The organism is Peteryoungia ipomoeae (assembly GCF_004912165.1).
GTDB lineage: Bacteria > Pseudomonadota > Alphaproteobacteria > Rhizobiales > Rhizobiaceae > Allorhizobium > Allorhizobium ipomoeae.
Genome location: NZ_STGV01000008.1, coordinates 57,062 through 114,732, shown reverse-complemented (window position 1 = coordinate 114,732; position 57,671 = coordinate 57,062). Strand labels below are relative to the sequence as shown.

General features: G+C 60.0%; 49 protein-coding genes (2 of these 49 running past the window's edge). 29 read left to right on the top strand and 20 right to left on the bottom strand.

The window, feature by feature from the left end:
- Together FAA97_RS19680 and FAA97_RS19675 are read right to left on the bottom strand one after the other, a co-directional pair.
- Positions 1-690, bottom strand: the 5' portion of a protein-coding gene (locus tag FAA97_RS19680) for a diguanylate cyclase (RefSeq protein ID WP_136600276.1). The gene continues 312 nt to the left of window position 1, outside the view; the window shows 690 of its 1,002 coding nt (coding positions 1-690); it begins with the start codon at positions 688-690; its stop codon lies beyond the left edge, outside the window.
- 179 nt (positions 691-869) lie between these two features.
- A complete protein-coding gene (locus tag FAA97_RS19675) occupies positions 870-2,057 on the bottom strand; it encodes an acyl-CoA dehydrogenase (RefSeq protein WP_136600275.1) in 1,188 nt (395 codons plus the stop codon).
- A gap of 96 nt (positions 2,058-2,153) precedes the next feature.
- Here FAA97_RS19675 and FAA97_RS19670 point away from each other — a divergent pair, with 96 nt between their 5' ends.
- The 6 genes from FAA97_RS19670 to FAA97_RS19645 all read left to right on the top strand — a co-directional run bounded on the left by FAA97_RS19670 (position 2,154) and on the right by FAA97_RS19645 (position 13,046).
- Positions 2,154-3,074: a LysR family transcriptional regulator gene (locus FAA97_RS19670; RefSeq protein ID WP_136600274.1), complete on the top strand. Its 921-nt coding sequence runs from the start codon at positions 2,154-2,156 to the stop codon at positions 3,072-3,074.
- 100 nt (positions 3,075-3,174) lie between these two features.
- Complete coding sequence (locus FAA97_RS19665) at positions 3,175-8,619, top strand: alpha-2-macroglobulin family protein (RefSeq protein ID WP_136600273.1); 5,445 nt, start codon at positions 3,175-3,177, stop codon at positions 8,617-8,619.
- Positions 8,619-10,706 (top strand): penicillin-binding protein 1C, encoded by a 2,088-nt coding sequence (gene pbpC / locus FAA97_RS19660; protein WP_136600272.1) that lies wholly within the window; start codon positions 8,619-8,621, stop codon positions 10,704-10,706. The genes FAA97_RS19665 and pbpC overlap by 1 nt, the downstream gene beginning before the upstream one ends.
- Before the next feature lie 81 nt (positions 10,707-10,787).
- Entirely contained in the window at positions 10,788-11,189 is a 402-nt protein-coding gene (locus tag FAA97_RS19655; protein WP_136600271.1) for a hypothetical protein, read from the top strand.
- A gap of 56 nt (positions 11,190-11,245) precedes the next feature.
- Entirely contained in the window at positions 11,246-11,701 is a 456-nt protein-coding gene (locus FAA97_RS19650; protein WP_136600270.1) for an OsmC family protein, read from the top strand.
- A 241-nt stretch (positions 11,702-11,942) separates the two neighbouring features.
- Positions 11,943-13,046: a DUF475 domain-containing protein gene (locus FAA97_RS19645; RefSeq protein ID WP_136600269.1), complete on the top strand. Its 1,104-nt coding sequence runs from the start codon at positions 11,943-11,945 to the stop codon at positions 13,044-13,046.
- Positions 13,047-13,122: 76 nt separating this feature from the next.
- Here the strand turns inward: FAA97_RS19645 and FAA97_RS21130 are convergent, their stop codons facing one another.
- A complete protein-coding gene (locus tag FAA97_RS21130; protein ID WP_168801059.1) occupies positions 13,123-13,293 on the bottom strand; it encodes a hypothetical protein in 171 nt (56 codons plus the stop codon).
- Between the two features lie 135 nt (positions 13,294-13,428).
- Here FAA97_RS21130 and FAA97_RS19640 point away from each other — a divergent pair, with 135 nt between their 5' ends.
- The 3 genes from FAA97_RS19640 to FAA97_RS19630 are packed head-to-tail and all read left to right on the top strand — an operon-like array spanning position 13,429 to position 15,476.
- Entirely contained in the window at positions 13,429-13,974 is a 546-nt protein-coding gene (locus tag FAA97_RS19640; protein ID WP_136600268.1) for a sigma-70 family RNA polymerase sigma factor, read from the top strand.
- On the top strand, positions 13,961-14,734 hold the full coding sequence (locus FAA97_RS19635; protein WP_136600267.1) for an anti-sigma factor family protein: 774 nt from the start codon (positions 13,961-13,963) through the stop codon (positions 14,732-14,734). The genes FAA97_RS19640 and FAA97_RS19635 overlap by 14 nt, the downstream gene beginning before the upstream one ends.
- A gap of 22 nt (positions 14,735-14,756) precedes the next feature.
- Positions 14,757-15,476 (top strand): Bax inhibitor-1/YccA family protein, encoded by a 720-nt coding sequence (locus FAA97_RS19630; protein WP_136600266.1) that lies wholly within the window; start codon positions 14,757-14,759, stop codon positions 15,474-15,476.
- Between the two features lie 97 nt (positions 15,477-15,573).
- Here the strand turns inward: FAA97_RS19630 and FAA97_RS21400 are convergent, their stop codons facing one another.
- On the bottom strand, positions 15,574-15,708 hold the full coding sequence (locus tag FAA97_RS21400) for a hypothetical protein (protein ID WP_281281366.1): 135 nt from the start codon (positions 15,706-15,708) through the stop codon (positions 15,574-15,576).
- A 379-nt stretch (positions 15,709-16,087) separates the two neighbouring features.
- Between FAA97_RS21400 and FAA97_RS19625 the strand changes: the two genes are divergently transcribed.
- Entirely contained in the window at positions 16,088-17,020 is a 933-nt protein-coding gene (locus tag FAA97_RS19625; RefSeq protein WP_168801058.1) for a DMT family transporter, read from the top strand.
- Between the two features lie 81 nt (positions 17,021-17,101).
- Here FAA97_RS19625 and FAA97_RS19620 read toward each other — a convergent pair whose 3' ends face one another.
- The 6 genes from FAA97_RS19620 to FAA97_RS19595 form a co-directional block, all read right to left on the bottom strand.
- The gene (locus tag FAA97_RS19620; RefSeq protein ID WP_136600265.1) at positions 17,102-18,106 is read right to left on the bottom strand and encodes a TRAP transporter substrate-binding protein; all 1,005 of its coding nucleotides are present in this window, start codon (positions 18,104-18,106) and stop codon (positions 17,102-17,104) included.
- Between the two features lie 49 nt (positions 18,107-18,155).
- Positions 18,156-19,433, bottom strand: coding sequence for a TRAP transporter large permease (locus FAA97_RS19615; RefSeq protein ID WP_136600264.1), 1,278 nt, complete (start codon positions 19,431-19,433; stop codon positions 18,156-18,158).
- The gene (locus FAA97_RS19610) at positions 19,433-19,966 is read right to left on the bottom strand and encodes a TRAP transporter small permease (protein ID WP_136600263.1); all 534 of its coding nucleotides are present in this window, start codon (positions 19,964-19,966) and stop codon (positions 19,433-19,435) included. Before FAA97_RS19610 ends, FAA97_RS19615 begins: the two co-directional genes overlap by 1 nt.
- 5 nt (positions 19,967-19,971) lie before the next feature.
- A complete protein-coding gene (locus FAA97_RS19605; protein ID WP_136600324.1) occupies positions 19,972-21,132 on the bottom strand; it encodes a fumarylacetoacetate hydrolase family protein in 1,161 nt (386 codons plus the stop codon).
- A 167-nt stretch (positions 21,133-21,299) separates the two neighbouring features.
- Positions 21,300-22,016 (bottom strand): FadR/GntR family transcriptional regulator, encoded by a 717-nt coding sequence (locus tag FAA97_RS19600; RefSeq protein ID WP_136600323.1) that lies wholly within the window; start codon positions 22,014-22,016, stop codon positions 21,300-21,302.
- Between the two features lie 65 nt (positions 22,017-22,081).
- Positions 22,082-23,515 carry an FAD-binding oxidoreductase gene (locus FAA97_RS19595; RefSeq protein ID WP_136600262.1) on the bottom strand — a complete coding sequence of 478 codons (1,434 nt, stop codon included), beginning with the start codon at positions 23,513-23,515 and terminating at the stop codon, positions 22,082-22,084.
- 180 nt (positions 23,516-23,695) lie between these two features.
- On the opposite strand from FAA97_RS19595, the gene denD reads away from it, so the two are divergent.
- From denD to FAA97_RS19575, 4 genes are all read left to right on the top strand, one after another.
- Positions 23,696-24,679, top strand: a complete 984-nt coding sequence (gene denD / locus FAA97_RS19590) for a D-erythronate dehydrogenase (protein ID WP_136600261.1) — start codon at positions 23,696-23,698, stop codon at positions 24,677-24,679.
- Entirely contained in the window at positions 24,676-25,572 is an 897-nt protein-coding gene (locus FAA97_RS19585; RefSeq protein WP_136600260.1) for an NAD(P)-dependent oxidoreductase, read from the top strand. Before denD ends, FAA97_RS19585 begins: the two co-directional genes overlap by 4 nt.
- Positions 25,573-25,577: 5 nt before the next feature.
- Positions 25,578-27,353 (top strand): IlvD/Edd family dehydratase, encoded by a 1,776-nt coding sequence (locus FAA97_RS19580; protein WP_136600322.1) that lies wholly within the window; start codon positions 25,578-25,580, stop codon positions 27,351-27,353.
- A 128-nt stretch (positions 27,354-27,481) separates the two neighbouring features.
- Positions 27,482-28,165 (top strand): BA14K family protein, encoded by a 684-nt coding sequence (locus tag FAA97_RS19575; protein WP_136600321.1) that lies wholly within the window; start codon positions 27,482-27,484, stop codon positions 28,163-28,165.
- Positions 28,166-28,178: 13 nt separating this feature from the next.
- Here the strand turns inward: FAA97_RS19575 and FAA97_RS19570 are convergent, their stop codons facing one another.
- Together FAA97_RS19570 and FAA97_RS19565 are read right to left on the bottom strand one after the other, a co-directional pair.
- Positions 28,179-28,577, bottom strand: coding sequence for a response regulator (locus tag FAA97_RS19570; protein WP_136600259.1), 399 nt, complete (start codon positions 28,575-28,577; stop codon positions 28,179-28,181).
- Positions 28,578-28,582: 5 nt separating this feature from the next.
- Positions 28,583-29,701, bottom strand: a complete 1,119-nt coding sequence (locus tag FAA97_RS19565) for a PAS domain-containing protein (protein ID WP_136600258.1) — start codon at positions 29,699-29,701, stop codon at positions 28,583-28,585.
- Positions 29,702-29,871: 170 nt separating this feature from the next.
- Here FAA97_RS19565 and FAA97_RS19560 point away from each other — a divergent pair, with 170 nt between their 5' ends.
- A complete protein-coding gene (locus FAA97_RS19560; protein WP_246041586.1) occupies positions 29,872-31,731 on the top strand; it encodes a sensor histidine kinase in 1,860 nt (619 codons plus the stop codon).
- 57 nt (positions 31,732-31,788) lie between these two features.
- Here FAA97_RS19560 and FAA97_RS19555 read toward each other — a convergent pair whose 3' ends face one another.
- From FAA97_RS19555 to FAA97_RS19525, 7 genes are all read right to left on the bottom strand, one after another.
- Positions 31,789-32,607 carry an inositol monophosphatase family protein gene (locus FAA97_RS19555; protein ID WP_136600257.1) on the bottom strand — a complete coding sequence of 273 codons (819 nt, stop codon included), beginning with the start codon at positions 32,605-32,607 and terminating at the stop codon, positions 31,789-31,791.
- The gene (locus tag FAA97_RS19550) at positions 32,604-33,461 is read right to left on the bottom strand and encodes a glycerophosphodiester phosphodiesterase (RefSeq protein ID WP_136600256.1); all 858 of its coding nucleotides are present in this window, start codon (positions 33,459-33,461) and stop codon (positions 32,604-32,606) included. The genes FAA97_RS19555 and FAA97_RS19550 overlap by 4 nt, the downstream gene beginning before the upstream one ends.
- Positions 33,454-34,506 carry an ABC transporter ATP-binding protein gene (locus FAA97_RS19545; protein ID WP_136600255.1) on the bottom strand — a complete coding sequence of 351 codons (1,053 nt, stop codon included), beginning with the start codon at positions 34,504-34,506 and terminating at the stop codon, positions 33,454-33,456. Before FAA97_RS19545 ends, FAA97_RS19550 begins: the two co-directional genes overlap by 8 nt.
- Positions 34,507-34,530: 24 nt before the next feature.
- Positions 34,531-35,355: an ABC transporter permease gene (locus tag FAA97_RS19540; protein WP_136600254.1), complete on the bottom strand. Its 825-nt coding sequence runs from the start codon at positions 35,353-35,355 to the stop codon at positions 34,531-34,533.
- A 4-nt stretch (positions 35,356-35,359) separates the two neighbouring features.
- Entirely contained in the window at positions 35,360-36,202 is an 843-nt protein-coding gene (locus FAA97_RS19535; RefSeq protein ID WP_136600319.1) for an ABC transporter permease, read from the bottom strand.
- 26 nt (positions 36,203-36,228) lie between these two features.
- Positions 36,229-37,380 (bottom strand): extracellular solute-binding protein, encoded by a 1,152-nt coding sequence (locus tag FAA97_RS19530; protein ID WP_136600253.1) that lies wholly within the window; start codon positions 37,378-37,380, stop codon positions 36,229-36,231.
- Between the two features lie 283 nt (positions 37,381-37,663).
- The gene (locus tag FAA97_RS19525; RefSeq protein WP_168801056.1) at positions 37,664-38,731 is read right to left on the bottom strand and encodes a LacI family DNA-binding transcriptional regulator; all 1,068 of its coding nucleotides are present in this window, start codon (positions 38,729-38,731) and stop codon (positions 37,664-37,666) included.
- 190 nt (positions 38,732-38,921) lie between these two features.
- On the opposite strand from FAA97_RS19525, the gene FAA97_RS19520 reads away from it, so the two are divergent.
- From FAA97_RS19520 to cysG, 9 genes are all read left to right on the top strand, one after another.
- Entirely contained in the window at positions 38,922-39,509 is a 588-nt protein-coding gene (locus tag FAA97_RS19520; protein WP_136600317.1) for an ANTAR domain-containing response regulator, read from the top strand.
- Between the two features lie 34 nt (positions 39,510-39,543).
- A complete protein-coding gene (locus tag FAA97_RS19515; RefSeq protein ID WP_136600252.1) occupies positions 39,544-40,818 on the top strand; it encodes a CmpA/NrtA family ABC transporter substrate-binding protein in 1,275 nt (424 codons plus the stop codon).
- A 349-nt stretch (positions 40,819-41,167) separates the two neighbouring features.
- Positions 41,168-42,466, top strand: a complete 1,299-nt coding sequence (locus FAA97_RS19510; RefSeq protein WP_136600251.1) for a CmpA/NrtA family ABC transporter substrate-binding protein — start codon at positions 41,168-41,170, stop codon at positions 42,464-42,466.
- Between the two features lie 106 nt (positions 42,467-42,572).
- Positions 42,573-43,484, top strand: a complete 912-nt coding sequence (gene ntrB, locus FAA97_RS19505) for a nitrate ABC transporter permease (protein ID WP_136600316.1) — start codon at positions 42,573-42,575, stop codon at positions 43,482-43,484.
- 12 nt (positions 43,485-43,496) lie between these two features.
- The gene (locus FAA97_RS19500) at positions 43,497-44,294 is read left to right on the top strand and encodes an ABC transporter ATP-binding protein (RefSeq protein ID WP_136600250.1); all 798 of its coding nucleotides are present in this window, start codon (positions 43,497-43,499) and stop codon (positions 44,292-44,294) included.
- 5 nt (positions 44,295-44,299) lie between these two features.
- Positions 44,300-46,747, top strand: a complete 2,448-nt coding sequence (gene nirB / locus FAA97_RS19495) for a nitrite reductase large subunit NirB (RefSeq protein WP_136600249.1) — start codon at positions 44,300-44,302, stop codon at positions 46,745-46,747.
- 158 nt (positions 46,748-46,905) lie between these two features.
- The gene (nirD, locus tag FAA97_RS19490) at positions 46,906-47,235 is read left to right on the top strand and encodes a nitrite reductase small subunit NirD (protein WP_136600248.1); all 330 of its coding nucleotides are present in this window, start codon (positions 46,906-46,908) and stop codon (positions 47,233-47,235) included.
- Positions 47,236-47,486: 251 nt separating this feature from the next.
- Positions 47,487-50,150 (top strand): nitrate reductase, encoded by a 2,664-nt coding sequence (locus tag FAA97_RS19480; protein WP_136600246.1) that lies wholly within the window; start codon positions 47,487-47,489, stop codon positions 50,148-50,150.
- Positions 50,122-51,594, top strand: a complete 1,473-nt coding sequence (gene cysG / locus FAA97_RS19475; protein WP_136600245.1) for a siroheme synthase CysG — start codon at positions 50,122-50,124, stop codon at positions 51,592-51,594. Before FAA97_RS19480 ends, cysG begins: the two co-directional genes overlap by 29 nt.
- A gap of 43 nt (positions 51,595-51,637) precedes the next feature.
- Here cysG and FAA97_RS19470 read toward each other — a convergent pair whose 3' ends face one another.
- A complete protein-coding gene (locus FAA97_RS19470; protein ID WP_136600244.1) occupies positions 51,638-52,426 on the bottom strand; it encodes a DUF4394 domain-containing protein in 789 nt (262 codons plus the stop codon).
- A gap of 200 nt (positions 52,427-52,626) precedes the next feature.
- Between FAA97_RS19470 and FAA97_RS19465 the strand changes: the two genes are divergently transcribed.
- The 5 genes from FAA97_RS19465 to FAA97_RS19445 all read left to right on the top strand — a co-directional run.
- Entirely contained in the window at positions 52,627-53,178 is a 552-nt protein-coding gene (locus FAA97_RS19465) for a sigma-70 family RNA polymerase sigma factor (RefSeq protein WP_136600243.1), read from the top strand.
- Positions 53,175-53,885, top strand: a complete 711-nt coding sequence (locus FAA97_RS19460; protein WP_136600242.1) for an anti-sigma factor — start codon at positions 53,175-53,177, stop codon at positions 53,883-53,885. The genes FAA97_RS19465 and FAA97_RS19460 overlap by 4 nt, the downstream gene beginning before the upstream one ends.
- A gap of 200 nt (positions 53,886-54,085) precedes the next feature.
- On the top strand, positions 54,086-54,601 hold the full coding sequence (locus FAA97_RS19455) for a sigma-70 family RNA polymerase sigma factor (protein WP_136600241.1): 516 nt from the start codon (positions 54,086-54,088) through the stop codon (positions 54,599-54,601).
- A 134-nt stretch (positions 54,602-54,735) separates the two neighbouring features.
- Positions 54,736-55,680 carry a FecR family protein gene (locus FAA97_RS19450; protein ID WP_136600240.1) on the top strand — a complete coding sequence of 315 codons (945 nt, stop codon included), beginning with the start codon at positions 54,736-54,738 and terminating at the stop codon, positions 55,678-55,680.
- 137 nt (positions 55,681-55,817) lie between these two features.
- Positions 55,818-57,671, top strand: partial view of a TonB-dependent receptor plug domain-containing protein gene (locus tag FAA97_RS19445; protein WP_136600239.1) — the 5' portion only. Its footprint extends 462 nt past the window's final position; 1,854 of the gene's 2,316 nt are visible here — the first part of the coding sequence; its start codon is at positions 55,818-55,820; its stop codon lies beyond the right edge, outside the window.

The window sequence follows — 57,671 nt, the reverse complement described above, 5'->3', positions numbered from 1 at the left end:
AGGAGACAGGTCGAACATCGCCTGGACGATGGGACCGGACATCGCTGTGGCAGCCGCTTTGGCAAGCGTATCGCGCGAGAAAAAAGGCTCCTCCTCAGGGGCCGTTAAATCCTGGTCGGCCGGGAAGGACAGCTCGTCGCGCAGAACAGCCACCACTCCCCAAAGGTCGAGCTGTGCCCAGGCCGGCATCTGCTCATCGGCCACGCCATTGAGCGTCGTTGGCAAGGCTGCCGCGATCTCTGTCAATCGGCCGATCGCAGCGGGAGACGCTGCTTTTGTCTTCTTATCCTCAATCTGCTGGAGGGCTATGTCTCGCAGCCGGTTGAAGGCATCGTCCAGCAGAGCGCGGCGTTCTTCTTCGACCCGCTCCACCTCGGCGGATTTCGTCACGCGCGGCAGAGATTCCAGAATCCGCCAGATCGGGCCAAGCTTCGGATTCTCGGGCTGAACGGTGACGCCATGCGGCGCATAGGCGACGAGCGCCAGAATGCATTCCGCGCCGAGGCTATCAATGTCAAAGGGAGACCGTTCCCCGTCTTGCGCCGCCTGAACAGCGGCCATCGACCGAGGACCACCATCCACACTGAAATGAATGGTGATTTCGACGACCTGCTCCGGCAGATCAAGCCACGGATGCTCCGCTCGAAATGCCGCCAGAGCTTCCTTGTCGAGAACGGTGATGGCATGCATGCGACAAACCTCCGGAATGGTCCCAGGCGGAATTTGACCTAAGCCATGTTCCGCCAAGGCGGCCGCTTGTGCAACCGCTTCCCCAACCGCACAAGGCCATTCCCGGGCACTATTCGCATGCCATGTTAGAAAACTGTCGCATGCCTGCGACAATGCAATGGGCGAAACCGGCGTCTCGTTCAGAAGAACGCTTGGATGCCGGTTTGCGCACGACCGAGGATAAGAGCATGCACGTCATGCGTACCCTCATAGGTATTGACCGTTTCCAGATTTTGCGCATGGCGCATCACATGGTATTCGATCTGGATGCCGTTGCCACCATGCATGTCCCGAGCCATGCGGGCAATATCGAGCGCCTTGCCGCAATTGTTGCGTTTGACCAGGGAGATCATCTCAGGCGCGAACTGATGGTCGTCCATCAGGCGGCCAACCCGGAGCGAGCCAAGCAGGCCCAACGAAATTTCTGTCTGCATGTCAGCGAGCTTCTTTTGGAAGAGCTGCGTGCCGGCGAGCGGCTTGCCGAACTGCTTGCGGTCCAGACCATATTGGCGTGCGCGGTGCCAGCAATCCTCCGCAGCTCCCATGACGCCCCAGGAAATGCCGTAGCGCGCACGATTGAGGCAGCCGAACGGGCCCTTCAGGCCGGACACGTTTGGAAGCAGCGCATCTTCACCCACTTCGACGCTATCCAGAACGATCTCGCCGGTCACCGACGCACGCAGCGAAAGCTTGCCACCGATCTTCGGCGCCGATAGCCCCTTCATACCCTTTTCAAGGACAAAGCCACGGATCTCTCCGCCATGCGCTTCCGATTTCGCCCAGACAACGAAGACATCGGCGATCGGCGCGTTCGAGATCCACATCTTCGAACCCTTCAGGCGATAACCGCCCTCGATCTTCTCAGCCCGCGTCTTCATTCCGCCTGGATCGGACCCGGCATCGGGCTCCGTCAGGCCGAAGCAACCGATCAGCTCACCGGAGACGAGACCCGGCAGATACTTGTCCTTCTGCTCCTCCGAGCCATAGGCATAGATGGGATAGATGACCAGCGAGGACTGGACACTCATCATCGAGCGGTAACCTGAATCGATCCGCTCGATCTCGCGCGCCACCAGACCATATGACACATAATTTGCGTCCGCGGCGCCGTATTTTTCCGGCAGCGTTACACCAAGAAGACCCGCCTGCCCCATCAGGCGGAACAGCTCGGGCTCAACGGTCTCACCGAGATAGGCATCGCTAATGCGCGGTGCGAGTTCGGCCTTGGCAAAGGCTGCGGCCGCATCCTGGATCATCCGCTCGTCCTCGCTGAGGACCTCCGACATCAGGAAGGGGTCACTCCAGGAAAAGGGTCGCATCTCGCTCATATCATTCATCCTCTGTTGCTGCCTCCGAGATTGCTCATATCGAGGCGCAATTCAACCCATGTTTACTCATGCTGCTATTAGATCTAATCATAACTCATGCTGACACATCAAAGACGTTTCCTTCCCTCGACCAGCGCTCTCGCCGCTTTCGATTCCGTTGCAAAGCTCGGCAGCTTCTCGGCAGCGGCCAATGAACTGGCCCTGACGCAGGGCGCTATCAGCCGCCAGATCGGCCTATTGGAAGATCAGCTGGGCGTCAGATTGTTCGAACGCACTAACAGGGGCGTCGAACTGACCCCAATTGGCAAGACCTACGCCAAGGGCATCGGCCAGGCGCTGGCGACAATTCGGACGCTGTCCCTGGAGGCGATGGCAACGCGGGATGACACGCATCTGCGTCTCGCCATATTGCCGACCTTCGGCACACGCTGGCTCATGCCGCGCATCCCGGATTTTCTCGCCAAGAACCCGTCGATCATTATCGATTTTGCCACACGCATAGGCCAGTTCGAGTTCGAGGGCTCCGGCATCGACGCAGCGATTCATATCGGCGAGCCAAACTGGCCTGGCACGGACAGCCAGTTCCTGATGCATGAAATGGTGGTGCCGGTCTGCAGCCCGACCTTCCTGACACAAAATCCGGTTCGGCGCGCCGAGGATCTTCTATCAAAGCCGCTTTTCGACATGGCCTCAAGACCGCGCGCCTGGGACCATTGGTTCGAAAGCCTTGGCATTTCAGAGGGACGTGGCGGCGGCATGCGGTTCGAGCAGTTTTCCAATGTCGTGCAAGCCTGCGTGGCAGGCCTTGGCATTGCGCTGGTGCCAACCTTCCTGATCGAACCGGAATTATCCGGCGGGCAATTGGTTCGTGCCTGGGATCACGAGACAAAAAGCGCGTCGGCCTACTATCTCGTGCGACCTCTTTCAAAAATGGCCTATCAGCCAGCCAGCAAGTTTGCCAACTGGATCATTGAGGAAGCGCGCGCCTTTAGCGGACACCCTGCCTCCAGTTCGTGAGTCGAGACAACGAACGCACTGTGCCCGGATACGATTGACAAGCAACTGTCATCGGCAAAGACTAATGTTCGCAAGCCATGATCAGGCTCTGGAGGGAAATATGTTCGCGCACCGCATTTCGGGATTTCTGGCACTCGCGATTGCCCTTTTTCCGATTTCCCCCTCTGCAACAGCCCAGGAAATCCGCTCTATCCAGAGGGTTCAGAATGGCGACTATTTCGGCTTCGACCTGAGAACCGAAAAGAACCTTTCGCTTGAGCAATGCGAGGCGAGCTGCATCGGCGATAGCGCCTGCCGGGCCTTCACCTACAACCCCAAGGTCAGCTGGTGCTTCCTGAAGTCGGATTTCGACAAACTGAACAGTTTTCCGGGCGCCGTTGCCGGTCGCATCGTCGAGACCGCCGCAGAGCCTGACATCGGCGCGCCGCCGTCCCTCGAATTCGTCTCCGAACAGCTTGGCACAGATGCGCGCAACCAGCGCGACCAGCTGGCAGTTGCGGCCGATCAACAGGGACTCGGTCGCGAGGCAATGATCGAGGCAGGTCGCGCAGCCTTCACGGGCGGCAACGTCGACGCAGCAATTCTGTCGCTCAAAGGCGCGCTTTCGATCGATGCGAATGATGCTGCCCTTTGGCTTGAGATGGCCAGGATGGCCAACACTGTGACGAACAACTACGGCATGGCGAACGAAGGGGCGATGGCGGCGATCAACGGCTATCTGCTGAGCCGCGGAACCGTCGTGCGGGCCGATGCGCTCGCGACACTTGCCCGCTCCTTTGAGCGCAGCGAAAACTGGCGTGCGGCGCTCAATGCCTACAAGGCGAGCCTGGAGCTTTCGGCCAATGCGGAGGTCCAGGCGGCGTTTGTCGATCTGAGATCCCGGCAGGGCTTCAGGATTGTCTCCAACAGCACGGATTCCGACAGCGCATCACCGCGTGTCTGCGTCGCCTTCTCAGAACCTCTGGTCAAACGGGGCGTCGACTACGCACCCTTCATCACCCTTGATGGCAAGGCGCCGAAGGCAATCGAAGCCAAGGACAACCAGATTTGCGTCGAAGGCCTTGCACATGGCAGTCGTTACCGGCTTGCCGTGCGCGCTGGCTTGCCCTCCTCTGTCGGTGAAAACCTCGAAAGCCCGGCCGAGATCGAGGTCTATATCCGCGACCGCAACCCTGCAATCCGTTTTACCGGCGACAGCTTCATTCTGCCGTCATCTGCGCGCCAGGGCATTCCACTCGTCTCGATCAATACGGACAGCGCGAAACTCGAACTTTATCGGATCGGTGACCGCAACATAGCCCCGCTCCTTTCGGCGTCGCAATTCCTCAGCCAGCTCGATGGCTATACCGCCGACCGCGTGCGCGATGAAATCGGCGAACGCGTATGGGAAGGTACTGTCGACATTGCCAATGAACTGAACAAGGAATTGGTGACCAGCATTCCGCTCCAGGAAGCGCTGCCAACCCGCAAACCCGGCATTTACGTGATGACGGCCGTCGTACCGAACGCGACGACCGAAAACTGGGATAGCCGTCCGACACAATGGTTTGTCGTGTCAGATATTGGCCTCTCGACCTTTGCCGGCAACGACGGACTGCACGTCTTTGCGCGCTCCCTGGCGAGTGCTGAACCCCTTTCCGGAGTGAGCCTGCAACTGATCGCAAAGAACAACGAGGTTCTTGCAACAGCCACCACCGACGCCGAGGGGCATGCGCGTTTCGATGCCGGGCTCATCCGCGGCAGCGCCTCCCTCGCGCCGGCCGTCATTGCCGCGCAGTCTTCCGGTGACGACAATGTCTTCCTCGACATGACCCGCGCCGGTTTCGATCTGTCGGATCGTGGTGTGACTGGACGCCCCGCGCCAGGCCCCGTCGATATCATGACATGGACCGAGCGGGGCATTTATCGCCCAGGCGAGACGGTGCATGTTGCAGCCCTTTCCCGCAACGGTCAGGCCGATGCCATCCCCAGCCTGCCGCTGACTTTCGTCTTCAGCCGCCCCGATGGCGTGGAATCGCAGCGAATCGCCGTCACCAGCCAGAGCCTCGGCGGCTATAGTGTCGATCTCCCCATCCTCGCCAACGCGATGCGCGGCACCTGGACCGTCGCGATCTACACCGACCCGAAAAAGCCATCCATTGCGCAGACCACGTACATGGTGGATGATTTCGTTCCGGATCGGCTTGATCTGAAGCTTTCCAGCGACGCCAAGGCGGTCTCTCCGGATGCGCCGGCAACGGTCCGGGCGGATGGTCTTTATCTCTACGGCGCGCCGGCCGCTGGCCTGACGCTGGAAGGCGAAGTTGTGGTGCGCCCGACGACGACGCATCCAGATTTTAAAGGCTACAAGTTCGGTCTGTCGGACGAAGAGGGCATCGAAGATGTTCAGACGACTTTCGAAAGCCTGGAGCCGCTCGATGGGGATGGCAAGACCGCGATCGAGGTGTCACTTGATGAGCTTCCGTCGACCACGCGCCTGATCAATGCCGATATCGTCCTGCGCCTTCGGGAAGCAGGCGGACGGGCGGTAGAGCGCAAGATCACGCTGCCGGTCACACCGGAAGGACCTGTCATCGGCATCAAGCCGGAATTTGAAAGCGAAGTGCCGGAGAATTCCAATGCGGCCTTCAATCTCATTGCGATCGGCCCGGATGGCTCTCGTACCGCGCTCTCCGGCGCGAAATGGAAGCTGGTCAAGCTTGAGCGAAACTACCAGTGGTATCGCGACGGCTCGGCCTGGCGCTACGAGCCGATCACCACGACGAAGCTTGTGGCTGATGGCACCACCGATATAAGCGCCGAGGGCACCGCTCTTTCGGTGCCGACCTCCTGGGGCAATCACCGGCTTGAGATCGAAGCAGACGGCGCCTTGTCGAGCATCGACTTCGACGCAGGATGGTATGTGGCTGCAAGTTCGACCGAGACGCCGGATGCGCTGGAAATCGGGCTCGATAAATCTGCCTACAGCATCGGCGAGACCGCCAAGCTGCGCATTTCGCCGCGCTTTGCCGGACAGGTGGTGGTGGCATCGGGCAGCGACACGCTGATCTCAACGCAAATTGAGAGCGTTCCGGCAGAAGGCACGGAAATCGAAATCCCCGTCACCGCCGAATTCGGCGCAGGCACTTATGTAACGGCAACCCTGTTTAGGCCGGGCAATGGCACCGAAAGCCGGATGCCCTCCCGCGCCATCGGCATTACCTGGTTGGCGGTGGACCCCGGTGCTGACAAGCTGGCGGTGAAACTGACCCCACCGGAAAAGACATTGCCGCGGCAATCTCTGGATATCCCGATCGAGGTGGCGGGAGCGGGCATTGGCGAGGAAGCCTATGTCATGGTTGCCGCCGTCGATGTCGGCATCCTGAACCTCACGCGTTACGAGACACCGGACCCGGAAACCTACTATTTTGGGCAGAGACGCCTAGGCCTTGAGTTGCGCGACCTCTATGGCCGTCTGATCGATGGCTCGCTGGGCACGACCGGCAAACTGCGGACCGGTGGCGACGGTGGTGAACTGACGCTTCAGGGCAATCCGCCCAAGGAAAAGCTCGTTGCCTTTTTCTCGGGCCCCTTGAAACTCGACGCCAACGGCAAGGCCACCGTTTCCTTCGATATACCGCAGTTCAATGGAACGGCCCGTGTTATGGCATGGGCCTGGTCGAAAGCCGGACTTGGCCATGCCGAAACCGATGTGATTATCCGTGATCCTGTGGTCGTGACGGCAAGTCTGCCCAAGTTCCTTGCACCGGCTGATGAGAGCAATCTGCGCCTCGACATTGCAGCGACCGATGCGCCTGCCGGGGCCTATACGCTTGCCGTGACCGGCAGTGCTCCGCTCACAGTGAGCGGCACCGCAAGTCAGACGGTCGATCTTGCGCCAGGAAAACCAGTCAGCGTCGTGCTGCCGATTTCCGCTCAGACAGCGGGTGAAGGTACGCTCGACATCGCCTTGTCCGGCGCGGACGGCATCGCCGTCAGCCAGTCGCTGAGCCTGCCCATCCGCCCGTCAACACTTCCGATCACGCAGCGTCAGGTCATCACATTGGCAGCTGGCAAGAGCCTCACCGTCGATGGTGATCTTCTCGCCGATAGCCTGCTGCAGGGCGCCTCGGTCAGCCTGAATGTGGCACGCGCTAACGGGCTCGATATCCCGGGCCTGCTGATGGCGCTCGACAAATACCCCTATGGCTGTGCCGAACAGACGACCAGTCGCGCTCTGCCCTTGCTCTATTATGATGAACTGGCCAAGCTTTCAGGCCTGCCTGAGGACGCGGACATCAACAAGCGCGTGCAGGACGCGATCCTGCGCGTCCTCTCCTATCAATCGTCGAGCGGCTCATTCGGGCTCTGGGCACCGGGATCGGAAAGCCTTTGGCTTGACGCATACGTGACAGACTTCCTGACCCGTGCACGCGAACAGAAGTTCGAAGTTCCGGACGAAGCTGTTGTCCAGGCCCTGCAGAACCTGCAAAACCGCCTCGCCTACGACAACGACATCCGCACCCGTGGCAATGACATTGCCTATGCACTCTACGTGCTGGCGCGCAGCCGTAAGGCTTCGCTCAGCGACCTCCGCTACTACGCCGACACCATGCTCGGTGACTTCCCGACGCCGCTCTCGAAGGCTCATCTTGCTGCGGCTTTGTCGCTCTACGGCGACAATGAGCGCGCCAAGGCCGTCTTTCTCGATGCGACAGGCATGAGCGAACAGGCGCGCCTGACGCCGGTCAGCTTCTCGCGTGCGGACTACGGCTCGGCCCTGCGCGACGCGGCAGGTGTTCTCGCCTTGGCCGCGGAAACCCGCCCAACGCCCCCCATCGTGCCGATCCTCACCAAACTGGTGGTCGACGAATGGGCGAAAAAGCAGACGCTCAGCACGCAGGAGCAGACTTGGATGCTGATGGCAGCCCGTGCCCTGCAACAGGATGATGCGTCCCTCAAGATCCAGGTAAATGGCGCTGATCGAACCGGTGCCTATGCAGCCACAATCCCCGGTGAGGCATTGCTGCAGGCGCCGCTCACCGTGACGAACACCAGCGCAGACCCCATCAGCGCTGCCGTGACAACGGTTGCAGCTCCGGTAGAGCCACCGGCTGCGGGCGGAGATGGTTTCTCGATCAATCGGACCTACTACACGCTGGATGGCGAAGAGGCCAACATCACGGAGGCCCTGCAGAACCAGCGATATGTCGTGGTGCTGCAAGTGACTGAAGAGGCGGAATGGCCAGCGCAGCTGATGATCACCGACCTTTTGCCGGCCGGTCTTGAAATCGACAATCCGAGCCTCGTTGATAGCGCGGCACTCACCAACTTTGACTGGCTTGCCCAGACGGAGCCGGCGCATCTCGAATTCCGAAACGACCGCTTTGTCGCCGCAGTCAGCAGAAGTGAGGGAGACAATTCACCGATCACGCTCGCCTATGTCGTGCGTGCGGTGACCCCGGGCAACTACGCGCTGCCAGCCGCAAGCGTCGAAGACATGTATCGTCCGCAGCTTTCGGCGCGCACGGCCGCTGGCGCCATGGTCGTCTCGGCAGCCCCCTGATGCGACGGGCAAGACGTATAGCTCTCATCGCAGCGACGGCAGTTGTCGTCGCTGCGTGTGGCTTTGCGTCCTTGAACTTTGCCGATAGACACTGGGCACCGCCCCTTGAAGCGGCGGCAGACGTGTCGACGGAAATTCTTGACCGAGACGGGCAATTGCTGCGGGCCTTTGCCACAAAGGATGGCCTATGGCGGCTCAAGACGACGGCCGAGGATGTTGACCCGGCCCTCATCCGCATACTTGTCGCCTATGAAGACAGGCGCTTTGAAAGCCATGCCGGTGTGGATTTCCTGGCCCTTGTACGAGCAGGTTGGCAGCTGCTCACCAATGGCCGCATCGTCTCCGGCGCCTCCACCCTTTCAATGCAAGTCGCGCGGTTGATAGAACCTCGGCAGGAACGCTCCCTGACCGCGAAACTTCGCCAGATCGCCCGCGCTCTGCAGATCGAACGCCGATTGTCGAAGGCCGAGATCCTGGATCTCTATCTGACCCACGCCCCTTACGGCGGCAATCTGGAAGGCGTGCGGGCGGCAAGCCTCGCCTGGTTCGGTAAGGAGCCAAAACGCCTGACCACGTCAGAAGCCGCACTGCTGGTGGCATTGCCGCAATTGCCGGAAAAGCGCCGACCAGACCGCTACCTGGACAATGCATTTCAGGCGCGCAAGCGCGTTCTGGACCGAGCCCGCGATGCCGGTGTCATCGAGCAGATGGAGGTGGCGCAGGCCATCAACGCGGCACTTCCCGTCACCCGCCGGCAGCTTCCGGCCCTTGCCCCGCATCTGGCCGAGGCTGCGAGGCTGAAGGACAGAAAGACGAGCGAACATCAAACCACGATCATCCGTGCCGTACAGCAGCGGCTGGAGGAGGTGGCATTGCATGCGGGACAGCGTCTCGACCCGAAAGTGTCACTCGCCATGCTGATGGCCGACGCTAAGACCGGCGAGATTGTTGCGAAGGTCGGCGCTGCAGACTATTTCGACGCCAGCAGATCCGGCTGGATCGACATGACCCGTGCCGAGCGCTCTCCGGGTTCGGCACTCAAACCCTTCATCTATGGTCTTGCCTTCGAGCAGGGTCTGGTTGCGCAGGAAACCATTATCGAGGACAGGCCTGCCGATTTCTATGGCTACCGGCCTAAGAATTTCGACATGCAGTATCAGGGCGATGTCAGCGTCCGCCAAGCATTGCAGCTGTCTCTGAACGTCCCCGCCGTAAGGCTTCTGGACGCGGTTGGACCAGCGCAGCTCATGGTGCGTTTGCGGCGCTCCGGAGTGACCTTGAAACTGCCCCCGAATGAGGCGCCGGGCTTGGCAATTGCGCTCGGCGGCGCCGGCATCACACTGAAAGACCTGGTCCAGCTCTATGCGGGGCTGGCAAACCGCGACCAGCCCGTGAAGCTCGGCGACGGCATTCGCGACGTGGCCGAGCTGCTTGACGATCAGCCCTTGTTCGAGGCCGGTGCGGCATGGACGGTCGGCGATGTCCTCGGCGCCGTCTTGCCGCCCACAGGCAGTCCGGCCGCTGGCATCGCCTACAAGACCGGGACAAGCTACGGCTATCGCGACGCCTGGTCCGTTGGCTATGACGGTCGTTATGTTTTGGGCGTCTGGATCGGACGGCCGGACAATGCCGCAGTGCCCGGCATATCCGGCTACAAGACGGCAGCCCCCTTGCTGTTTGAAGCCTTTGCGAAATCCGGACTTTCGGGCACGCCTCTTCCGCGTGCACCCAACGGGGCCTTGCGCCTTGCCGCCTCCGATCTGGCGCCCGGGCTGCGACGGTTTTCCACGGATGGCCGAGGCCTTGTCGCAACCCGCGCTCAGGAGAAGCCACCACAGATCGTCTATCCGCCACAGGGCGCGGTCCTTGAGCGCGGATACACGGCCGATGGCACTCCCCTTCCAATCATGGTGAAGCTTCAGGCAGGCCGCGCGCCGTTCCGCTGGCTGGTAGACGGCCGTGCCATCAACGAGTTGTCGCGCAGGCGAACAGGGGAATGGGTGCCAGCCGGCAAGGGCCAGTCGACGCTGACCATTATCGACGCAGAGGGACGCGCAGCTTCAGTCAGCATTTTCGTGAAGGATTGACGTGCAAAGCCGCGTTCTTTGATCCGCTCGCTTTCTGCCATCGTAGACGTCTCCGGTGATCACCTAATGGAGATATTTGCCATGGCCAATTCAGTCAGAGTGTCGGGACTTGTGGCGGCAACCCTCGCCCTTTCTGTCGCTGGAGCATCCGCCAACGAGCGCTATTCGGCTACAGACATTCGCGAAGATATCATCGGAAAGCGCATTTACCTTGCGACACCATTCGGGGGAGAATTCCCGCTCAACTATCGACCGAACGGTGTGGTTGACGGGTCTGGCGAAGCGCTTGGTCTCGGGCGGTTTGCAAAACCCGATGACAAGGGCCGCTGGTGGATCCGGGGAAATCGCCTCTGCCAACAGTTCACCAGTTGGTACAAGGGCGCGCCCATGTGTTTTGAACTGATCCGGACCGGTGAGCGCACCTTGAAATGGATTCGCGACAATGGTCAAACGGGCACGGCGCGCATCGGCAACAACATTTAGGCACACGCCGCCCTTTGCGCCTTCGGTACGATGCCAAGCATGAGAATGGACAAGGCATGGTTAACCTCAAGGCGCGCGTCATAGGGGCAACGGCAAAGCTCGGACGTGCCGGCTACCCGAGCGTCCGGTCCGCCTCCGGTGGCGAAATCGAGGTCGTCACCGGACCTTCGCATGTTGGCTTCGACCCCGTCGACCTCCTGCTCGCTTCGCTCGTTGCCTGCATCAGCATGAGTGTTCGCATCGCTGCACGTCGACTGGGACACGCCAATGGCTTCGAAGAGGTAAGGGTCGAAGCGAGCGCGGAAAAAGCCAAGGACGGCAGCCATCGCATCGATCGGTTCATCGTGACGGTTGCCTTGATGGGGCAGATATCTGCCGAGGATCAGCGGGCGATTGTGGAGCTTGCAGATAGCATCTGCACTGTCAGCAATTCGCTTTCTCCTCTACCGGAGATCCGGCTTTGCGAGGCCAAAGTGCAAGGGAATAACCCTCCGTCTATCGCGGCATCTTGACCTTGGCTCCCCTTTTGCTAACTAGGTCGTGAGTTGCCGTGACATCTTCGTGAGTACGGCCTCAAAACCTGGTGCCGGGCCCCTCTGGCGAGAGTTTGACGGCGCTCTCGTGATGTCGGTACCGCCAGCAAACAGCCGGCGGATTTAAACCCATGAAATCTTGGATCATGCTTCTAGCGCATGCGTCTATGGCGCATCGCACACCCTCCCATGGCAACCGGGTGGCCGGAGGTGAGCGTCGATGAGCGCACTTCCATCTGACACAACGACGACGACCCTCAGCTATTTCAAGTGGGCATTCATTGTCACGGCTGCCGGTCTCATTCTGGGAGCCGCCCTTGGCTGGCAGATGAGTGGCACGCTGTCTGGCATGGCGACCGTCTTCTTCATCTGCTGCGTGCTCGCGGTTCTGGAAATCTCGCTTTCCTTTGACAACGCAATCGTCAACGCCAACAAACTCAAGGACATGACACCGGTCTGGCAGCATCGCTTCCTGACCTGGGGTATCATTATCGCCGTTTTCGGCATGCGTATCGTCTTCCCGCTTCTGATCGTCGTTATCGCGGCCGGCATTGGCCCGATTGAGGCGATCGTGCTCGCTGCACGCGAGCCTGCCGAATATGCGCGCATCATGAACGACGCGCATCTGCCGATCGCAGCCTTCGGTGGAACCTTCCTGATGATGGTGGGCCTTTCCTACTTCTTCAACCAGGAGAAGGAAATCCACTGGATCGAAGTGATCGAATCGCGGATGGCCCGCTCGGCCTCCGTGAAAGGGATCGAGATCGCGGTGGTTCTGCTGCTCATCCTGCTCTTCTCGAATCTGCTCGAAGGCGCGGAAGCGGTGACATTCGTCTATTCGGCTATCTACGGCCTTGTGACCTTCCTTGCGGTTGAAGTGCTGGGCGGTTTGCTGGATGCATCGCAAAAGACAATGAGCGAAGCTGCAAAAGGCGGCCTTGGCGCATTCATCTATCTTGAAGTGCTCGATGCCAGCTTTTCGTTCGATGGCGTAATTGGCGCCTTCGCGCTGACACAGAACCTCTTCATCATCGCAATCGGCCTTGGCATCGGTGCCATGTATGTCCGATCGATGACGATCATGCTGGTCGAGAAGGGAACGCTTGCCGAATACCGCTACCTTGAGCACGGGGCGTTCTACGCAATCCTGATCCTCTCGGTCATCATGTATGTGCAGACCCTGCAGCATATCCCCGAGGTGATCACCGGCCTCGGCGGTGCAGCTCTTATCGGCATCTCCTTCTGGTCATCCGTCCGTTACAACAGGCAGGAACTGGCAGAAGAAGAGCGCCTGGCGCATGACAATGTCCGCAACGACATCTGACCGCCGGACATCGCAAGATTAATGCAAAAGGCCAGCGAAGAGTTCGCTGGCCTTTTGGTATGCAGCTCCCGGAAAATCAATCCGGACCGACATCAACGAGATCGTTTTCGTCATCATCGTTGAGCGAGCCTGTTCCTGGCGTCTTCATCTTGTCGGTTTGCTCCGGCGTCTCGTGCGGGCCGGCCGGCGGCAGGTCTTCCGCAGGCGTACCGGCATTCGTCTTATCCTCAGATAGATCTTTGTTCATAGCACATCTCCTTGTGGTGTGCCCTCAACTCGCACGAGCTGACAGGGGTTCCCTGTCGAAGCGTGCGGAACATTGCCCGTAAAAAAATCCGAACCACTCGGGAATAAAAGTCATTCGGCTTTCGTATATTGGGGCATGAAGACGACGAAGACACATTTCAATGTTCTTGGGCAGCTGGCGGCTCTACGCCGCTATGCCTACTCGCTCGTCAGAAACAGAGATGAGGCGGAAGATCTGGTTCAGGACACGCTGGTGCGTGCCCTCGAAAAGAAATCGACATTTCGCCCTGAAGGAAACCTGCGCAACTGGCTGCTCTCCATTTTGCACAACACCCATGTCGACCGATTGAGGGTGGTGCGCTCCAAGGAAGGACGGGAGGCCGCGTTTGCAGAGGTTTCGGAGGCAAGCGCACCCGCCGGCCAGGAGCACGCAACGCGGCTCTCGCAGATCCGGCAGGCCTTTCTCAATCTGCCGACGGAGCAAAGAGAAGCCTTGCATCTTGTCGTCATCGAAGCGCTGACCTATCAGGAGGCCGCAGATGCGCTCGGCATCCCGATCGGCACGCTCATGTCCAGGCTTTCGCGCGCTCGCCAGCGCTTGCGAAGCCTTGAAGCCGGAGGGGATACGGATGCCCTCCCCCATCTGAGAATCGTTGGAGGCAAATCCGATGAACCAAATTGATCCTGTGATCGATGCTGATCTGCATGCCTATGTCGATGACCAACTCGATGTCTCCAGACGTATCGATGTGGAAGCCTATCTGTCCGAGAGCCCCGAAAGCGCTGCAAAGGTGATGGCCGATCTGCGCATTCGCGATGAGTTGCGCCTGGCGCTGGCCGGATCTGCTTCGACCCCGCATCAAGATACGAGAGAGGCGGCGCGGCAACTGGAAAACGCCATCAACCGGCATCAGACGGTCGATATCTTCCGCCGCGCAGCGGCTATTGTCCTTCTTGTCGGTGCAGGTTGGATAGCTCACGGCTGGATTGCGCCAGCAAGCATCGGCGAAGTGGTGGCCTCAGTTCCGCCGCCGCAATTCGTTGCGGAAGCCATCCGTGCGCATCAAACAGCCGAACTTCGCGAAAACATTTCGTCGCTTTCGGCGACGGACCGGTTTGATCCGGCCGAGATCCGCTCGGCAACGGCAATCGTGTTACCGCAGATGCCGGCGAACTGGTCCGTACGTGACGCACAGGTGTTTCCCTCAACCTTCGGTCCAAGCGTGGAGCTTGAGATCGAAGCGGGAGAAGGCCGTCGCTTGGCACTCTTTGCCGTAAGACCGGGCGCTTTCGCCGTCCAGCAAGTGCTGATGCAGGAAAGCGACAACGCGAAAGCTGCTTACTGGCAGATTGGCGAGGTTGCCTACGCCTTGATTTCCGAAACCGAACAGGCCGACCGTCTTGCCGATGAGGCACGGCGGCTTGCGCGTACCCTTTATTGATCCAGTCAGGAGGTAATTGAATATGGATCCCATGCAGAACCGTTGGGGCTATGCCAGCCAGGCACAGTCCGGTGCCCTTTTCGACGAGGGCCTTCGCCAGCATATGCTGCGCGTCTATAATTATATGGGCCTTGGCCTTGTCATCACCGGCCTCATCGCCTTTATCGTCAGCCAGTCGCCGGCGCTTTACGTGCCGATCTTCCAGACGCCTCTCAAGTGGGTCGTGATGCTGGCGCCGCTCGCCTTTGTTTTCTTTTTCTCGTTCCGCATCCAGACAATGTCGGCGTCAACCGCTCAGATGACCTTCTGGGCCTTCTGCGCCGTGATGGGCCTGTCGCTGTCATCCGTCTTCCTGGTCTTCACCGGGACATCAATCGCGCGGACCTTTTTCATCACCGCCACCATGTTTGGCGCGATGAGCCTCTATGGCTATACGACCAAGCGTGATCTGGCGCAGTTCGGCTCCTTCCTCATGATGGGCCTGATCGGCATCATCATCGCCTCGATCGTGAACATTTTCCTCGGCTCGGGCGCGCTGCAGTTTGCCATCTCCATCATTGGCGTCTTCGTCTTCGTCGGCCTGACCGCCTGGGATACCCAGAACATCAAGCAGCAGTACGCCGAAAACTATGATCAGGAGAGCCAGCAGAAGCTTGCCGTGTTCGGCGCGCTTTCGCTCTACCTGAACTTCGTCAATCTCTTCCAGCTTCTCCTGAGCCTCACAGGCCAGCGCGAGGAATAGGTAGCAGTTGCGACAGACCGAAACAGCAACGCCCGGATCACAGATCCGGGCGTTTTGCTTTACAACACTGGTGTAGCAGCATGGCCGCTGAATATCGTCAGAGCGCCACCAGAAGGATGGCGATGAAGCCGATGCTAAGCCCTGCGATGACCATAGCAATGCGGGACTGGCAAACATCGGATGCGCGCCACGACCCCTGTTGCTCTACCCGCTTCAAATCTGCAAAAGACATCGCTGCTCTCCCCTAGATGGACAGACGGGGCTCATCCCCGGACGTCACATTCTTGACACATTTGCGGCTGCCGTCAACAATCACGACTAGATTAGTATGCTAAAGTTGAAGCCCGTTAGGGTTTTGGTAACGTTGATCCTGTCGATGCAAAAAACGCTGTTCCAAATAGCTTGAACAGCCTGCGCTTGCCTGCCACTCGCTATTCGGGATTGAAACTATTCAGATTGTCTGACAACGTGCGATCGGGCTTTTGGTTCAGGTGGTAACAACAGTTGCTGCGAAAGGGTATCAAACCCTGCCGATGAGCTCGCTGGATGCTCACATCCAGACCTGGCCAATTCGTTTGCTCTTTTCGCGACCTTGCGTCTTCGGAACCACAATGTCCTCTTCAGCTTCCACCACTTCGCTGCCCGCAACATCCCACCGTCTCGCTGCATTTGCCGGTCCCGCCGTCATGCTGCTCGGAATGCTGCTCTTCTCGCTCAATGACGCCATGGGCAAATGGCTGGTTGCAAGCTACGGCCTTGGGCAGGTCATCCTGATCCGCAGTGTCGCGGCTCTGATCATCCTTGCCCCCTTTCTGTTCATGGCAGGCTGGAAACCGATTGTTGACGCCGAACGCCCTTGGCTGCAGCTCGCGCGCGTGATCTTCTCAACCGTCGAGATCTTCAGCTTTTACTACGCAGTGATGTATCTGCCGCTTGCGGATGTGATGACCTACTGGCTTGCCGCACCGATCTACGTGGCAGCCTGTGCGCCGTTCCTGCTGGGTGAGAAAGTCGGATGGCGCCGCTGGACAGCCATTGCCATCGGCTTTGTCGGCGTCATCATCACACTTGAACCGTCCAGCGCGATGTTCACCATGCCGGCCCTGATCTCGGTCGTCGGCACGGCCGCTTTCGCCTTCATGATGCTTTCAGGCCGAAGCCTGCGTGCGACCCCGGACAAGACTCTGGTCCTGTTTCAGATCCTTGGTGCGGGCGTGGCAGGCCTGGTCTTCGCGCCCTTCGACTGGGCACCGATCGGATCGATGACAGAACTGCTTCTGCTCGGCCTTCTGGGGATTGTTGCCATGAGTGCGCATATGCTCGTCAACCGTGCACTCAAGATTTCAGATGCGGCGACCGTTGCGCCGTTGCAATACACGCTGCTTCTGTGGGCGGTGGTGTTCGGTTGGCTGTTCTTCGATGAAGTGCCGCGCCTAACAATGCTGTTTGGTGCTGCACTGATCGTCGGCTCGGGGCTGTTCATCTTCTTCCGCGAGCAGCAGTTGAAGAAGCGCGACCAGGTGCTGCCGGCAATCCCGGAATAAGCCCTGATAAAACCAAGGAAAAGGCCCGTGACGCATGAGCATCACGGGCCTTTCTTATTTCAGATAGAGAGATGACCGCGCTTACTTGCGGGCTTCTTCAATCTTGGCAAGGATCTGGTCAACGACGTCGGCGCCAATGGCATCCTTGTGCTTTTCATAGACCACCTTGGACTTCTCGCGAATGCGGGCCTGCTCGTCGGCAGACAGAACATTCACCTCAAGACCTGCTTCCTTGATCTTCTCAAGCGACGTCTTGTTGAGGTCGGCGATGACCGAACGCTCGACATCGCGGCCAACCGCTGCGCATTCACGCAGTGCTGCCTGCTCTTCAGGCGTATAGGTGTCGAAGATTGCCTTGGAGAAGAGGAAGAGGAACGGCGTGTAGGCGTGGTTGGTCTCGGTAACGTATTTCTGCACCTCGAAGAACTTCGAGGTATCGATCGTCACATAGGGATTTTCCTGCGCGTCGATCGTCTTTGTTTCCAGAGCCGAGAAGACTTCGCCAAACGCCATCGGGGTGGCATTGGCACCAAGGTTCTGGAAGGTATCGAGGAAGATGTTGTTCTGCATGACGCGAACCTTCATGCCCTCGAAGTCTTCCCACTTGGTGACCGGGCGAACCGAGTTCGACAGGTTGCGGAAGCCATTTTCCCAGTAAGCGAGATTGACGAGACCAACGGCCGCCATCTTCTCGTTCATCATGTTGCCGAAGTCGCCGTCGAGAACCTTGTAGGCCTCTTCAGCCGAAGAGAACAGGAATGGCAGGTCGAATACGCCAAGCGCCGGCTCGATGCCGACGAGCGGCGAGGACGAGGTGACGACGGCTTCCTGAACGCCCGAACGGAGAGCCTGGGTTGCCTGCAGGTCACCACCAAGAGCGCCGCCCCAGAATGCCTGCAGCTTCAGCTTGCCGCCGGACTTCTCGTCCAGGCACTTCTGCATGGCATCGATACCGTTGCCGACGGGGTGATCGGCATTGATGCCGTTCGAGACGCGGATCGTGCGCTCGTTGAATTCGGCGAATGCCGGGGCAGCACCGGATACGGCGAACGCGATGGCAGTGGTTGCAAGTAGTACTTTTCTCATAAGATATCCTCCCTTGGATTGACGATGAGACGGTAGAATAGCGTAAGCGTCACCTCAGCCACTGGGCTGGGACGATGACGATGTCGGGGAACACGACCAGCAGCATGAGGACTGCGATCTGTGCCAGCAGGAATGGCGTCACCCCGGTCACGACCTTGCCCAGCGGCACGCGGCCGACGCCACTGACAACGTTCAACACCACGCCCACGGGCGGCGTGATAAGGCCGATACAGCAATTCATGATGAACATGACGCCGAAATAGACCGGATCAATGCCTGCCTGCTTGATGATCGGCATCAGAACCGGCGTCAGGATCAGGATAGTTGGCGTCAGGTCGAGCGCCGTCCCGACAACAAGCACCAACAGCATGATGACAAACATCAGAAGCATAGGCCGGTCGATCAGCGGCTCGATAAAGCCCGTGATTTCACCTGGAATGTTGGCGGCGGTGATGAGCCAGGCCGAGACCAGTGCTGCGCAGACCAGGAACATGATGATCGACGTCGTCTTGGCCGCTTGCAGAATAACGTGCGGGAGATCCTTCGGCTTCAGTTCGCGATAAATGACCATGCCAACGAACAGGGCATAGGCTGCCGCGATAACGGCTGCTTCGGTCGGCGTCACAACGCCGGCCTTGATGCCGCCGAGAATGATTACTGGCATGCCAAGCGCCCAGGCGGCTCGGCCGGTGGCGCGAAGCCTCTCCTGCGCCGATGCTTTCGGCAGGGGTACGATGTTGTCCTTCCGCACAGTGATCTGCCAGGCAACCACCAACGCCAAGCCCATCAGGATGCCCGGTACGATGCCGGCCATAAAGAGCTGCGTGATGGAGACATTGGCCGCCACACCGAAGACGATGAAGGCCATGGATGGCGGAATGACCGGGGCGATGATGCCGCCCGAAGCAATCAATCCCGCAGATCGCGGCACGTTGTAACCGGCCTTGGCCATCATTGGAATAAGGATGGCCGCAAGCGCTGCCGTATCGGCTGCGGCCGATCCCGAGATGCTGGCCATGATTATGGCAGCAACGATGGCTACAATGCCCAGGCCACCACGCACGTGACCGACACAGGCAACGGCAAAATCGATAATCCGGCGGGACAGACCACCTGAGTTCATCAGTTCGCCTGCAAGCACGAAAAATGGGATGGCGAGCAGCGTGAACGTGTCAGCGCCGGCAATCATGTTCTGGGCAATGATCTGGCTGTTGAACATACCCATGTACCACATGAGCGTCACGCCGCAGAACATCAGGGCAAAGGAAACCGGAACACCGATTGCCATGGCACCGAGAAGCGAGACAATGAAGACGATAAGGGTCATCAGGCACGCTCCGACAGTTTTTCAATGCTGAGGTTTTCGCCGGCAAAGGCGGCGATTTCTTCTTCGGTAACCCGTCCTGTTACGAGGCGGATCAGTCGCTCAAGCGCAATCAGGGCACAGCCGCCTCCAGCGAAAAAACCGATCCCGTAGACCCAGCCCATCGACAGCCCCGTCACAGGTGCCGCCATGCTGGCGTTGATCGGGAGCTGCTTCCAGGTTCCCCAGAAGAACAGCAGCGACACGCCGAGAATGATGAGATTGGTCAGGATCATGCAGACAACACGACCACGGCGCCCTAGGATGGCAACAAGCGATTCTACACCAAGATGGCCGTACTCACGAAACCCGACGACCGCGCCGATAAAGGTCAGCCAGACGAAGAAATAGCGCGCCATTTCATCCGAGACCGTCAGGCCCGAGTTCATCGCGTAGCGCAGGATGACATTCACGAACACCATGATGGCCATACCGGAGAGCAGCAGGATCAGCAGCCATTCAAGAAATCGGTAGAACAGATCGACGATTTTGCTCATCCTGATCAAACCTTGTTAAGAAGGCCACGCTGGGCCAGATTGCGAAACAGGGCCCTGCTGCCGAATTCCCATTCCGGGCATGCATCGGTACGGTCCACCCAATTGACGAGACGGCCGAGCTTCGGCGTGAAGATCTCGACACGATCACCAACCTCATGGGTAAAGCCAAGACCGGCGCCACGGCGATCCTTGACCGGTGCAAACATCGTTCCGAGGAAGAGCACGGCGCCATCGGGATACTGATGATTTCGGTTGCGCAGCTGCGATGCGAGGTTTTGCGGCGAACGGCTGATCGCCTCCATCGGGCTTTCTCCCGTCATCTCGAAGCCGTCCTCGCCTTTCACCACCAGCGAAACACGCACCTTGCTCAAAACGTCGAGCGTGAAGCTGTCATCGAAGAGGCGGATAAACGGGCCAAGCGAGCAGGATGCATTGTTGTCCTTGGCCTTGCCCAGAAGAAGCGCCGAGCGACCCTCGACATCGCGCAGGTTGACGTCATTGCCGAGAGTTGCACCCAGAATCCTGCCATCGGACCGGATCGCCAGCACCACTTCGGGTTCGGGATTGTTCCATTGCGAGATGGGATGGATGCCGACCCGATCACCACAGGCGACAGACGACATCGGCTGAGCCTTGGTGAAGATTTCCGCATCCGGCCCGATGCCGACCTCAAGATACTGCGACCAGAGGCCCATGTCCTGCAGCAAGGCTTTGACTTCGGCGGCCTTTTCGGAGCCTGCCACGAGGCCACGCAGGCTATCGCCGAGAACCGGGGCAAGGCGTGCGCGAATATCCTGCGCGCGGCCCGCATCGCCCTTGGCCTGTTCTTCGATCACGCGTTCCAGCATGCTGTCGGCAAAGGTAACCCCGGCTGCCTTGATGGCCTGAAGGTCCACAGGCGCCAGCAGTCTTCCAGCCGTACCGTCAAGGAATTCATCGACCGAACCGAGATCCTTGCCGGAGAGGTCTGCGGAAAGCCGCGCCGCCAGATCGTCGATTTCCAGAAGGCCTGACACAGTCGCAGCCAGATCCGTCAGATCAATGATCCGCCCATCCCGCACGCAGACAGGACAGGGGCCACCCTCGGCATCGGACCAGACTCGCCCGATGAGGATCGCCTGGCCGGCGTCCTCCGGCAGAATTTCGACGGATTTCAGGCTATGCATGGTTGGCAAGACGGGCCTCCTCCTCGTCCTTGGCGGGTAGCTCCTCAAGCTATCCCAACATTGTCAGGATGTCTGACAACATAGATCACTGTCAATAATCACATACGCTCAGCCTGTCTACCCCAAAGCCGCTCTTCCCCCTTTGTTTTAGGAGGGGCCAGGCAAGATCAAAATTGCTCGAGGCTCAGACCAATTCGGTCTGCAGCCCCGGAAAGATGTGCACGCATCGCAGCGCGTGCCGCCAGTGGATCTCGGGACGCAATCGCATCCCGCAAGGCAACATGCTCTGCAATCGTCGTTTCGACAATCTCTTCAAGCACGGCCCGGGCACGTGCCGCGGCAATGGCGAGACTGATGCGTTCGGCGATAAAGCCAACAAAGGTAGCAAAATAGGCGTTCTGAGTTGATTGGGCGACCGCACGATGAAACAAAAGATCGGCATCGATACCGTTCTCCGTCCACTTCTCATCGCCCGTCATCATGGCGAGCGCCGCGTCGATCCTCTTTAGATCATCGTCAGTGTGGTGAAGGGCGGCAAGACCGGCCGCTTCGATCTCAAGCGGGATACGGAGCTGAAACATCGCCCGAAAGCTGCCTGGATCGGAAAGCTCGTCGTCCTTGATCCGGATCAGTTGAGCAGAACGCTCACTGACGAATGCGCCAACACCCTGGCGCGTCTCGACCAGACCCTCATTGCGCAATTGCGCGATGGCTTCGCGGATCACCGAGCGACTGACCCCAAGCGTCTTTGCCAGGACGTGCTCGGTCGGCAGCTTGTCGCCGGGGTTCAGCCGCGCCTGGCTGATTTCAGCCGCCAGCTGCGATGCGATGCGGGTCGGCAAATGTTCGCTACGCCTGATTTCACCGATATTGAAATGCCCCATGTCGATCGCCATCGTCTGCTTGCTCCCTGGCCGGCGCCTTCGACAAAGCGCCTTCACTGTTTTCCTCAATCCGCAGTGAAATTCAATTGGCAGCCAGGATTCATCATCAGTTTCGGATCGATTGCATGCTTGACGGCAGACAGAAGACCGGCCTGCACATCCGGGATACGCGCCAGGAAATCGGCCTTTTTCAGCCGACCAATCCCATGCTCCGCGCTGATGGAACCACCGAATGTGTCAAGAACGTCGTTGATGACAGACTTGGCCTTATACAGGAAGGCATCCAGCTCAGCCCGTGGCAGGCCTGCCGGCGGCAAGACGTTGAGATGAACGTTGCCATCCCCGACATGCCCATAGGAAACGCAGAGGCAATCGGGCAAAGCCTTCATGACCGCAGCCTCCGACTGGTCGACAAACTCCGCAAGCCTCGAAAGCGGAACGGACAGATCGGTTCGCAGATGCGCGCCGCGTTTCGCCTGCCCCTCATTCATGCCTTCGCGGAAAAGCCAGAGGTTGCGCGATTGCGCCTTCGAACTTGCTATGACGCCATCAAGGACCAGCTCCTCTTCCATCACCCCTTCGAGGAAGCGCTGCATCAGATCCTCGATATCGACAAGACCCGACCCGCCGATCTCCATCAAGACATATGCGGGATAGTCTCCTGAGATCGGCATGGCGAGATCCGGCATCGCCTCCCGCGCCAAGGTGAAGGCAACCGGCGGCATGAATTCGAACGCCGACAGCAGGTCACAGCAATCGCGCCTTGCCCGGCGGTAAAGGGCAATCGCATCCGAAAGCGAAGCTAGACCGACCAGTGCGGTGGCCACCTGCTCGACCGGCGGCAGCAGTTTGACTGCAACGGCGGTGACGATACCCAAAGTTCCTTCCGCGCCAATGAACAGCTGCTTGAGATCGACACCCCTGTTGTCCTTGCGCAAGGTCGAGAGCCCCTCGAACACCGTCCCGTCGGGCAAGACGACCTCAAGCCCCAGCACAAGCTCACGCATCATGCCATAGCGGAGAACATTGATCCCCCCGGCATTGGTCGAGACGTTGCCACCAATCCGGCACGACCCCTGCGCTCCGAGAGCCAACGGAAAAAACAGTCCGGCCGCCTCGACCTTGTCCTTGAATTCGGAAAGGATGCAGCCGGCTTCCACCACTGCGGAAAAATCGTCGACATCGATGCGGCGAACCGCGGTCATTCGCTCAAGGCTGAGAACCACCTGGGCGAGCGGCTGATCCGGCGTAGCGCCGAGCACGAGACCCGTATTGCCCCCTTGGGGAACGATCGAAAGACCGAGGCTGGCGACTGCCGTGACGGCGGCAGATACATCAGCGGTGGACCTCGGCCGTATAACGGCCAACGCTCCAGTCGTGACATCGCCATGCCAGTCGCGGCAATAGCGCTCGACATCGTCCCCGACCAGAACCATGTCGGCACCCAGATGCTCTATCAGAGCGTCCGCTGCCGCGTGCACCGCAACTCCGTCGGCCATGTTCGCCTCCAAACTTTCATCCATACGCACCCGCTCACAGGGCAGGAGACGCCTTCAACATTTCGGTTTCCAAATGCATGATATAAGGTTATCAGACAACCTTACAAATGATTTTTTCAGACGGTCTCTTGCGTGGCTTTGGACGCAGGCGGAATGTCACTAAACCGGAGGAGAAACGCTATGCATGTTATGATTATCGGCGCGGCCGGCATGGTCGGTCGAAAGCTCGCAGAACGTCTGGCGCGTGACGGCCAGTTGCGCGGAGATGCCATTGCGTCGATGACGCTCGTTGACGTTGTTACGCCGGAATCCCCTGCGGGATTTGATGGGCAAGTTAGCCTCCAGATCGGCGACCTGTCGCAACTTGGTGTCGCTGAAGGCCTCGTTGCGCGGCGGCCGGATGTCATCTTCCACCTGGCAGCCATTGTTTCGGGCGAGGCAGAACTCGATTTCGACAAGGGATACGCTATCAATCTGGATGGAACTCGCTACCTTTTCGACGCAATCCGACTGGCGCAGCAGGCGGACGGCTATCGTCCGCGTCTTGTCTTTGCGTCATCGATTGCAGTCGTCGGCGCCCCCCTGCCCTATCCGATCCCGGACGATTTCCACACGACGCCCCTCACCAGCTACGGTACGCAGAAGGCCATCTGCGAACTGCTGCTCTCCGACTATGCGCGCAAGGGCTTTTTCGATGGCATCGGCATCCGCCTGCCAACCGTCTGCATCCGCCCCGGCAAGCCAAACAAGGCGGCTTCCGGCTTCTTCTCCAACATTTTGCGGGAACCCCTGGTGGGCAAGGAGGCAATCCTGCCGGTCAGCGACGACGTGCGTCATTGGCACACCTCCCCCCGGTCGGCTGTCGGCTTCATGATCCACGGCGCTACCATCGATCTGCAAAAGGTTGGCCCCCGTCGCAATCTCTCGATGCCGGGCCTGAGCGCCACTGTCGGCGAACAGATCGAAGCGCTGCGTCGGGTGGCAGGCGACGCTGCCGTTGCCCTGATCAAGCGCGAGCCGGATGAGATGATCATGCGCATGTGTGCCGGCTGGGCACCGGGCTTTGAGGCGACACGCGCCCGCGAACTCGGCTTCACGGCAGAAACCTCTTTCGACGAGATCATCCAGGCGCATATCGAAGACGAACTCGGAGGTTCGCTTTGAGCAAAGACACGAAACGCATCGCATTTCTCGGCACCGGGCTCATGGGCGCACCGATGGCGCGGCGCCTGCTCGGAGCCGGCTTCGAGGTGTCGGTCTGGAACCGTGACCCCCGCAAGGCGGAAGCACTTGCCGCACACGGAGCCCGTGTCTGCGCAACGCCAGCAGACGCAGTGGCAAAGGCCGATATCGTTTTTACAATGCTTTCGGACGGCAAGGCCGTCGGCGAGGTTCTCTTCGCTCCTGCCGTTCTCGATGCGCTTCCACAAGGAGCAATCGTCGTCGATACATCGTCGATCGCCCCTCCGATCGCCAGAGAACACGCCACTCGATTGGCGGAACGCGGTCTTGCCCATCTCGACGCACCGGTCTCCGGCGGCGTCGTCGGGGCTGAAGCGGGCACGCTCGCCATCATGGCAGGCGGGGATGCCCATACCGTTGCGCAACTCACCGAGGTGTTTGCCGCCCTTGGCCGCGTCACCCATGTCGGTCCATCCGGCGCGGGGCAAATCTGCAAACTCGCCAACCAGCAGATCGTCGCCATCACGATCGGAGCGGTGGCGGAAGCCATGATGCTGGTTGAGGCGGGCGGCGCATCGCGGGAGAAATTTCGCGAGGCCATCCGCGGCGGCTTCGCCGAAAGCCGGATCCTTGAGCTGCACGGCAAACGCATGGTGGATCGAGAGTTTCAGCCGGGCGGCCCTTCGCGACTTCAGTTGAAGGACCTCAATGCGGTCGCCGCCATGGCCGATGCCCTGTCTTTGACCCTGACTTTGACAACGGAGGTTCGAGCGGCATTTGCCGCATTTGTCGAAGAGGGTCATGGAGAGACCGACCACAGTGGACTATTGCTCCATCTGGAGAAGATCAATCATCGCCAGGAGGAAGGCCAGTGAGCGAGATGAGCACCCCCAAACGACGCCTGCGTTCACAGGACTGGTTCGACAACCCCGATCATCTCGACATGACGGCGCTCTATCTGGAGCGGTTCATGAACTATGGGACGACACCCGAGGAGCTGCGGTCCGGAAAGCCGATCATCGGCATTGCGCAATCCGGCAGCGACATCAATCCCTGCAATCGCCACCATATCGAGCTGGCGAAACGCGTGCGCGACGGCATCCGCGATGCAGGCGGCATTCCGATCGAGTTTCCGTCCCATCCCCTTTTCGAGAACTGCAAGCGCCCGACGGCGGCACTGGACCGCAATCTGGCCTATCTCGGCCTCGTTGAGCTGCTTTACGGCTATCCCTTCGACGGTGTGGTCCTGACCACCGGCTGCGACAAGACCACGCCGTCAGCGCTGATGGCGGCATCGACCGTGGATCTTCCCGCCATCGTGCTTTCCGGCGGCCCGATGCTGGATGGCTGGCATGACGGCGAGCTCGTAGGATCGGGCACCGTCATATGGCGTTCACGCCGTAAATATGCGGCCGGCGAGATCAGCAAGGAAGAATTCCTAGAACGCGCACTCGACTCCGCCCCATCCGCCGGTCACTGCAACACGATGGGAACGGCCTCGACGATGAATGCCATGGCCGAGGCGCTTGGCATGTCCCTGACGGGCTGTGCCGCCATTCCGGCCGCCTACCGCGAACGTGGCCAGATGGCTTACCGCACCGGTCGCCGCGCAGTTGAACTGGTGCTGGACGACATCAGGCCCTCGCACATCCTGACGCGTGAGGCCTTCCTCAACGCCATCAGGGTCAATTCGGCCATTGGCGGCTCGACCAATGCACAGCCACATCTGATGGCCATGGCGAAACATGCAGGCGTCGAGCTTTTGCCGGAAGATTGGCAGGTTCATGGTTTCGACATCCCGCTGCTCGCCAATGTGCAGCCGGCTGGCGCCTATCTCGGCGAACGTTTTCACCGCGCCGGTGGTGTTCCTGCCATCATGTGGGAGCTGCTCCAGGCTGGAAAGCTTGATGGCGGCTGTCCGACAGTGACGGGCAAGACAATGTCCGAGAACATCGAAGGGCGCGAGGCAACGGACCGCGAGGTGATCAAGCCGTATGACGAGCCAATGAAGGAACGCGCAGGCTTCCTGGTTCTGAAGGGCAATCTCTTCGACTTCGCCATCATGAAGACAAGCGTGATTTCCGAAGGCTTCCGCAACCGCTATCTGCAAGAACCCGGTCGCGAAGGAGTCTTTGAAGGACGTGCCATCGTCTTTGACGGGTCGGAAGACTATCATCACCGCATCAATGATCCCGCGCTCGACATCGACGAGAACTGTATTCTCGTGATCCGGGGTGCCGGGCCACTTGGCTGGCCGGGATCGGCAGAGGTGGTGAACATGCAGCCACCGGATCACCTCTTGAAGAAAGGCATCCTCAGCCTGCCGACCATCGGCGACGGACGCCAGTCCGGAACGGCCGACAGCCCGTCCATCCTCAACGCCTCCCCGGAAAGCGCGGCTGGCGGCGGACTGGCGTTTATCCGCACCGGCGACGTGATCCGCATCGACCTGAACAAGGGTCTTTGCGACATGCTTGTCAGTGACGCCGAGATTGAAAAGCGAAAGACCGAAGGTCTGCCACCTGTGCCGCCCGATGCCACACCGTGGCAAAGGCTTTACCGCCAGACAGTTACGCAACTTGCAGATGGCGCTACCATCAGGGGCGCCGATGAGTTCAAGCAAATCTCGAAAACGCCGCCACGGCACAACCATTGATAAAGAACACACGCAACCACGGCGCGATTTCCTTAATCGCGCCGTGACCATGTCCGAGGTCAACATCCAAGGCAGTGGAACAACCTGCTGGGGATCGACATTCTCCTGACAAATCAAGGGAGAATGACATGAAGTCCGCGATCTTGCTCTTGTCGGGAGTCAGCACGTCCGTTGCATTGCTGGTTGGTGGCCTGGCCGTTGTAGAGGCCGCATTGCCCTCCGATGATCCCCACATTTTCAAGGATGACAAAACGCCGCTTTGGACCAGCGCGCCGGTGAGCATCAGCGATCGCGACAACCAGCCGTATGAACGTGTCGCCGCGCAGCTCCCAGCCGATACCGTGGCAGTCGCCTCGCTGCCGCCGTCCAGCAAGCCAGACCTCAGCCGAGATCAGGAAAATCCGGAACTGGATATGATGGTGACAGCAGCGCTGAGCGATGACAGCAGGTCCGAAGAGGGTGTGATTGCTGTTGGCTATACGGCCGATCACATGGAGTGGTGCTCAAACAAATATCGCTCCTATCGTCCGGAAGACAATTCCTATCTGTCGTATTCGGGCGTGAGGAAGGACTGCACATCTCCCTATGGCGACGGCATGGACGAGCTGGCTGAACTCCAGCGCGCGCCCTGGCCATCCGAAGGGTCTGTGACTTACTATCGAACGTCAACCACGGGCGACACGGCAATGACGGTTGGCAGCGCCCAGGCCGAAGCCTGTGCCAGCCGCTACAACTCCTATCGGGCAAGCGACAACAGCTATCAGCCCTATGGCGGAGGTCCGCGCCGGCAGTGCGAAATCAGAAACTTCTGATTGTCGGCGGGCTTTACTCCGCGAGGATTAGCCCTGCAGGGGGTGAGTTGGTTTCGCCTTTCGCCACCCAGTCGCCGATATAGGTGAGCGCATTTTTCAGACCATGCATCGTGTAAGGCTTTTCGATTGCGCCGATCGCACCGACGAAGCCGGGTGGTATGCGCTTGATATTGCCCGTGACGAAAACGAAGGGAATGCCGAGCTCGCTTAAATGTTCGCCAATCTCGATACCGGTCGGTCCGTCATTGAGATGGACATCGACAAACGCAAATTCCGGCGCGGTTTGGCTGATCATCTCGAAGGCTGCTTTGCGCGACGCGGCAGTGCCAACCACACTGTGGCCTGCGGCTTCAACTTCATATTCCAGCTCGAGCGCCAGAAGAGCCTCGTCCTCGACAATCATAATTTTCAACGTATTCAATCCTTCGACATTTCAACCGGCATGGTGACCAGAACATCGGTCCGATTTCCGTCCCGGCTCCGCTCCACCTTGGCATTCAGCTGCTTGGCACAGGTATCCAGCATCAGCCGTCCAAAGACCTCCTCTTCGGGATTGACAGAAACAGGCGTGGTCGTATCGGTGACGCGAATGACAAAATGTCCGTTCGTTCTGCGTACCTGCAGATGGATTTCGCCACCGCCATCGCTCAGGCCTCGTCTCACCGCATCGACGACGAGTTCATTGACGATCAGTGCAAGCGCCGACGCCTTTACCGACGGCACAAGAACGGGCGAAAGATCGGTCGTGACGCGGATATCGTCACGGTTTAACGCGCCAACCAGATCCTGGATGAGATCCTTGGCAAAATCCGCGACGTCGAAACGGCCCAGATCGCTGCTGGTGAACAGTTTGCGCTGAACGGTGCTCAGTGCTTCCACCCGGTTCAGGACCGAGTAAAGCGTGCGGCGCACCACGTCATCCTCGGACGAACGAGCCTGCAATTTCACGATCGAAGCGATGGTCAGAAGATTGTTCTTTACCCGATGATCGACCTCATGAACGAGCATGGTCTTGGCCAAGAGGGCATCGCGCAGATCCTTGGTTCGGCTTGCGACTTCGTCTTCCGCAGAGCGCCGAGCGTCGGCCAGCTCCTGTTCTTTGATCTTGATGCCGGTAAAATCCAGCTGCGAGGCAAAGAAATAGATGACCTCGCCCGTATGGTCACGAACGGGGCTGACGAACAGCGCATTCCAGAATTTCGATCCATCCTTGCGATAGTTCAGAATGTCGAGGGCGACGTCCTCCGCCGCCTCTACTGCCGCTCGCAGCTTCGCCACCGCAGACGGATCGGTCTCCTCGCCCTGTAAAAGACGGCAGTTACGGCCTATCAACTCCTCTTCGGAGTAGCCTGTCAGCTTCATAAACGCGCTGTTGCAATAGATGATAGGATTGTCGTCCTGAGCGGGATCCGTGATCAGCATAGGCATCCGGGTCGCCTTGAACGCAGCCGCAAACGGATCTTCGGAAGGGTGGAGCGCAAGCAAGCGCTTCGCCGCATCTCGCGCATCCTGCTGCGAGGAGTCGAATTCACTCATAAACTGTTGTCCTACACTCGTGTGGGGAACAAATGCACCACTGCGGCGTTTGTTCCGACAATCGAGATAAAATTCGAGATTTCGGTTTCAAGACGGCATGGAAGCATTTGGTTGATTAAGTTTGCACTTGCACATAGGCTAAACGGGTAAAACGTGAGATCCACCATAGTATGACAGTGTTCAATGGAGCCGGCTTTCTGAGGCACGGCGGTACTATGGCGGAGATGATCCGCTGCCATGACTGGACGGGCACGCTCGGCCCGCCGCAATTCTGGCCGCCGGCATTGAGAGCGGCGCTTTCCATATGTCTCGGTTCAACCTTCCCCACGTGCATTTACTGGGGCCCCGATCTGCGTCTGATCTACAATGATGCGTGGGCCCATATCCCGGGTGAACGCCATCCATGGTGTCTCGGTCGACCGGCCAAGGAGGTTTGGTACGACATCTGGGACGTCGTTGGACCGCAGTTCCTGGGCGTCATGGCAAGCGGCGAAGGCGTCGCCGAATATGATCAACTCCTGGCCATGGTGCGCAACGGCGAGGCTCAGGAGACCTATTGGAATTATAGCCTGACAGCGATCCGTGACGAAAATGACGAGGTCGTCGGATTATTTAACCAAGGAAACGAGACGACAGCTTCGGTGCTGGCGAAACGGGAGGCGCAGGAGGAAATCGCACGACTCGGCCGCCTTTTTGCGGCAGCCCCTGCCGCGATTGCCATGACCGAGGGCAAGGATCACGTCTTCACTCTGGTCAATCCGTCCTACGAAGAGCTTGTAGGCCGCTCCGACCTTGTTGGCCATGCTGTGATCGAAACGATGCCCGAATTGGCCAATCAGGGCTTTATCGAGTTGCTCGATCATGTCCTGGAGACAGGACAGTCTCATATCGGTCGGGGTGTTCCCATTCGCCTGTCGCGCGACGGACTGGAGCCGGAACTGCGGTTCGTCGATTTCGTGTATCAGCCGATTAGCGATATCGAAGGCGCCGTGACGGGAATATTCATTCAGGCCACGGATGTCACCGAAACCAGCAAAGCCCTCTTGTCGCTACGCGAGAGCGAGCAACGCTTCGAAGCGATTGTAAATTCGATCGATCAGATGATCTGGTCGACGACTGCGGATGGCTACCACGATTACTTCAATGAGCGTTGGTACAAATTCACCGGCGTACCGCGTGGCACGACAGACGGCTACGATTGGGTGAGCGCGTTTCATCCTGAGGACCAGCCGATCAGTTGGGCCTTGTGGCAACAGAGCCTGGAAACGGGCAAGCCCTATCACGTCGAATACCGGTTGCGGCACGTCAGCGGCGGCTATCGCTGGGTTATCGGAAGGGCACAATGTGTCTATGACGAAGACGGCAAGATTAGCCGGTGGTATGGAACCTGCACTGATATCAACGATCTGAAGCTGGCCGAGGAAAGTCGGCAACTGCTGCTGAAGGAACTCAATCACAGGGTCAAGAACCTCTTTGCAGTGACATCGGGCATGGTGAACATGACCGCTCGAAGTGCAGCCTCGGTGCAGGAGATGGCGCAGGCCCTCCAAGGAAGGTTGCACACGCTGGCTAAGGCCCACGAACTCGTCCAGCCAGCCATTTCAGGCGATCCTGCCAAAGAGAGCATTTCTTTGGCTGTGCTCCTCCGCGAACTTGTCGGCCCGCATGCCGATCTTCAAAGCGAGCAGGTGGCCTTTGACGGACCGGAAGTTTCCGTTGGCGCCAAAGCGTCCGCCAGTCTGGCGCTGATCTTCCATGAACTGGCGACCAATGCCGCCAAATACGGTGCCTTCAGTCAGGCGCGAGGCCGGCTCGCCGTCCGCTGGGAGGCAATCGACGACAAGCTCCGCATCTCGTGGGCGGAGGATATCGAAGGGGCAGATCTCATTGCTCCCACGAAGCAGGGCTTCGGCAGCAAGCTCGCCAAGATGAGCGCCACACATCAGCTGGGCGGCGACATCGCCTTCGACTGGCAGCCAAGAGGCCTCAAGGTCACCCTTGATCTCTCCCTGAGCCAACTCGAGCGATAGGGTTGAATGACAGCTAGGCGTGACGGCGGAGAACCGCCGACCCGCCACAGGATCCGATCACCGACTGGAATCCGGAATTGGCACCTGCGAAAGATGGCGCAGAAGAAAGGCATGGGTCGACGGATTGGCAACGATGAGCACACCGGATCGCTCATAGTGCTCCGGCCCCCGCCCCCACCAGTCACTGACCAGACCACCAGCCTCCTGAACCAGAAGTATGCCGGCGGCGGTATCGATGAAGCCCGTCTGCTCGAAATAACCTGTAAACCGGCCAGCTGCGACATAGGCACAGCAATTGGCAGCGCTGCCGATGACCCGCACAGCGCCAATCTCCTGCCTGATCGCGTCGAGCCGTTGGTAAGCACCGGGATAAAGCGACAGAGAGGGCAAAGGCAGACCGGTTCCAACCACCATCTGCCCGACATCCCCGCCATCGCTCAGGGCCAGCCGACGGCCATCGAGATAGGCGCCGGCACCGGCAATCGCCGTGAACATCTCGTTGCGGACAGGATTGAAGACCAGTCCGCAGACTGTCTCCGTCCCCCGTCGAAGGGCAATCGTGATTGTATAATCCATGCCGGCCAGAAAATTGGTCGTGCCGTCGATCGGATCGAGAAGGAAGCGATAGGTTCGGTCCGCGCCATCCACCGGCGGAAACTCCTCACCGCTCAAACTCCAATCCGGATAGCGACTGAGCAGATGTCTGCGGATCAACAGCTCGGATTGCTCATCGGCTTCGCTGACAAAATCACCGGGGCCCTTGATGCCGATCTTGAGCGAGCCGCGGCGATGGAAATAGTCAAGGGTCAGCGTTCCGGCAAGTCGCGCCGCCTCGATCATGTCATCGAGAACAGCCCTGATATTGATCTCGCTCATGCCAGACTTCCTGCCAGTTTTTCATTCAAGCGCTCAATCAGCAGAGACGGATCATCCGTTGTTATCTGATCGACTTTCAGCGCGATCAGGCGAAGGGCCGCCGCAATGCTATCCGGATTGGTTTCCTTAAGCGTCCAGGCATCCACCCGCCGACCCTCAGCATGAACGGCTGCGATCAGGTCGACACCCTGAGCATTAGCCGCAAGCACCAGATCGTAGGCAAGATAGATCATCTCCGCCGTTGGCGCTGTTTCCAGGGCTTTCTGGATGAAATCCGCGAAATGCTGAGGTGTCTTGAGGTCATGAAGGACATCGGGATAGGTCGGATCATACCCCGTCTTCAGGCCGGGTGTCGCTTCAGCCAAGGCAGCCACGGCTTCTGCATCCCCTCCTGACAAGATCATGGTTGCAGCGACGGGGCTGACCGCAGCCGAAAAATTTGCAATGCTGCGGGCATCAACCCGCGTCCTGTCTTCCTTGAAATCGAGTTGGAGCAGCGCGTCTGGATGCGCCGGGTGGGCCGAGAGAAGCGCACAGAGATCTTCGAGCAGCATTACCCGTTCGGCAATCGGCTCGCCGTTCGGATCGCGGAGATGAAGCTGGCGCAAGGTCTCGGCAGACGTATCTCGCACAAGGCCGGTCCCGGTTGTCGCATGGTCGAGTTCCAGGTCGTGCAGAATGGCAAAACCACCATCGGCGTGAATGACGAGGTCGACCTCGACGCTCGCGCCAAGGCGCATGGCCTCAAGGATGCGCGATGCGGTGAATTCCGGGTCCGTTACAGTGCGCCGCGCCCGATGCCACTTTAGCCAGGTGCGGTGTCCGTTTGCGTCGATAAAGCAGGGGTCAGCCATGCAGATGGGTCCTGTAGAGTTGCTGGCCGTCACGGAAGACGGCAAAGGCGCGAGGCTTGAGGTCGACCTCCTGCCCCAAATGAAAATGATCCGGCGTATTGACCATCGACTTGAGCCGGGTCCCGTCTTCAAGCTGGATATCGACGAGGCCGTGGGTGCCGAAATCGGTCACACGGTGAACCCTTGCCTGCCCCCGAGGGCGAGCGGCGCCAGCCAGTTGCAGCGCTTCGGGACGCACGGCAAACGTCACAGGTCCGTCGGCGACTGGCACAGGCACGCTCACCTGATCATGGAGAAAGTGTCCCTTCTCAACCACGCCCTCGATGAAATTCATCGTGCCGATAAAACCGGCGACGAATGGCGTCTGCGGATTGCGGTATACGATGTCGGGGCGATCGGCCTGCTCGGTCCGCCCATTGCGCATGACAACGATCCGATCCGCCATGGAAAGCGCTTCATCCTGGCCATGGGTGACGAACAGCGTGGTGATCTTCAGCCTCAACTGGATGTCGCGCACCTCATCCCGCAGGCGTTCGCGCAGATGCTGATCGAGACTGGCGAAGGGTTCGTCGAGAAGCAGGATCTTGGGCTCCAGCGCCAGGGAACGCGCCAGCGCAACGCGCTGCTGCTGGCCGCCAGATAACTGCGTTGTCATGCGGCGCCCGTAACCGGTAAGGCCGACCAGCTCCAGCACGCCTTCGACCCGATCCCGGATTTCAGCGGGAGACAGACGGCGCAGTTTCAGGCCAAATGCGATGTTGTTGAACACAGTCATGTGGCTCCAAAGCGCGTGGCTTTGAAACACCATGCCGGTCGGCCGACGGTCGGGCGATTGGCGGGTGACGTCTTCCCCATCGATTGTGATCCTGCCGGCGCTTGGGCTTTCAAAGCCACCGACCATGCGAAGGACCGTGGATTTGCCCGATCCCGAAGGACCAAGCAGGCAAACGAGCTCGCCATCCCCTACTTCAAGGGAGAAATCGTCGACGGCAGTCGTGCCGCCCGGAAAGACCTTGGATACGCCGTGAATACTGAGAGCTGACATAGGCTTCTTCCTGATTGCGCCTGCTCAGCCGCCGAAGCCGCGAGCAAAGGATTGGCCACCGATGATCCGGCGCGCGAACATGAGGGCGATGAAGGACGGGACCCACAGCATGACCGAGAGCACAGCCCCGAACTGGATCACCATCTGGTTGTTGATGAAGCTGATCATCAGCACCGGCATGGTGCGGATACCGGGCGCGCCGATCAGCCAGGCGCCTTCTGTTTCGTAGAAGGTGCCGACAAAGGTCAGGAGAATCGCGGCTGCAATGGTGGGCGCGGCCTGCGGCAGCGTGATCGACCAGAAAACCCGCAACGGTCCGGCGCCCACGTCGCGTGCCGCTTCTTCCATCCGCCTGTCGACCGCCTGAAAGGCGGCAACCGGAATCCAGATCATGAACATCAGCGTATTGACGAGCTGGATGAGCGCCACGCCCCAGAAGGTGCCGATAAGATCGAGCTGCAGGAAGATCGCGGCAATCGCAACCAGCAGGCCGAACTTTGGAAAGGCGTGACCGGCAAGAAACGAGAAGAACAGGAGGTCACGACCGGGAAACCGCATGCGGGCAAAGGCATAGGCCGCCGGCAGGCAGATGACCGCCGAGGCAAGGGTTACCACCGTCGACAGGAGCAGGCTAAGCTTCAGCGCGCTCCAGACATCGGAACGATTGAGTGTCTGCCCCCAGAAACGCAAACCGAATTCTTGCGGCAGCAGGTTCGGATAGCGCCAGACATCGGTAAACGCCCAGATTGCGACGACGAGCAACGGCAGGACCACGACGATGGTCAGGATGAGAGCAAAAACGAGCCCCATGGCATCGATCGGACGCCGGGCGGAAGCAAGGCTGGTCATGATCTCACCTTCCCTGATTGCGGGCGACCGAGCGCACGTAGAAGAGACCGAAGACGATACAGAAGCCGAAGGTGATCACGGCCTGGGTGATGGCGCTGATCGGGTCATTGAGATCGCGGAAGGTCCGCTGCATGAAGGGACCCATCATCTCGGGTGACGCTGGCCCCAGGAGATAAGGCAACGTGAAGGAGGAGAAGATGCCGAGAACCGCAAACGAGAGCGCCACTAGGATCGAGTTGCCGATACGCGGCAGGATGATGTGCCAGAAGAGCTGCAGCCGGTTTGCCCCGACATCTCGGGCAGCTTCCACCGCCATGTTGCTGACCGAGCCAAGACCTGACAGCAGAATGAGGACTGTCAGCGGAATATTGTCCCAGACAAGACCGATGACAGGCCCCGCCGGCGTCAGGTATGGCGTGCGGATCTTCGGCAGACCGACCGAATTCAGGATGAGATCCACCATGCCGTTTGGCCCGAGAACGCGGATAAAGGCATAGGCGAGAATGATCGACGGCACGAACATCGGCAGGATCGCCAGTGCCTGGACATAGGCCGAGACGCGCCCTTGGGAAAACCGCAGATAAAGCGCAATCGGCAGGCAGACAACAAGCAGCAGCACTGCGCAAACCGCTGTGGTCCAGAGCGTCAATGCGAGATTATTGAGGCTATAGCCGTCCTGAAAGAAGAAGGCGTAACTTGAAAGGTCGAACCCGGCCGAGCCATCCGGCTGAACCCGCCAGATCGTGCGCAGGATGGCGCTGATGATGGGCCAGATGACGAGCCAGGCTCCAAGCGAAACGGGGATGGCGACAAGCAGGAGGCCGATTGGCCTCCTGCTTGCACCCATGTCAGGCGATGAAGACACGGTCGTGCTCACGCTTTGCGGTCGATGCTCGGGGCGACATTCCGATACCAGCCGTCATTGACTGCCGTCTCCCAGGCGCCAGCCGGGAAGGTTGGAATCGAGGCCGGAATGATATCGGCAAACTTGGCGCGAAGGTCAGCGGAGACATGGTCCCAGGCCACACCCGGGAAGCCGCCGAGTTCGGTCAGGATAGCCCCTTGAATCTCTTCCGTGAGGATGAAGTCAGCAAGCTTGAGGGCGGCATCGCGGTTCTTGCCATGGGCAAGAACGACAGCGCGCGAGAAATTGCCGCACAGCGCCAGATCCTGCAACTGCACGATGCCAGTCGTTTCCGGCAATACACCTTGGGCGATCGCCTGCAGCACCTGGTCGGACCAAACTGGCGTCATGGTGACGACACCCTGCGCCAGAAGCTGGATCGACTGGGTGTTGCCGGAAGAATAGGCACCGTTGTCGTAGAGAGCCGGCGCGAGATCCTTCAGGATGTCCCAGGCCTTGCCAAGCGCTTCATTGCCGAAGGCCTCGGTATAATTGTCGACGGTAAAGGCCTTCGGATCGAGACCATTGGCCTGATGTATGGCGCGACGGACGAAATTGCCGCCGGAACCGCCCTTGTCGGGACGGTTGTAGACGAACTGGCCCGGATTGGCCTTGATCCAGCTGACAAGAGCATCCCAGGTCCTCGGGGCATCGGCTGGCGAAAGCTTCGTCGTGTCGTAGGCAAGAAGCACCTGCGAACCGCGATACGGCAGGCTATAATCGCTGTCATAGGCAAGCGGATTGACCTTGGCATAGTTCGACAGGCCAGCCTCTTTCAAATTGACGTAGAGACCGGCTTCGATTGCCCCCTTCGGCAGGCGGGGATCGGTGTGCTCGAAATAATCGGCCTGCGGATCGGTCTTCGTCTGCATGGCGGCCATGGCCCGTTCGGCAATCGCCTGGATGCCGGCATTGTCACCGGCATCGACCAGATTGAGTTTGACACCGGCATTGGCTGCCTCGAAGGCAGGCTTCAACGTATTGGTCCAGAAGTCGAGAACATTGCTGTCCGAACCGGTGTACCAGTCGATCTGACCTTCAGCCGCGAAGGAAAGCTTCGGCAAGAGCATCATTCCAGCCACGGAGCTGGCGGTAGAAATCAAAAAGGCGCGACGCTTCATCGTCATCTCCAAGAGGTGGCCGGGGCAAGAGCCGGGCACAGGGCGACGGTCAGGTGGACGAGAGCCGGTTTGCACCAAAGGATGACAACTGACCGCCGCCGCCATCCGCTCTGAGCGAGACCCTCGACACGATGAGGGCCACCGATCGACAGCACAACACAAGCAGTGGTCGCAGTCCGGCTGCACATGATTGCAACCGAACTTCTATCGGCAGGACACGCCTACCGGAGCAACGCAAAGCTTTGATGACAGTGAAGCATTGCACACATGTGCAAGGAGAGGATCACGCGGGATGGGACCGGACAGACTGCCGCCAGATCGGCACCGGCTCAAAGACCGCAGCGGCCCGATCAGAGGAGCCGAGCGCCTCCGGCAACGACAGCAGATCGACCACATGGCGCGCCATCCGGTCCAGCGGCTGCTCGAACGTGGTCAATTGATAGGACTGCCAACCCGCCTCTTCGATATTGTCGAAGCCGACAAGGCACAGATCCTGCGGGATGCGGAGCCCGAAGGCGTGGCGCGCCGCATCCATGAACCCGAGCGCCAGAAGATCCGTCACGCAGAACACGCCATCTGGCGCTTGCGAGCGCGCAAACATCTTGAGCGCTGCATCATAGCCTGACCGATAGGTGGTCGGCCCTTCTTTCCAGAGGCTGATGGACAGGCCTTCCCGCTCCGCCGCATCGAAGAAGTGCCGCTCTCGCGCAATCAGGCTTGGCGTGCTTGCGGCGGATGTCAAAAGACCGATGCGCTCACATCCGGCCCTGCGTAGCAGGAAAAGCGCTTCTCTTGCCGCAATCGCATTGTCGACACCGACGTTTTCGCAACCGTCAAGACGGTCATCGCGATTGATAAGGATAACCTGCTGCCCGTTGGCCAGCGCGGTTTGGACCAGAGACGACGACGGCGTCCCGGACAAGACGACAGTTGCGTCCGCGCGGTAATGCAAGGTCAACTTCAGTGCCCGCCCGACACTCGCCTCGTCGCTTTCGGTGTTCAAGACGACTGTAATTTTTCCTGCCGCCTGAAGCCTGCGGGTGAGACTGTCGAGCAGTGCCGCCCGCACCGGTGTCGTCACATCCGAAACGATCAGGCAGACAATATTGCTCCGTTCGCGCAACTGCCGAGCCAGATGGTTGACGTGATAACCAAGCGCTTCGGCGGCCTCCAGCACCTTCTTCCGCGTTTCCTCGGAAACGCTGGCGCCGTCTGTGAAGGTTCGCGACACAGCCGAGCGAGATACGCCTGCGCGCTCCGCCACCATTTTCGCACTGACGAACGACGTCGGCTGCACTGTCTCGATACTCCCCACGTAGAACAAAGGCTTGCCCGCAGACACGCTTGCCATTCGGGGCACCTGAGCGTGCTTTGCTTACTAAGACAATATGACAGCCGCTCCAGAGACAAGTGGGCGATACACAGCTTTTCCCTGTATCGGCCCAATGGGCAAAAGCGCAATTTTTAAGCACGCCGAGGCCGGAACTATTTTTTATGCAGCCCGATTGCCAATCATGCTGCATTGCGTCATCAATTCCTGCATGAGCCATCTCGACCTCACCATTCTTGTCATCGATGAAAACGCCGTGCGTGCGGCCATCATCGAGGGCGGCCTGCATGAAGCAGGGCATACCCGGGTGACCGTGGTGCACGAGGTGAATGGCATTGCCCGCATCGTCGAGACCCTTTCGCCCGATGTCATCATCATCGACATCGAAAACCCCAATCGGGATATGATGGAGCATCTGTTCCAACTGACGCGCTCTGTCAGTCGCCCGATCGCCATGTTTGTCGACCGTTCCGATTCCGCCTCGATCGAGGCTGCCGTAGACGCGGGCGTTTCGGCCTATGTCGTCGACGGACTGCGCAAGGAGCGGGTCAAACCCATCCTCGATATGGCGGTCAGCCGATTCAATGCCTTCAGTCGCCTTCAGCGCGAACTCGCCGATGCAAGGTCGGCACTGGAAGAACGGAAAGTTATCGAACGGGCAAAAGGCATCCTGATGAAACTGAGGGGGATCTCTGAGGAAGAAGCCTTCAACCTGATGCGCCAGACCGCCATGAACGAAAAGAAGAAACTGGCCGACATCGCCCAGAGCGTGGTGACGGCAGCGGCGATGTTGTCATGACCCCAAGCAAGCTGGAGCAGCCGAGGTGAGACAGATGATCAACGAAAGCGGCGATGGCGCTCCGGCAGGCGGATCGAGCCTGCGCCATGGTGGCGAGCAAAAGACGCTGCGCGCCGGTTTCATCCCGCTGATGGATGCATCCATTCTGATCGTTGCCGCCGAACTGGGATTTGCCGCGCGCGAAGGCCTCACGCTCGATCTTGTCAAGGACGTCTCCTGGGCGAATGTCAGGGATCGCCTTGCCTTCCGGCAATTTGACATTGCCCATATGCTTTCACCAATGCCGGTCGCCTCCATGCTCGGCCTTGGCTCCAACCCCTCGCCGACAATCACGCCCTTCTCGCTCGGGCGCGGCGGCAATGCCATCACGCTTTCGCTCCGCCTCTTTGAACGGATGACCGAAGAGACGGGCTTGCCGGAGACCGCCGGCGCGCTTGAATGCGCCAAGGCCATGGCCGCCGTCGTCGAGCGGATGCGTGAAGCCGGGGAGCCGCCGCTGACGCTTGGCATGACCTACCCCTTCTCCTCGCACAATTACGAGTTCCGCTATTGGCTGGCGGCCGGCGGCATTGATCCGGACAGGGATGTTAAACTGGTTGTCGTCCCGCCCCCACTCGTCGCGGATGCTCTTTCAGCCGGCGCGATTGACGGCTTCTGCGTTGGCGCGCCCTGGAACATGGTGGCGTCGGAGCGCGGCGTCGGGCGCATTGTCGCCGCCAAGCAGGACATCTGGCCCTCTGCCCCCGAGAAGGTCTTGGGAATGCGTCCGGAATGGGCGAATGCGAATGCCGACACCGCGAGCCGCCTGCTTCTTGCCCTCGACCAGGCAGCACGCTGGTGCGACAGACCTGAGAACCACGTCCACCTTGCCGAAATCCTTTCAGCGCCCCGCTACATCGCCGCCCCCGAAGACATCATCCGCCGGGCACTGGCCGGCGAATTCAGCGTCGATGCGCGCGGCACCCGCCGCATCGTTCCGGACTACTTCGTCTTTCACCGCAAGGCTGCAAACTATCCGCGAAAGACCCAGGCCCTCTGGATCTACAGCCAGATGCTGCGCTGGGGCCAGGTGCGTTTTAGCGAAACCGGCATGGCAGCCGCGACAGACGCCTTCCGCGGCGACCTCTACGAAACTGCCCTCGGCAGGAAAGAGGATTTGTCCCACGCACAGGATCTGATAGGCGGCGCAACCGAGGATGACCGTTTCCTTGATGGACACGTGTTCGACCCCGCGCGAATGCAGGATTACGTGCGGGCCTTTGCCGTCAGATCCCGAACCCAGACGCCATCCGACACCACCGAAGACTGAGTGCGCTGCACAAAGCAACAGCGCGATTTCGTAGCATCGCGGCGCATTTGCCTATTTTTGCACCGCTTCCAAATCCTCCTGATATCCTCGACCAGCTTCAACGTTGGAATTTAAACCCTGAATTTTCAACGAGCTAGCTGCAGATTTCCAAACTGGCACGGAGCTTGCGTTACTAAATTCATCCGGTCAACGGCGACCGGAAACAAACGAACGCGGCAATACGCGTTCACCAGAGACATCGACGTCGCTTGGTTTTTGCATGCTGGATCCTCCCATCCCGCGATTGCAGTCACCACGCGGCGTTTTTTTGTTTTCCGATCTCCGTCACGCACCAGAGGGAAAAACGACAATGACGAAGACTACAGGAATGGGCTTCAGCCGCCGCCAGATCCTCAAGGTGAGCTCTGCCGCCGCACTCGTCACTGCAGCACGCATGGCATTTCCATCCGGTGCCTTTGCGGCAACCGCCGGCCCAGAGGTGACCGGCGTCAAGCTTGGCTTCATCGCCCTCACCGATGCCGCACCGCTGATCATCGCCAAGGAAAAGGGCCTCTTCGAAAAGCACGGGCTTCCCGATGTAGAGGTGTTGAAACAGGCCTCCTGGGGCGCCACCCGCGACAATCTCGTGCTGGGCGGCGAGGCGAATGGCATTGACGGCGCCCATATCCTGACGCCGATGCCGTATCTGATGGAAACCGGCAAGGTGACGCAGAACAGCGTCCCCGTGCCGATGTCGATCATTGCCCGCCTCAACCTGGACAGCCAGGGCATTTCGGTCGCCAAGGAATATGCCGAAACCGGTGTCCAGCTCGACGCTTCAAAATTGAAGGACGCTTTTGCCGCCAAGAAGGCGGCCGGCAACGAGATCAAGGTCGCCATGACCTTCCCCGGCGGCACCCACGATCTCTGGATCCGCTATTGGCTGGCCGCCGGCGGCATCGATCCGGACAAGGATGTCTCCACCATCGTCGTGCCGCCGCCGCAGATGGTTGCCAACATGAAGGTCGGCAACATGGATGCCTTCTGTGTGGGCGAACCGTGGAACGAGCAGCTCGTCAACCAGGGCATCGGCTTTACCGCCTGCACCACCGGCGAATTGTGGAAAGGCCACCCGGAAAAGGCGCTCGGCCTGCGCACGGACTGGATCGAGAAGAACCCGAATGCCGCCAAGGCGCTGATGATGGCCGTCATGGAAGCCCAGATCTGGGCCGACAGCATGGACAACAAGGAGGAAATGTCGGCGATCCTCGGCAAGCGCCAGTGGTTCAACGTGCCGCCGAAGGATGTCGCCGGCCGCCTCAAGGGCACGATCAACTACGGCAATGACCGTATCGTCGAGAATTCGGGCCTCGAAATGAAGTTCTGGAAGGACCATGCGTCCTATCCCTTCAAGAGCCACGACACCTGGTTCCTCACCGAAAATATCCGCTGGGGCAAGTTCGCTCCCGACACCGACATCAAGGCGCTGGTCGACAAGGTCAACCGCGAGGACATCTGGCGCGCCGCTGCCGCCGATCTCGGCATCGCCGCCGCCGACATCCCGGCTTCCTCGTCGCGCGGACCGGAAACCTTCTTCGACGGCAAGGTCTTCGATCCTGAAAACCCGAAGGCCTATCTCGACAGCCTGTCGATCAAGGCAGGGGCGTAATTTGCCTGCCCCTAGTCTCCCTCTCCCCGCTTGCGCGGAGAGGGCGGCAGCCGGGAGAGCCCCCCTCGACATGAACCGAACAACAATCGCCCAAGAGGACCACACCATGACCGCAACAGCCCGCAAGGCAGACCAGACGGCGACGCCGGCAGCGGCGGCCCATAAGGCATCCGACAAAGGCGCAACCGTCGTGATGATGGCACAGCGCCGCACCCGCAGGTTCGACATGCAGCACGCCATGGCAGCCGTCTGTCGCAACGTGCTTCCGCCACTGGTCGTGCTCGTCGCATTGCTTGCCATCTGGCAGCTCGCCTGCTCGCAGCCCGGCGCCTCCCTGCCCGCGCCGTCGCAGGTCTGGACCGACAGCTATGACCTGATCGCCTTCCCCTTCTTCGATTACGGCTCGCAGGACATCGGCCTTGCCTGGCGCGTGCTGATCTCGCTGCAGCGTGTCGCGATCGGTTTTGGTCTTGCCGCCGTGGTCGGCGTCTTCCTCGGCGCCGTGGTCGGCCAATCGGTCTGGGCCATGCGCGGCCTCGACCCGATCTTCCAGATCCTGCGCACCGTGCCGCCGCTCGCATGGCTGCCGCTGTCGCTCGCCGCCTTCCAGAATTCCAATCCGTCCGCGATCTTCGTGATCTTCATCACCTCGATCTGGCCTGTGATCATCAACACCGCCGTCGGCGTGCGCAACATTCCGGACGACTATCGCAACATCGCCCGCGTTCTGCGCCTGAACCCGCTGGAATTCTTCATCCGCATCATGGTGCCAGCCGCCGCTCCTTACATCTTCACCGGCCTTCGCATCGGCATCGGCCTGTCCTGGCTCGCCATCGTCGCAGCAGAAATGCTCACCGGCGGCGTCGGCATCGGCTTCTTCATCTGGGATGCCTGGAACTCCTCGCGTCTCTCCGACATCATCGTGGCGCTCGCTTACATCGGCGTGACCGGCTTTGTCCTCGACAAGCTCGTCGCCCTCCTCGGCAGTGTCATCACCCGCGGCACCGCGAAGAACTGAGGAGACGAACCCATGAGCGCCTATCTCAAGATCGACCATATCGACAAAAGCTTCGAACGCGGCGGCCAGACGACCGAGGTTCTGAAAGACGTCAGCCTGACCATCGACAAGGGCGAGTTCGTCTCGATCATCGGCCATTCCGGCTGCGGCAAGTCCACCCTGCTCAACCTGATCGCCGGCCTGACACGGGTTTCCTCGGGTGCCGTCCTGCTCGAAAACGTCGAGGTCAACGCCCCCGGCCCGGAACGCGCCGTCGTTTTCCAGAACCACTCGCTCCTGCCCTGGCTGACCGTCTACGAAAACGTCAATCTCGCCGTGTCCAAGGTCTTTGCCGGCCGCAAGACGAGAGCGGAAAAGCATGACTGGGTGATGCGCAATCTGGATCTCGTCCAGATGGGACATGCCAAGGACAAGCGCCCGGCGGAAATCTCCGGCGGCATGAAGCAGCGCGTCGGCATTGCCCGGGCGCTCGCCATGGAGCCAAAGATCCTGCTGCTCGACGAGCCCTTCGGCGCGCTCGACGCGCTGACCCGCGCCCATCTGCAGGATGCCGTCATGGAGATCCATGCCCGCCTCGGCAATACGATGATCATGATCACCCATGACGTCGACGAGGCCGTGCTGCTCTCCGACCGCATCGTCATGATGACCAATGGTCCGGCCGCCCGCATCGGCGAAGTGCTGGAGGTCCCGATCCCGCGTCCACGCGATCGCATCGCGCTCGCCGCTGACCGCACCTACCTCAAATCCCGCGAAGCCGTGTTGAAGTTCCTCTACGAACGCCACCGCTTCGTCGAAGCCGCGGAGTAAGCGACATGACACAAAAACTCGTGATCATCGGCAATGGCATGGCCCCGGGCCGCATGCTCGAAGAACTGTTCGAAAAGGCGCCCGGCCTTTACGACGTAACCATTTTCAACGCCGAGCCGCGCGTCAACTACGACCGCATCTTGCTTTCGCCAGTCCTGTCAGGCGAGAAAGCCTATGAAGACATCGTCATCCATAATGACGACTGGTACGCCACCCATGGCGTGACCCTGCACAAGGGCGCCAAGGTTACCGAGATCGACCGCCATGCCAAAACGGTGACATCGGCCAACGGCATCACCGTTTCCTACGACAAGCTGGTCATATCAACCGGCTCGCTGCCCTTCATCATCCCGGTTCCCGGCCACCAGCTGCCCGGTGTCCTGCCCTATCGCGATCTCGACGACGTCGACAACATGCTGAAGATCGCCGAAGGCAAGGGTCGCGCCATCGTCATCGGCGCCGGTCTCCTGGGTCTTGAAGCCGCCTATGGCCTCAAGCGCCAGGGCATGGATGTCACCGTCATCCACCTGATGCCGACCATCATGGAGCGCCAGCTCGATCCGGCCGCCGCCTATCTCCTTGAAAAGGCGCTGACCGAACGCGGCATCGACATCATCACCAAGGCCAACACTAAGCAGATCCTCGGAACCGACAAGGTCGAGGGCATCGAGCTGGAAGACGGCCGGGTGATCGAGGGTGACATGGTGATCATGGCCGTCGGCATTCGCCCGGCCTCAAACCTCGCCAAGGAAGCCGGCATCGCCGTCAACCGCGGCATCGTCGTCGACGACGGCATGATGACCTCGGATCCTAACGTCTTTGCGCTCGGCGAATGCGCCGAACATCGCGGCACCTGCTACGGCCTCGTCGCACCGCTTTATGAAGCCGCCCGCGTCCTTGCCGATCGCCTGACCGGCGGCAGCAGCGAATATCACGGCTCCGTCGTCAACACGAAGCTCAAGGTCACCGGCATCAACCTCTTCTCCGCCGGCGATTTTGCCGAGGCCCCCGACCGCGAGGAAATCGTGCTGCGCGATGCCTCTGCCGGCGTCTACAAGCGCCTGGTGCTCAAGGACAACAAGATCCTCGGCGCGGTGCTCTACGGCGAAACCGCCGACGGCTCCTGGTTCTTCGACCTGATGAAGCGCGGGACCGACATTTCGCAAATGCGCGAAACCCTGATTTTCGGCCAGTCCTACCAGGGGGGCACCCCGCTGGACCCTATGGCGGCCGTTGCAGCCTTGCCGGATGATGCAGAAATCTGCGGCTGCAACGGCGTCTGCAAGGGCAAGATCACATCCACGATCTCGTCCAAGGGCCTGACCTCGCTTGATGACGTGCGTGCCCACACCAAGGCCTCGGCGTCCTGCGGTTCCTGCACCGGCCTTGTCGAACAACTCATGGCCCTGACCTTGGGCGATGCCTACAATCCGGCCGCGGTCACGCCGATGTGCACCTGCACCGAGCTTGGCCACGACGACGTGCGTCGGCTGATCAAGGCCAAGGGCCTGAAGACCATCCCCGCCGTGATGCAGGAACTGGAGTGGAAGACCTCCTGCGGCTGCGCCAAGTGCCGCCCTGCCCTCAACTACTACCTCGTCTGCGACTGGCCGGATGAATATGCTGACGACTACCAGTCGCGCTACATCAATGAACGCGTGCATGCCAACATCCAGAAGGACGGCACCTATTCGGTCGTGCCGCGCATGTGGGGCGGCGTTACCAATGCCGCTGAACTGCGCGCCATTGCCGATGTCGTCGACAAGTTCGAGATCCCGCTGGTCAAAGTCACAGGCGGCCAGCGCATCGACCTTCTCGGCATCGAAAAGGAAGACCTGCCCGCCGTCTGGTCCGACCTTGGCAAGGCCGGTTTCGTCTCGGGCCAGGCCTATGCCAAGGGCCTTCGCACCGTGAAGACCTGCGTCGGCGAACAATGGTGCCGCTTCGGCACGCAGGACTCGACCGGCCTCGGCATCCGCATCGAGAAGTTCATGTGGGGATCCTGGACACCGGCAAAGCTGAAGCTCGCCGTGTCCGGGTGTCCGCGCAATTGCGCGGAAGCCACCTGCAAGGACATCGGCGTCATCTGTGTCGACTCCGGCTTCGAAATCCATTTCGCCGGCGCAGCAGGCCTCGACATCAAGGGCACGGAAGTGCTCGGCCTGGTCAAGACGGAGGACGAAGCCCTCGAATACATCGTCGCGCTGACGCAGATGTATCGCGAGCAAGCCCGTTATCTCGAGCGCATCTACAAATGGGCCAAGCGCATCGGCCTGGACGAGATCCGCCGCCAGATCATGACCGATGCGGAAAAGCGCAAGGGCTATTACGAGCGCTTCGTCTTCAGCCAGTCCTTCGCCCAGGTGGACCCCTGGTCGGAACGCGTCTCCGGCAAGGACAAGCACGAGTTCAAACCCATGGCCACCGTCGGGTTTTCGGCGGCAGCGGAATAAAAGACCCTCTCTGGCCTGCCGGCCATCTCCCCCGCAAGGGGGGAGAAGACCAAGCGGAAATCGCTCGGTTCTCTCACCAAGGGTTCGGCTGGGTTAAGCCCTCCCCCTTGTGGGGAGGGTGGGGAGGGGTCTTAGGGAACAACAAGGAAACGAACCCCATGAACTGGATCGCCATCGGCCATATCGACGACATTCCCCTGCGTGGCGCCCGTTGCGTCAAGACGCCCGAGGGCAAGATTGCCGTCTTTCGCACGGCCGAAAACGAGGTCTTTGCCATCGAGGACCATTGCCCCCACAAGGGCGGCCCGCTCTCCCAGGGCATCGTGCATGGCAAGGCCGTCACCTGCCCCTTGCACAACTTCGTCATCTCGCTCGAAAGCGGCAAGGCCCTTGGCGCTGACGAAGGCGAGGTCCGAACCATTCCTCTGCGCAATATCGACGGCCAGCTCTCCATCGCACTCGATGCGATGCTGGTGGCGGCGGAGTGAACGGATGATGCCTGCGGCCCGGACACCCCCCTCTGCCCTGCCGGGCATCTCCCCCACAAGGGGGGAGAACAGCGCGACGTACCCACGATGCACAACGCAACAAACGGCCACGAGACGACGCGCCTCATCCGCTCTTTTCAGTGTCGTGAAAGCCAGGGCACGGGGGCGTTGCGGTGGTCCGCTCTCCCCCCATGTGGAGGAGATGCCCGGCAGGGCAGAGGGGGGTGCCGCTCGCACCGTCAGGAGGCCTCATGTCCACTGAAACCAGGACCACCTGTCCCTATTGCGGCGTCGGTTGCGGCGTCATTGCCAGCGTCGATGACGCCGGCAAGGTCAGCGTCAGGGGCGACCCGGACCATCCCGCCAATTTCGGGCGCCTGTGCTCCAAGGGCTCGGCACTGGCGGAAACCCTCGATCTCGACGGCCGCGCCCTCTATCCCGAAATCCAGGGCGAACGCGCAGGATGGGATCAGGCCCTCGACCTCGTCGCCGAAACCTTCAGCCGGACGATTGCCGAGCACGGGCCTGATTCCGTCGCCTTCTACGTCTCCGGCCAGCTGCTCACCGAAGACTATTACGTCGCCAACAAGCTGATGAAGGGCTTCATCGGCTCAGGCAATATCGACACCAATTCCCGTCTCTGCATGGCCTCCTCGGTTGCCGGCCATCGCCGCGCCTTCGGCTCCGACACCGTGCCCGGTTGCTACGAGGATCTGGAACTGGCCGACCTTGTTGTCTTGGTCGGCTCCAACATGGCCTGGTGCCATCCGGTTCTCTATCAGCGCCTTGCTGCCGCCAAGGCCGCACGCCCGACGATGAAGGTCGTCGTCATCGATCCGCGGCGCACGGCGACCTCGGATCTGGCCGATCTGCATTTGTCCGTCCGCCCGGATGGCGATGTCGCCCTGTTCAATGGCCTGCTCGCCCATCTGGTTGAAACCGGCAAAACCGACGAGGCCTTTGTCGGCGCCCATACGACCGGGTTTGCCGATGCACTTCTGGCAGTATCGCGCCAAACTATGGCCGAACTGTCCGAAGCAACTGGTGTCTCCGGCATGCTGCTGCGCCAGTTCTTCTGGCTCTTCGGCCAGACGGAAAAGGTCGTCACCTGCTACAGCCAGGGCGTCAACCAGTCGGCCGTGGGCACGGACAAGGTCAATGCCATCGTCAACTGCCATCTTGCCACAGGCCGGATCGGCCAGCCGGGCATGGGCCCCTTCTCGCTCACCGGCCAGCCCAATGCCATGGGCGGGCGCGAAGTTGGCGGCCTGGCCAACATGCTCGCCGCCCATATGGCGATCGAAAATCCCGCCGACCGCGATCGGGTCCAGCGCTTCTGGAATGCGCCTGTTATCTCGAATAAAGCCGGATTGAAGGCCGTCGACATGTTCGATGCCGTGGCCGACGGCCGGATCAAGGCGCTGTGGATCATGTCCACCAATCCGGTGGTCTCCATGCCGGATGCCGATCGCGTCAAAGCAGCGATCAAGGCCTGCCCCTTCGTCGTCGTGTCGGACATGCAGAAGAATACGGATACCGCACGTCTGGCCCATGTCCTCCTGCCGGCCACCGGCTGGGGCGAAAAATCCGGCACAGTCACCAATTCCGAACGCCGCATTTCCCGCCAGCGCTCCTTTCTTGAAGTGCCCGGCGAGGCCCGGCCCGACTGGTGGCAGTTGGCGGAAATCGGCAAGCGCATGGGCTTTGCGCCACATTTCAGCTTCCCATCGCCGGCAGAGATTTTCGCCGAGCATGCCGCCTTGTCCGGCTTCGAGAATGACGGTGCGCGCGACTTTGACATCGGCGCCTATGCCGATATCGACGCCGAACGCTACGAGGGGCTGACGCCCTTCCAGTGGCCGCAGGCGGCAGGCAGCGCAGGCAGGGACACTCGCTTCTTCGCAGACGGCAGGTTCTATCACCCGGATGGCAAGGCACGCTTCGTCGCCACGCCAGCTTCCCCGCGCGGCTTAGCCCAGCCCTCCGACCTGCCCTTCATTCTGAACACCGGCCGCATCCGCGATCACTGGCATACCATGACGCGGACAGGCAAGAGCGCAAGGCTATCGGCCCACCTGGCCGAGCCTTTCGCCGAAATCAACCCGCAAGACGCGGCAAAGCTTGGCATCGACGATGCCGACCTGGTTGAGATCGCGGGTACCGCCGGTGCAACGGCAATCGTTCGTGCGCTGCTGACCGATCGCCAGGCGCAAGGCGGCCTTTTCGTTCCCATGCATTGGACCGGAGAAACCGCATCCCGCGGCCGGATCGACGCGCTGGTGCCATCGATGGTGGACCCGATTTCAGGCCAGCCAGCGCTGAAAAGTGCGCGCGTTTCGCTCAGGCGCTTCCAGGCGGCACGGCATGTCTTTCTCGTCACGGTCGCGCGTCCTCAAGACATCGACCTCGATTATTGGGCCATCGCCAAAACAGACGGCGGATACCGCCTTGAAATGGCCGGAGATGCGCCGGCTGACGGGTGGATGAGCTGGCTGAAATATCGGTTGAAGCTGCCTGACGGGATGGAGATTTCTCACTATCGCGATACATCCGGCGTCGATGAGCGCCTCGCCATCTTTTCCGAGGATCGGCTGTTGGCCGCCCTTTATGTATCGGCGCTGCCTGTCGCCGTATCTCGTCAATGGGCAGCCTCGCAGCTGACCGCAACCTGGCCCACGGGCAAGCCGCGCTCGTCCATCATCGCCGGACGTCCTTCCACCCACCAGCCAGACAAGGGCGCGATCGTCTGCTCCTGCCATTCTGTCGGCATCAACGAAATTGCCGCAGCCGCAAGAGCCGGATGCAGATCCCTTGAGGCAATAGGCGCGGCGACCCGCGCCGGAACCAATTGCGGCTCCTGCCGCCCGGAAATCAGGAGGCTTATCGATGCCCATCACGTTCTCGCAGCAGAGTGATCCAAGGCCACGAATTGCGCCGCTGGCAAAGCTCCCGATATTCTGGGACCTTCAGGGAAAGACCGTTCTGCTGGCTGGCGGCAGCGACGGCGCCGCCTGGAAGGCCGAACTCCTCGCCGCCTGTGGTGCCACCGTTCACGTCTGTTGTGAGCATGAGGACATGAGCCCGGCCATGCAGGCCCTCCTCGCGCAGGGCGCCATTATTCACCATCCGCGGCCATGGCAGGCTTCCGACTTGATCGGTGCATCACTGGCGCTTGGTGATTTCGAGGAGGAAAAGGATGCGCAAACTTTCCATGCGGCATCCTGCAGGGCCGGTGTACCCGTCAATGTCATCGACAAACCTGCCTACTGCCAGTTTCAGTTTGGCGCGATCGTCAATCGATCACCGGTCATCGTGTCGATCTCGACGGACGGCGCAGCCCCGATCCTTGGTCAGGCGATCCGTCGCAAGATCGAAACCCTGCTTCCCGCGGCATTGAGTGCCTGGGCCGAGCTTGCCGCCCAGATCCGCGAAACCGTCAACCGCAATTTGCCGGCGGGTCCGGGCCGCAGGCGCTTCTGGGAGCATTTCGTCGATCGGAGCTTCACGACATCGGCGCCTCCACAACACGGCGCTCGCCAAGCGCTCCTGGAGCGGATTGCCTCGATCGGCTCAGCCCCCTCCCTGGGCTCGGTCACGCTGGTGGGTGCCGGCCCCGGTGACGCAGAACTGCTGACCTTGAAGGCGATGCGCACGCTGCAAGCCGCCGACGTTATCCTGTTCGACGATCTCGTCTCCGCAGAGGTGCTGGAACTGGCACGCCGCGAAGCAAAACGGATGCTGGTCGGCAAGCGAGGAGGTCGGCAAAGCTGCAAACAGGAAGACATCAATGACATGATGGTAAAGTTTGCCCGCGCCGGCAAACGAGTGGTGCGGCTGAAGGCCGGCGACCCTATGATCTTCGGGCGTGCGGGTGAGGAAATCGAGCGCTTGCAGAAGGAGGGCATCGCAGTCGACATTATACCGGGCATTACCGCAGCCGTCGCGATGGCATCGAGCCTTGGTATTTCTCTGACCCATCGCGATCACGCCCAGCAGGTCCGCTTTGTCACCGGCCATTCCCGGCATGGAGGGCTTCCGGATACGATCGACTGGGTGGCGCTCGCAGATCCGCATCAGACCACGGTGTTTTACATGGGTGGACGCATGGCAGGGAAAATCGAAGAGGCGTTGCGGAGCGCAGGCCTGCCGAAGGAGACGCCGGCGGTCATCATGTCGTCAATAACGCGACCGGACGAAAGACGCTGGATTGGTCACCTGGCAAATGTACCGAGCGCCATGGATGAGATCGGCTATGACAAGCCGGTTCTGATTGGTGTTGGCAACGCGTTTTCGCCAGCCCTTGCAGCGACAGATCCCGTCAGACTGGCCGCGGCCTCCGGAGCACCCCAAGCACGGTAAAGAAGGCAGCTTTCGCCGCCTTCTCTCTGTACCTCGCCAGCACTTACATTGCCGGCAGCACTGCGATGTCGCGTAGGTCGCCATCAAGACCGGCGATCGCGCCGACTTCGGTTGCCGCACCGGTTTCCAGATTGACGGTATAGAGCATCTTGCTGGCAGCGAGATAGGCCGTGTTCTTGCCGCCTTCCATGCCCTGGATGTCGAAAGCATAGGTCGAAGGCATCTCCGTGATGCCAAGCTTTCCAATCGCCTTCAGTGTGCCGTCATTCGGCTTGGTCTGCTGGATCAGGGCACCGATGGTCGCATCGATGTTGTACATCGCGGTCTTTTCCGGCTTGCCGATGGAATTGATATAGGCGGCTGCAACCGTGTTCGGCGTTTCGCCCTTGTGCATGTCGCCCTCTTCAAAGGCGAGCGAGCCATCGACGGTAACCTCACCAGTATCCGGATGAACACGGTGATTGGTCGTGCCGGTCATGAAGCGCAGACGGTCTGCCATCGGGTTGAAGTCGACGACGACAGGCGCCTCGGTCAAAGGCAGCATCTTGTCCATCTTGGCAATCTCGGTTGCCGCACCACTTGAGAGATCGATCGTGACGATCGCCTGATCGGCCGTTACGCCGACGACAGTCTTGTTGCCGGGACGAAAGTCGATGCCAACAAGCTTGTCGACGCCGGTCACGTCCATCGTCTTGGTCACTTCAGGCTTCTCTGTATCGAACATGACAAGCGTCTTGTCACCCGTCAGACCCAGCACAGGTGCTGCGTGCGAAGCGGATGCCGTGGCGGCAAAAGCGGCGGAGGCGATCAAAGCGAAACGAATGGTCTTCATGTCTTTCTCCCTTGAATTGTCCAATGAAGGCCACCGGCGCACAGGGCAATTTGGGTGGCTTCATAGGCAAGACACCGCAGAAGTCCTCTTTGGATGCAGACAGCCCAAAAAAAAATCTTAGCCGCATCCATCGCCCGCTATGGCGGGTATAAGAGAAAATGCAGATTGACGTATTCGATCTGAAGGGGAGACGTTTATCGATGCTCATAACCGCTCAATCGGATGATCTTGGTCAGGCCTTGTCAGGCTGCGCCAGCGGCGACCGCATGGCCCTGCGCCGGATCTTCGATCAGGAATCAGGACGGCTAGTGTCGATTGCCCAGCGCATTGTCCGGCGGCGGGATTTGGCCGAGGAGGTCGTGCAGGAAAGCTTTATTCGCATCTGGACCCATGCGCATCAATATCAGCCAGACAGAGGCTCGGCCCGCGGCTGGATCTATGCAATTGTCCGCAATCGCGCGCTGAACCTTATCCGCGACGGCAAGCGCGAGCACAGCATGGAGGAAATCGAGAGCTTCAGGGAAAGCGAAGAGACGGAGGAGATCATGATTGCCTGGCAAAGGCTCGATCGCAATACGCGACTCTATGAATGCCTGGGCGCCCTGGAAGAAAGAAAGCGCAACGGCATTCTCATGGCCTATGTCGGCGGCTATTCGCATGGTGAAATCGCCGGGAAGCTTCAGCTTCCGCTTGGAACCGCGAAATCCTGGATAAGGCGCGGCCTGATGGCGCTCAGGGAGTGCATGGCATGAGCTATTCCCGTGATGAAATTCCGATGATCGCCGACGAATATGTCATTGGCCTGCTGGATGCCACGGAGGCGGCGAAAGTCGAGCTTGAGGCGGAACGCGACCCCGAGCTGAGGGCCGCGGTTGCCGCCAGCCGCGAACGCTTCCTGCCGCTGGACGAGCTGGCGCCACCACTGCCCACGAATGAAGCGCTCTGGCAACGGATCGAGGCGGCCCTTCCGCCGCAATCCGGCATGGCATCTGCCTCGGCTGCTCCCTCCCCGGCGAACGACAACAAGTCGGCTCGACGCTGGAAGCCGATTGCGCTTGCCGCGATGGCGGCAAGCCTCCTGCTCGCAGTCAGCCTTGGCTTCAGCCTGCTGCGCACGCAGGAGCCTCTGGTGATTGCGGTCCTCGTCAATGAGTCCGGAGAGGTCCAGGCCGTGGTGGAAGACTTCGGCAACCAACGTGCCATGGTCAGAATGCTGGCCGATTACGATGTCGCCCCTGACAAGACAATCCAGGTCTGGACCCTGCCGTCGAAAGAGACCGGCCCGGTTTCGCTCGGCCTCATCGAGCAGGCCCGCTCCACGACTTTGGATGGCCCCTCTTTGCCAAGTCCGCGTGGCGACCAACTCTATGAAATCACTCTGGAACCCGCCGGCGGTTCGCCCACGGGCCGACCGACGGGACCGATCTTGGCAAAGGGCCTGGCAAAGCTGCCGCTCTGATTTCAACCGCCCTGAGGGCCTGGTCAGGCGGCAGTTTCATGCCGCCTGCACTTCGTGAGTTCTGATCTCGACAGCGCATGCCTCACACGTGCGGCAGGAGCATTCGCCGCGCCACGAGAGAAGACTTCATTTGCTTTCCAGATCCGAGCGCGATAAAGAAACAAGAGTTTTTCATTCCACTTTTATTCTGCATTCGGAGCATGAGCGCACAACCACCGCGTCAGGTCGCATTTTTCCTTGAGCACAGACCGGCCCTCGTCGATTACGCCGCACGGCTGATCGGATCGCGAGACCTGGCGGAAGATATCGTGCAGGATGCATTTTTACGCCTGAAGCCAGCGGATACCGATGAGTATGCGCCACGTCAGCGTTTGGCCTATTACTACAGCATCGTGCGCAACCTTGCCTTCGACCAGCTAAAGCGCCGAAGGGTTGAAACCCGGGGTCGCGATGTCGACCCACCGTTCTGGGTTGTCCCGCAGGACACCGGTACGCCGGAGGAGGCCGTGCTGTTCTGTGATCAGGTCCGCGTGGCCTCAAAAGCGCTCGAGACGCTGCCGCAAGACGCGCGACGCGCGATCCAACTCTACCGCATCGAGGGCTGGACCTTGGAGTCAATCGCCACCGAATTGAATATCTCCGTGGCGACGGCCCATCGGCTGATCAAATCAGGCATGGTAAAGATCGCCCTATCCCTCGATCAGGCTGCCCATTGAAATCCTTGGCTCCCCGTGAAAAATCTTACCGCGCTGATCGTCTATAGTAGGACGGTGCCCGAGCGCCCTGCCCGCATGCGACGAAAATAACCAGGGACAACCCAGCTTTGACGACCGAACAGCATCCAGATCAAATGCGGGAATTGCTTCTCGAAGAAGCAATGGACTGGCTCATGCGGATGAACGAGACGCCGCAGGATGCTGAGGTTGACCGGCAATGGCAGGCCTGGATGCAAAGATCGGATATGCATGTTGCGGCCTGGACCCGGATCTGTCGCACCTGGGCGGCGCTCGGCGAACAGCCGCCGCTCATCAAGGCAAGGCTTGTTCAGCCAGAAGGGAACGCGCGGCGAACACCGCGCCGCCGGCCTTACGTCGCGACGGCCACCCTGCTGATCGCTGGCCTCGCGGCGGTAATTTTTGGACCCGCCCTGCGCATGCGACTCGAAGCGGATTTCCGCACGAGCGCCGGTGAAACGGAAGTCGTGACGCTTGCCGACGGATCGCGCGTCACACTCGCACCAGAAACCGCCATTGCCGAAGGCTTTGATCCCGCCTTACGCAGGATCAAACTTCTTTCGGGGGAAGCCTATTTCGAGGTGACGCGCGATCCGCAACGACCCTTCACCGTCGAGGCAAGCAATGCTTCCGTGCGCGTGCTCGGTACAGCATTCGGTGTACGGGAAACGCAAGAGGGAACGCGGGTGGAATTGGCGTCTGGCTCAATTTCCCTCACACCAGGGAGAGCAGAAGACGCCATCCCCCTTTCACCCGGCGACGTCGTCACGGTCGCCAAGGGAAGCGGAGAGGTCAAACACGGTCGTATCGATCCCGGCGAAATCGCCTTGTGGCGTGAGGGCAAGCTTTCCGTGAGCGATGAGACACTCGGGGATGTCGTTGCCCTGATCGAGCGTCAGCATCCAGCCTGGATCAGGCTGCCGGAGGATCTGGCGTCGCTGCGGGTAACGGGGCTCTATGATCTTCAAAATCCGGACCAGGCGCTGGCAGCTGTGGTCTCGCCGTTCGGCTTGCACGTCCAGACCATATCACCCTACCTCCGTATCATTTCTCGTAAATAAATACCGTTATATCAATAGATTAGAACAATTTCCCGGCCTTTGACGCAAAAATTTCGATGGCCCGTGAAAAACTTGCCTCTATCACTCGTATTTAACCCCGAACACGGCCTGAGGCCGTTTCTGTTTTGGGGACGAGTATGACAGTTAAGACATCTTCCACGCATCGCGCCTTGATCGGGGCAGCATCGCGCCGCCTGCTGACCACGACCGCCTGCGCCTTGGTTTTGTTTGCGGGCCCTTCCAGCCTGCCGGCCCTGGCGCAATCTGCCAGCGCGGTTTCCGCCACCCACAGCTTTGACATTCCCGCACAGCCGCTCTCAAGTGCCTTGAGAGCCTTCGGGCGCCAGGCGGGCCTGCAGGTTTCGCTGCCGGCCGCCGCTGCTCGCGGCGCAAGTTCTGCTGCCGTATCTGGCACCCTGACCACAGAGGCGGCTCTCTCTCGGCTTCTTGGCGGAACCGGCCTCTCCTATCGCATCAGCAATGGTGTCGTGGTGGTTGGTGATCAGCCGTCTGCCGCAACCGGCGCCGTGCCAGCCGCCGATGCTTCGACAATGCTGGGTGAAATCACGGTAACCGGCCAGGGGGATGCGACCAGCGTGGCCTCGGTCAATATCGGTGCAGAGGAGCTGGCCGCACGCAACCCGTCCAGCGTTGCAGACGTATTCCGTGATGAGGCCGGTGTCAGCGTCGGCAGTTCAATCCCGACCTCGCAAAAGGTCTATGTCAACGGCCTTGAAGAAACGACGCTCGCTGTCACGATCGACGGCAGCCGCCAGAACAACCGGGTCTTCCACCACAACGCCACGAACCTGATCGACCCCTCCCTGCTTAAAGCCGTCAACGTCGATGCAGGGATTGCCCCCGCCGATGCAGGCCCCGGCGCACTCGCGGGCTCCATTGCCTACGAGACCAAGGATGTAAAGGACATGCTGACCGAAGACGGCTTCGGCGGCATGGTTTCCGAAACCTACAATTCAAACAGCCAGACCTTCACCACCGGCCTTGGCGGCTGGGCCATGCAGGACGGTTTCGAGTTTCTCGGTTTTGTGAACTACGGCAAGGGCGGAAACTTCGAAGCCGGCAATGGCGAAGAGGTCTTGGGCACCGAGACCAATCTTCTCAGCGGCCTGGGCAAAGTCGCCTACGAAGCAGAATCGGGTGACCGTTTTGAGTTGAGCCATGAGCGCGTGCGTGATGATGCGGAACGGCCATTTCGTGCCAACGGCATCTTCCAAGGGCGGCCATGGCAGCCCGCCACCCGAAACTATCTTCTGGAGCGCCAGAATACGGTCTTCACCTATTCGGACACGACACCAGAGGGCTGGTGGGACCCGACTGTGCGGCTCGCCTACAGCACCAGCCTGGTTGACACCATGGCCTATCCGAGACCGACACCTGGCTGGCCGACCAGCTACCCGACGATTGGTGAAAGCCAGAGTCTGAACGGGAAGTTCGAAAACAAATTCGCACTCGATAACGGCAATATCGTCGCCGGTATCGATTTCTATCGCGACCAGATCGAACTCGATAGCGTTACCACTGTTCCCGCACTGATGGATGACGGAACTGAGAAGGCGACCAATATCGGCATCTATAGCCAGGCAAGGCTCGAACCTTTCGATCACACCCGCATCTCTTTTGGCGGTCGCGTCGACAAGCAGTGGTTTGAAGGTGTGAATGGCGAAGAATGGGATCACGCGGGCATCAGCGGCAATGCTGCGGTCGAATACGATCTGACGAGCTTCCTCACCGCCAAAGCAGGCGCGTCGCATGTCTGGGCGGGCATTCCGCTTGCCGAGAGCTTTATCATGGATCCCAATTGGGATTATACGGCTTCTGGACCGGACGTGACCACGGCCAACAACGTGATGGCGGGTCTGGAGCTTCACCATAGCGGCTACACAGCCGAAGCAAGCATCTTCCGCAGCAGCATCCAGAATGCTCGTGTGGCCAAATACACAGGCAGCCTCCCCGGCGTTGTCTATCCAAAC

Bases quoted from the DNA above. Each gene is read 5' to 3' on its own strand.
- FAA97_RS19615 (WP_136600264.1), bottom strand. From the start codon at position 19,433: ATGACCCTTATCGTCTTCATTGTCTCGCTTCTCGGTGCCATGGCAATC.
- FAA97_RS19565 (WP_136600258.1), bottom strand. From the start codon at position 29,701: ATGAGTGAATTCGACTCCTCGCAGCAGGATGCGCGAGATGCGGCGAAG.
- pbpC (WP_136600272.1), top strand. From the start codon at position 8,619: ATGCGACGGGCAAGACGTATAGCTCTCATCGCAGCGACGGCAGTTGTC.
- FAA97_RS19470 (WP_136600244.1), bottom strand. From the start codon at position 52,426: ATGAAGACCATTCGTTTCGCTTTGATCGCCTCCGCCGCTTTTGCCGCC.
- FAA97_RS19625 (WP_168801058.1), top strand. From the start codon at position 16,088: ATGTCCTCTTCAGCTTCCACCACTTCGCTGCCCGCAACATCCCACCGT.
- cysG (WP_136600245.1), top strand. From the start codon at position 50,122: ATGCCCATCACGTTCTCGCAGCAGAGTGATCCAAGGCCACGAATTGCG.
- FAA97_RS19510 (WP_136600251.1), top strand. From the start codon at position 41,168: ATGACGAAGACTACAGGAATGGGCTTCAGCCGCCGCCAGATCCTCAAG.
- FAA97_RS19560 (WP_246041586.1), top strand. From the start codon at position 29,872: ATGACAGTGTTCAATGGAGCCGGCTTTCTGAGGCACGGCGGTACTATG.
- denD (WP_136600261.1), top strand. From the start codon at position 23,696: ATGCATGTTATGATTATCGGCGCGGCCGGCATGGTCGGTCGAAAGCTC.
- FAA97_RS19670 (WP_136600274.1), top strand. From the start codon at position 2,154: ATGCTGACACATCAAAGACGTTTCCTTCCCTCGACCAGCGCTCTCGCC.
- FAA97_RS19465 (WP_136600243.1), top strand. From the start codon at position 52,627: ATGCTCATAACCGCTCAATCGGATGATCTTGGTCAGGCCTTGTCAGGC.
- FAA97_RS19540 (WP_136600254.1), bottom strand. From the start codon at position 35,355: ATGACCAGCCTTGCTTCCGCCCGGCGTCCGATCGATGCCATGGGGCTC.
- FAA97_RS19515 (WP_136600252.1), top strand. From the start codon at position 39,544: ATGATCAACGAAAGCGGCGATGGCGCTCCGGCAGGCGGATCGAGCCTG.
- FAA97_RS19620 (WP_136600265.1), bottom strand. From the start codon at position 18,106: ATGAGAAAAGTACTACTTGCAACCACTGCCATCGCGTTCGCCGTATCC.
- FAA97_RS21130 (WP_168801059.1), bottom strand. From the start codon at position 13,293: ATGAACAAAGATCTATCTGAGGATAAGACGAATGCCGGTACGCCTGCG.
- FAA97_RS19580 (WP_136600322.1), top strand. From the start codon at position 25,578: ATGAGCACCCCCAAACGACGCCTGCGTTCACAGGACTGGTTCGACAAC.
- FAA97_RS19530 (WP_136600253.1), bottom strand. From the start codon at position 37,380: ATGAAGCGTCGCGCCTTTTTGATTTCTACCGCCAGCTCCGTGGCTGGA.
- FAA97_RS19630 (WP_136600266.1), top strand. From the start codon at position 14,757: ATGGATCCCATGCAGAACCGTTGGGGCTATGCCAGCCAGGCACAGTCC.
- FAA97_RS19460 (WP_136600242.1), top strand. From the start codon at position 53,175: ATGAGCTATTCCCGTGATGAAATTCCGATGATCGCCGACGAATATGTC.
- FAA97_RS19520 (WP_136600317.1), top strand. From the start codon at position 38,922: ATGAGCCATCTCGACCTCACCATTCTTGTCATCGATGAAAACGCCGTG.
- FAA97_RS19635 (WP_136600267.1), top strand. From the start codon at position 13,961: ATGAACCAAATTGATCCTGTGATCGATGCTGATCTGCATGCCTATGTC.
- FAA97_RS19575 (WP_136600321.1), top strand. From the start codon at position 27,482: ATGAAGTCCGCGATCTTGCTCTTGTCGGGAGTCAGCACGTCCGTTGCA.
- ntrB (WP_136600316.1), top strand. From the start codon at position 42,573: ATGACCGCAACAGCCCGCAAGGCAGACCAGACGGCGACGCCGGCAGCG.
- FAA97_RS19655 (WP_136600271.1), top strand. From the start codon at position 10,788: ATGGCCAATTCAGTCAGAGTGTCGGGACTTGTGGCGGCAACCCTCGCC.
- FAA97_RS19665 (WP_136600273.1), top strand. From the start codon at position 3,175: ATGTTCGCGCACCGCATTTCGGGATTTCTGGCACTCGCGATTGCCCTT.
- FAA97_RS19545 (WP_136600255.1), bottom strand. From the start codon at position 34,506: ATGTCAGCTCTCAGTATTCACGGCGTATCCAAGGTCTTTCCGGGCGGC.
- nirB (WP_136600249.1), top strand. From the start codon at position 44,300: ATGACACAAAAACTCGTGATCATCGGCAATGGCATGGCCCCGGGCCGC.
- FAA97_RS19650 (WP_136600270.1), top strand. From the start codon at position 11,246: ATGGTTAACCTCAAGGCGCGCGTCATAGGGGCAACGGCAAAGCTCGGA.
- FAA97_RS19450 (WP_136600240.1), top strand. From the start codon at position 54,736: ATGCGGGAATTGCTTCTCGAAGAAGCAATGGACTGGCTCATGCGGATG.
- FAA97_RS21400 (WP_281281366.1), bottom strand. From the start codon at position 15,708: ATGTCTTTTGCAGATTTGAAGCGGGTAGAGCAACAGGGGTCGTGGCGC.
- FAA97_RS19600 (WP_136600323.1), bottom strand. From the start codon at position 22,016: ATGGGGCATTTCAATATCGGTGAAATCAGGCGTAGCGAACATTTGCCG.
- FAA97_RS19605 (WP_136600324.1), bottom strand. From the start codon at position 21,132: ATGCATAGCCTGAAATCCGTCGAAATTCTGCCGGAGGACGCCGGCCAG.
- FAA97_RS19480 (WP_136600246.1), top strand. From the start codon at position 47,487: ATGTCCACTGAAACCAGGACCACCTGTCCCTATTGCGGCGTCGGTTGC.
- FAA97_RS19535 (WP_136600319.1), bottom strand. From the start codon at position 36,202: ATGGGTGCAAGCAGGAGGCCAATCGGCCTCCTGCTTGTCGCCATCCCC.
- FAA97_RS19645 (WP_136600269.1), top strand. From the start codon at position 11,943: ATGAGCGCACTTCCATCTGACACAACGACGACGACCCTCAGCTATTTC.
- FAA97_RS19550 (WP_136600256.1), bottom strand. From the start codon at position 33,461: ATGGCTGACCCCTGCTTTATCGACGCAAACGGACACCGCACCTGGCTA.
- nirD (WP_136600248.1), top strand. From the start codon at position 46,906: ATGAACTGGATCGCCATCGGCCATATCGACGACATTCCCCTGCGTGGC.
- FAA97_RS19675 (WP_136600275.1), bottom strand. From the start codon at position 2,057: ATGAGCGAGATGCGACCCTTTTCCTGGAGTGACCCCTTCCTGATGTCG.
- FAA97_RS19595 (WP_136600262.1), bottom strand. From the start codon at position 23,515: ATGGCCGACGGAGTTGCGGTGCACGCGGCAGCGGACGCTCTGATAGAG.
- FAA97_RS19525 (WP_168801056.1), bottom strand. From the start codon at position 38,731: ATGGCAAGCGTGTCTGCGGGCAAGCCTTTGTTCTACGTGGGGAGTATC.
- FAA97_RS19555 (WP_136600257.1), bottom strand. From the start codon at position 32,607: ATGAGCGAGATCAATATCAGGGCTGTTCTCGATGACATGATCGAGGCG.
- FAA97_RS19640 (WP_136600268.1), top strand. From the start codon at position 13,429: ATGAAGACGACGAAGACACATTTCAATGTTCTTGGGCAGCTGGCGGCT.
- FAA97_RS19610 (WP_136600263.1), bottom strand. From the start codon at position 19,966: ATGAGCAAAATCGTCGATCTGTTCTACCGATTTCTTGAATGGCTGCTG.
- FAA97_RS19500 (WP_136600250.1), top strand. From the start codon at position 43,497: ATGAGCGCCTATCTCAAGATCGACCATATCGACAAAAGCTTCGAACGC.
- FAA97_RS19455 (WP_136600241.1), top strand. From the start codon at position 54,086: ATGAGCGCACAACCACCGCGTCAGGTCGCATTTTTCCTTGAGCACAGA.